Genomic DNA, 53,377 nt, shown 5'->3' with positions numbered 1-53,377 from the left:
GCGTTTCCGACTCTATCAGACTCTTTCGTGTCCGATTCCCGGTCGAAGCGGGTTCCGCCTTCCAGGTTCTCGCTTTCGCGTTTCCCTTTCCGGCGATTCCAACCTTACCAGACTCATTTTCGTTCCGTTTCCGGTTCGAATTTGATTCCGATGGCCGTTGGAGTGGCCTTTGCCTTTCGGCGGATCCGACTTTATCAGAAGCTCTGAGTCGGAATTCCCGCCCCCTACGAGGTGACCTCCACGCACGAGTGCGCGGGGTGCTTCCCGGTCAGGCGGAGCCGTAAACGTACTGGAGCGGGGCGCCCCGATGCAAATCGGGGGCCCCGCTCCGGAGTTCGCTCCTGTCGGGGCGTCAGACCTCGACGACGACGGGAAGGATCATCGGGCGCCGGCGGTAGGTGTCCGAGACCCACTTGCCCATCGAGCGACGGACCAGCTGCTGAAGCTGGTGCGGCTCCACCACGCCGTCCTGGGCGGACTTGTTGAGCGCTTCCTCGATCTTCGGCACGACGGCGGTGAATGCCGCATCGTCGATACCGGAGCCCCTGGCCTGGATGTACGGACCACCCGTGATCTTGCCGGAGGAGCTGTCGACCACGATGAAGACCGAGATGATGCCCTCGTCACCGAGGATGCGACGGTCCTTGAGGGAGGTCTCCGTGACGTCTCCGACCGAGAGGCCGTCGACGTACACATAACCGGCCTGGACCTTGCCGACGATCTTGGCCTTGCCGTCGACGAGGTCGACGACGACGCCGTCCTCCGCGATGACGATGTGGTCCTTGGGTACGCCGGTGAGGGCACCCAGTTCGGCATTGGCCCGCAGGTGACGCCATTCGCCGTGGACCGGCATCAGGTTCTTCGGCTTGCAGATGTTGTAGAAGTACAGCAGCTCGCCGGCCGAGGCGTGTCCCGAGACGTGGACCTTGGCGTTGCCCTTGTGGACGACGTTGGCACCCCAGCGGGTCAGGCCGTTGATCACGCGGTAGACCGCGTTCTCGTTGCCCGGGATCAGGGACGACGCGAGGATCACCGTGTCGCCCTGGACGATCCGGATCTGGTGATCGCGGTTGGCCATGCGGGACAGTGCGGCCATCGGCTCGCCCTGGGAACCCGTACAGACCAGCACGACCTCGTCGTCCGGCAGATCGTCGAGAGTCTTGACGTCGACGACCAGGCCCGCGGGGACCTTCAGATAGCCGAGGTCACGGGCGATGCCCATGTTGCGGACCATCGAACGGCCGACGAATGCGACCCGGCGGCCGTACTCGTGTGCCGCGTCGAGGATCTGCTGAATGCGGTGCACATGGCTGGCGAAGCTCGCCACGATGATGCGCTTCTGGGCGTTCGCGAAGACCGTGCGCAGGACGTTGGAGATGTCCCGCTCGGGCGGTACGAAGCCGGGGACCTCTGCGTTCGTCGAGTCGGAGAGGAGAAGGTCGATGCCTTCTTCGCTCAGCCGGGCGAAGGCGTGCAGGTCGGTGAGACGGCCGTCCAGCGGAAGCTGGTCCATCTTGAAGTCACCGGTCGCGACCGCCATGCCCGCGGGCGTGCGGATGGCGACCGCAAGAGCGTCCGGGATGGAGTGGTTGACCGCGATGAACTCGCAGTCGAAGACGCCGATGCGCTCGCGCTGGCCCTCGACGACTTCGAGGGTGTACGGACGGATGCGGTGCTCCTGGAGCTTCGCCTCGATCAGGGCGAGGGTCAGCTTGGAGCCGATGAGCGGGATGTCCGGCTTCAGCCGCAGCAGATACGGGACACCACCGATGTGGTCCTCGTGGCCGTGCGTGAGGACGATGCCCTCGACGTCGTCGAGACGGTCCCGGATCGTGGTGAAGTCCGGCAGGATCAGGTCGATTCCGGGCTGCTCCTCCTCGGGGAAGAGCACTCCGCAGTCGACGATGAGCAGGCGGCCGCCGTACTCGAATACCGTCATGTTGCGGCCGATTTCGCCGAGGCCGCCCAGCGGGGTGACGCGGAGGCCACCCTTCGGGAGCTTCGGCGGGGTGCCGAGTTCGGGGTGCGGATGACTCAAAAGACTCTCCTTACCACGCACGCCACGTACCGCTGAGGCACGTGGCGCGCATGTCATTCGTGCACTTGCTGTTGTCTGTTTTTTCGCTGTTGCGAGTTTTCTTCGCGTATTCAGTTGTGAAGTCTGTGGTTACAGCTGTACCCCACCGGCGGCGAGATCGATCTTGAGCTGCGCCGTTTCCTGTGCGGTGAGTTCCACCAGCGGGAGGCGCAGCGGGCCGGCGGGCAGGCCCTGGAGGGCGAGCGCGGCCTTGGTGGTGATCACGCCCTGGGTGCGGAACATGCCGGTGAAGACCGGCAGGAGCTTCTGATGGATCTCCGTGGCCTTCTGGACGTCTCCGCCGAGGTAGGCCTCGATGAGGGCGCGCAGGTCGGGGGTGACGACGTGGCCGACGACGGAGACGAAGCCGATGGCGCCGACCGAGAGCAGCGGCAGGTTCAGCATGTCGTCGCCGGAGTACCAGGCAAGGCCGGACCGGGCGATGGCCCAGCTGGCGCGGCCCAGGTCGCCCTTGGCGTCCTTGTTGGCGACGATGCGCGGATGCTCGGCGAGCCGGACCAGCGTCTCTGTGTCGATCGGCACACCGCTGCGGCCGGGAATGTCGTAGAGCATCACCGGCAGACCGGTGGCGTCTGCGATCGCCGTGAAGTGGCGGAGGAGACCCTCTTGCGGCGGCTTGTTGTAGTACGGCGTCACCGCGAGAAGGCCGTGGGCGCCGGCGCGCTCGGCCGTCCGGGCCAGCTCGACGCTGTGGCGGGTGTCGTTCGTGCCGATGCCGGCGACGACATGGGCCCGGTCCCCTACGGCTTCCAGGACAGCCCGTACGAGCTGGTCTTTCTCCGCGTCGCTGGTGGTCGGGGACTCGCCGGTGGTGCCATTGATGATCAGGCCGTCGTTGCCTGCGTCCACCAGATGGGCGGCGAGCCGCTGGGCGCCGTCGAGGTCGAGTGCGCCGTCCGCCGTGAAGGGCGTGACCATAGCGGTGAGGACCCGCCCGAAGGGGGTCTGCGGAGTGGAGATCGGAGCCATGGGTAACACGCTACTCGTTGCTCAGCGCGCGGTGTCCCCTCGGGGGGACAAGGGATAGGAGCCCGGCACTGCCTGCTCGGGGGTTCAAGCAGTGCCGGGTCCGTTTGATCAGCCTAGATGAACTTCACGAAACGCCGCAATACGGACACCGCCTACGGAGCTACGCGTCCATTTTTGTTGAAGGCTGCATGGGTGAGCGGCATGAGTCGCGCCCACTGCTCCTCCATCTGTTCACCGACCATTTCGATCTCCCGCTGGGGGAAGGACGGCACCTTCGCCAGCTCGTGCTGGGTGCGCAGGCCGAGGAAGTGCATCAGCGAGCGGGCATTGCACGTGGCGTACATCGACGAGAACAGTCCCACCGGGAGCACGGCGCGGGCGACCTCGCGGGCCACTCCGGCAGCGAGCATCTCCTGATAGGCCTCGTACGCCTGGCGGTACGAGTCCTCCATCACACGGCCCGTGAGCTCCTGCTGGGCCGCGGTGCCCTCGACGAACTCGTACTTGCCGGGGCGGCCCTGCTGAACGAGCTTGCGAGCCTCACCGGGGACGTAGAAGACCGGCTCCAGCTCCCTGTAGCGGCCCGATTCCTCGTTGTACGACCAGCCGACCCGGTGGCGCATGAACTCGCGGAACACAAGGATCGGGGCGCTGATGAAGAACGTCATCGAGTTGTGCTCGAACGGGGACCCGTGGCGGTCGCGCATCAGGAAGTTGATGAGCCCCTTCGAACGCTCCGGGTCCTTGCTGACCTCCTCCAGGGACTGCTCTCCGGCCGTGGAGACACGGGCGGCGAACAGGACGTCGGAGTCGGCCGCGGAGTGCTTCACCAGCTCGACGGTGACATCGCTGCGGAAGCTGGGCTTTGCGGGCTCGGGGGTCTCGGTCACCGGCGGGGTCCTTCCAATTGCGTCGCTCGGGCGGCGCCCACTCTACGGGCCGCCACTGACAACGAGGCACGGAAGGCCCGTCCGGGGATTTCTTCGGCCAATCCGGTGATTCGGGGCACCGAATGGGCGTGCCGTGCGTCTGACTCTGTAGCAGCACCCGTAACAGAGATCAAGGAGAGCTTCCTCATGTTCCGCCGGCGTGAAGCCGTCCCGTTCGCCTTCGTGGCCGAGGCCGACCGATTCCGTAGCAACGTCACGCCGCCGCCCCGGGAACGCGCCACCGCGGCCCAGCTGGCGGCCCGTTCCCTCGTGGGACTGACGGTGCTCGCCGGCCTTGCCGGATCATTGATCCTCGGCCTTCCCGCGCTTGCCCCGGCCGACGCTCCCTCGCACACTCAGCAGACCGAAGCCGCGCACGGCCCCTGACTCGTACGGGGCCCCTGGGGTGGTAGCGGCGGTGGCCTGCTCGGTAGCCTCACCGGGCACAGCAATCGAGCGTGCTTGTGAGTGAGGATCAGTCGTGCCCCTGCCCTTTCTGACGGCCGACCGCGCGTTTGACGCGAGCGCTGAGGACATCGCGCTGCCGTTCGACGACCACGACAGCTGGCGGCGCCCCTACCGCCCCGGGCCGTGGCGGGTCGCCGCGGCGGCCACCCTGTTGTTGCTCGCCTCGTACGTGCTGATCGCAGGAATGATCATCGCGTTCGCCGGGGCGCTGCCCGGGGCCGCGGCATGCCTCGGGCTCGCCCTTGTGGTGATCCTCTGTGCCCTGCGGATGCTCCGGGTCGGCGCCTGGGTGAGCCGGCACGGAGTGCGGCGGGTGGGCTTCTTCATAACCACGACCGTGCCCTGGAACCGGGTCACAGCGGTCCGTACGGTGCAGCAGCCGGTGAAGTGGCTCGGATTCCCGCGCACGGTGCAGGGACAGGCCCTGATCGTCGTACGTCTGGGTGGCGAGGCCGTTCCGCCGCTGCTCACCGACAGCAACGCGGACTTCCTGGGGCGCAGCGAGGCGTTCGACCGGGCCGCGGACACGATAGAGGCCTGGGACGACGAGTACCGGCTCAGCTAGTGCTCCGAGCCCGTCCGGCGGCCGGTCTGCCCACGGTCGCCGGACGAGTCCGAAGGATGTCCTCAGTCGCCGGACGAGCTCGATGTGACCGACGGGGTCGATGCGGCCGCCGGGCTTGATGTGCTCATGTGCAGGGCGATGGCGCGCTGCATGGCCTTGCGGGCGCGCGGGGTGTCCCGGGCGTCCTGATAGGCGACGGCGAGCCGGAACCAGCAGCGCCAGTCGTCCGGGGAGTCCTCGGTCTCCTCGCGGCGCCGTACGAAGACGGCGTCGGCCGAGTCGCGGTCGATGCGACCGGCCGGGGTACGGACCAGCTCGTCGACGGGCAGGCCGCCCTCGGCGTCCAGCTCTGCGGCGAGGGCGTTGGCCCTGCGGACGAACTGGGTGTTCTTCCAGAGGAACCAGATGCCGATCACCGGCAGGATCAGCACCGCGACCCCGAAGGTGACCGTGAGCAGCGTGCCGTGCTTGATGAGCAGCAGGCCACGGCTGCCGACCAGGGCGAAGTAGAAGACCAGGACGGCGGCGGTGACGGAGTAAGTGATCTTTGCGCGCATGGCGGTGGGCTCAGTCAGTTCAGGTCGAGGAAGTGTTCCAGGCCGAAGGTGAGGCCCGGAGTGGTCACCACACGGCGTGCACCCAGCAGGATGCCCGGCATGAAGCTGCTGTGGTGCAGGGAGTCGTGGCGGATGGTGAGGGTCTCGCCCTCGCCGCCGAGCAGCACCTCCTGGTGGGCGAGGAGGCCACGGAGCCTGATCGCGTGGACCGGGACCCCGTCGACGTTCGCGCCGCGGGCGCCGTCGAGCGCCGTGGCCGTGGCGTCGGGCTGCGGGGCGCAGCCGGCCTTCTTCCGGGCTTCGGCGATCAGCTGGGCGGTGCGGGTGGCGGTGCCGGAGGGGGCGTCGACCTTGTTGGGGTGGTGGAGTTCGACGACCTCGACGGACTCGAAGTAGCGTGCGGCCTGCTCCGCGAACTTCATGGTGAGGACGGCGCCGATGGAGAAGTTCGGCGCGATGAGCACACCGGTCTCCGGCGAGCCGGAGAGCCAGGTGTTCAGCTGCGCGAGCCGTTCGTCGGTCCAGCCGGTGGTGCCGACGACCGCGTTGATTCCGTGCCGGACGCAGAAGTCGAGGTTTCCCATCACCGACGCGGGTGTGGTGAGTTCGACCGCGACCTGGGCGCCGGTCTCCGCGAGCGTCTCCAGCTTGTCGCCGCGGCTGAGTGCGGCCACCAGTTCCATGTCGTCGGCGGCCTCGACGGCTCGTACCGCTTCGGATCCGATGCGGCCCTTGGCGCCGAGAACGGCCACGCGCAGCTTGCTCATTGCTCTGCTTCCTTACGGGTGGATTAGGAAACCGCTTCGTCGAGGCGGCCGGCCTGCTTGTCCTTGAGCGGACCGATGACAGAGAGCGAGGGGCGCTGCCCGAGTACCTCGCCGGCCACTGCCCGGACGTCGTCGGGGGTGACCTGTGCTATCCGGCTCAGCAGGTCGTCGACCGACATCTGCTCGCCCCAGCACAGCTCGCTCTTGCCGATGCGGTTCATCAGGGCGCCGGTGTCCTCCAGGCCGAGGACGGTGGAGCCGGAGAGCTGGCCGATGGCGCGGCCGATCTCTTCGTCGCTCAGTCCGTCGGACGCTACCCGGTCGAGTTCGTCGCGGCAGATCTTCAGGACGTCGTGGACCTGGCTGGGCCGGCACCCCGCGTACACGCCGAAGAGTCCACAGTCGGCGAAGCCCGAGGTGTACGAGTACACGCTGTAGGCGAGGCCGCGCTTCTCCCGTACCTCCTGGAAGAGGCGGGAGCTCATCCCACCGCCCAGGGCGGTGTTCAGCACGCCGAGTGCCCAGCGGCGGTCGTCGGTGCGGGCGAGGCCCGGGACGCCGAGGACGACATGGGCCTGCTCGGTCTTGCGGTTCAGCAGCTCGACCCGGCCCGCGGTGCGCAGGGTGCGGGAGCCTTCGCGGGGTGCGACCGGGACGGCTTCCGTACGGGACAGGGCGCCGGCGCGCTCGAAGGCCTTGCGGACCTGGCGTACGACCGTGGCGTGGTCGACGTTGCCGGCGGCGGCGACGACCAGGTGGGTGGGGTCGTAGTGCTTCTTGTAGAAGCGGGCGATCTGGCCGCGGTTCAGTGCGTTGATCGTGTCGACGGTGCCGAGGACCGGGCGGCCCAAGGGTGTGTCGCCGAGCATCGTGTGCGCGAACAGGTCGTGCACGCAGTCGCCCGGGTCGTCCTCGGTCATCGCGATCTCTTCGAGGATGACGCCACGCTCGGCGTCGACGTCCTCGGCGGCGATCAGCGAGCCGGTCAGCATGTCGCAGACGACATCGATGGCCAGCGGCAGGTCGGTGTCGAGGACCCGCGCGTAGTAGCAGGTGTACTCCTTCGCCGTGAAGGCGTTCATCTCGCCGCCGACCGCGTCGATCGCGGACGAGATGTCGAGGGCGCTGCGCTTGGCGGTGCCCTTGAAGAGGAGGTGCTCGAGGTAGTGCGTCGCGCCGTTCAGGCTGGGCGTCTCGTCGCGTGATCCGACGTTGGCCCAGATACCGAAGGTGGCGGAGCGTACGGAGGGCAGGGTCTCGGTGACGATCCGGAGGCCGCCGGGGAGAACCGTGCGGCGAACGGTGCCGATGCCGTTGGTGCCCTTGAGAAGCGTTTGGGTACGGGCGAGGGGGCGGGGCGCCCCCGCGGGGGGGGGGGGGGGGCCCGGCAGAACGGGCGGGAGGTTGGAGGAGCGGGCAAGATATAGTGGTGATAGGCCACCAAAAAGCGGGGGGGGGGGGGGGTAGCTGGGGGGCTGTGTGGGGGGTGTGGGGTTTTTTTTTTTTTTTTTTTTTGGGGGGGGGGGGGGGGCCCGCCCCGGGGGGGGGGGGGCGCCCCCCCCCCACGGAACTACGGGACGTCACTTGGCAGCGTCGTCCTTCTTCTCGTCCTCTTCGCCCTCGATCACGGGGATGAGGGAGAGCTTGCCGCGGGAGTCGATCTCGGCGATCTCGACCTGGACCTTGGATCCGACCGCAACCACGTCCTCGACGTTCTCCACGCGCTTGCCACCGGCGAGCTTGCGGATCTGCGAGATGTGCAGCAGGCCGTCCTTGCCGGGCATGAGCGAGACGAACGCACCGAAGGTGGTGGTCTTGACGACCGTACCCAGGTAACGCTCGCCGACCTCCGGCATGGTCGGGTTGGCGATCGCGTTGATCGTGGCGCGGGCGGCCTCGGCCTGCGAGCCCTGCTGGGCACCGATGTAGATGGTGCCGTCGTCCTCGATCGTGATGTCGGCGCCGGTGTCCTCCTGGATCTGGTTGATCATCTTGCCCTTGGGGCCGATGACCTCACCGATCTTGTCCACCGGGATCTTGACGGTGATGATCCGCGGGGCGTTCGGGGACATCTCGTCCGGGACGTCGATGGCCTCGTTCATCACATCGAGGATGTGGAGGCGGGCGTCGCGGGCCTGCTTCAGCGCGGCGGCCAGGACCGAGGCGGGGATGCCGTCGAGCTTGGTGTCGAGCTGGAGCGCGGTGACGAACTGCTTCGTACCGGCGACCTTGAAGTCCATGTCACCGAACGCGTCCTCGGCACCGAGGATGTCGGTCAGGGCGACGTAGTGGGTCTTGCCGTCGATCTCCTGGGAGATCAGACCCATGGCGATACCGGCGACGGCTGCCTTGAGCGGCACACCGGCGTTCAGCAGCGACATGGTGGAGGCGCAGACCGAGCCCATGGACGTCGAGCCGTTGGAGCCCAGCGCCTCGGAGACCTGGCGGATCGCGTAGGGGAACTCCTCGCGCGACGGCAGCACCGGCACGATGGCGCGCTCGGCGAGCGCACCGTGGCCGATCTCGCGGCGCTTGGGCGAGCCCACGCGGCCGGTCTCACCGACGGAGTACGGCGGGAAGTTGTAGTTGTGCATGTAGCGCTTGCGGGTCACCGGGGAGAGGGTGTCCAGCTGCTGCTCCATGCGGAGCATGTTCAGGGTGGTGACGCCCAGGATCTGGGTCTCGCCACGCTCGAACAGCGCCGAGCCGTGCACGCGCGGGATGGCCTCGACCTCGGCGGCGAGCGTACGGATGTCCGTGACGCCACGGCCGTCGATGCGGACCTTGTCCTTGATGACGCGCTCGCGGACCAGCTTCTTGGTCAGCGCGCGGTAGGCACCGGAGATCTCCTTCTCGCGGCCCTCGAACTGCGGGAGCAGCTTCTCGCCGGCGATCTCCTTGATGCGGTCCAGCTCGGCCTCGCGCTCCTGCTTGCCGGCGATGGTGAGTGCCTTGGCGAGCTCGGTGCTGACGGCGGCGGTGAGCGCCTCCAGGACGTCGTCCTGGTAGTCGAGGAAGACCGGGAACTCGCCGGTGGGCTTGGCAGCCTTGGCGGCGAGCTCCGACTGGGCCTTGCAGAGGGCCTTGATGAACGGCTTCGCGGCCTCGAGACCGGCGGCGACGACCTCTTCGGTGGGGGCCTCGGCGCCGTCCTTGACGAGCTGGATGGTCTTGTCGGTGGCCTCGGCCTCGACCATCATGATCGCGACGTCGCCGTCCTCCAGGACGCGACCGGCGACGACCATGTCGAAGACGGCGTCCTCGAGCTCGGTGTGCGTCGGGAACGCGACCCACTGGCCCTTGATCAGAGCGACACGGGTGCCACCGATCGGGCCGGAGAAGGGCAGGCCGGCCAGCTGCGTGGAGCAGGAGGCGGCGTTGATCGCGATCACGTCGTACAGGTGATCGGGGTTGAGCGCCATGATCGTCTCGACGATCTGGATCTCGTTGCGCAGGCCCTTCTTGAAGGAGGGGCGCAGCGGCCGGTCGATCAGACGGCAGGTGAGGATCGCGTCCTCGGAGGGGCGGCCCTCGCGGCGGAAGAAGGAGCCGGGGATCTTGCCCGCGGCGTACTGCCGCTCCTCGACGTCCACCGTGAGGGGGAAGAAGTCGAGCTGGTCCTTCGGCTTCTTGGAAGCCGTGGTGGCCGACAACACCATGGTGTCGTCGTCCAGGTACGCAACGGCGGAGCCGGCGGCCTGCTTGGCCAGGCGGCCCGTCTCGAAGCGGATGGTGCGGGTGCCGAAGGTTCCGTTGTCGATAACGGCCTCGGCGTAGTGGGTCTCGTTCTCCACTAGCGTTTTCTCCGATACATATCGTCTTCTCGCCCCCACGCCCGTGTGGCGGGGGACGGTGCGGAGAAGCGCTCCATCGGCGGGCCGGTCTTCGATCGAAGCACCCGGGTTGCTCTGTCCGGGGGCCACTACCGAGGACCGGCGGCGGGGAGGCTGCTTCTTCCGCTCGTCTGCGGGACGTTCCGGGACCAGGTTACTGAGATTCGGCTCAGCTTGGCATTCCGGTCGACCGGGCGAGCCGGTCGCGTCCCGTACATGCTGTTGCACGCACACCTGTACGTACAACAAAGGGAGCGGTTCCCTCAGTCGTGGGAACCGCTCCCTTCACGGCGTCTTACTTGGCGCCGCCGGCCGCACCGCGGCGGATGCCGAGGCGGTCGACCAGGGCACGGAAGCGCTGGATGTCCTTCTTGGCCAGGTACTGCAGGAGGCGGCGACGCTGGCCGACCAGGATCAGCAGACCACGGCGGGAGTGGTGGTCGTGCTTGTGCGTCTTGAGGTGCTCCGTCAGGTCCGAGATGCGACGGGAGAGCATGGCCACCTGGACCTCGGGGGAACCGGTGTCACCCTCCTTGGTGGCGAACTCGGACATGATCTGCTTCTTCGTAGCGGCGTCGAGCGACACGCAGTACTCCTCTTTGATGTTCCGATGCGCCCACGAGTGCCCCTGGTCTTGATCTCAGGGGGTCTTCCGTTACTCGAGGACGAAGGTCCGATGAGCGCAGCCCTCAGGATGATCCGGGGGCGCGTACACAAACGGCCGTCACACAGCGTACCAGGCCGGCAGAGCCGGGTTGCCGGGGGCCGGTGGGCATGGGCGTCGGGGTGCCGCTTTGTCCTCGATCGCCGGACGGGCTCGATTGTGCCCTGGGGTCGGTTCAGCTGGTGAGGGCTCTCGCTCTGGCGAAGACATCCAGTACTGCCAGGCAGAGCGGGACCAGGGAGAGGAGGAGGGCGCTCTCCGTGAGGTCGAGGAGGCGGCCCCAGAACGGGGAGAGGCCCTTACGGGGAATGATCAGGCCGATCGCCGTCAGCAGTGCGGCGCCCGCGGCCACGGCCGCGGAGAGCCAGACCGTACGGATGTCCAGGGAGCCGCTCTCCCCGTACCGGGCCAGCTCCCTCACCAGGTCGGCCGGCGGGTTCAGGGAGAGGCCGAGGATCAGCAGGGCGACCGCCCCGATGCCCGCCACCAGGACGCAGGCGACCTGCGAGGTGTAGCGGAAGAGGCGGGCGCGCAGCAGCATCGCGAGTCCGGCGGCGAGGGCGAGGAGCCGGCCCCAGACGTTGCCGGAGAAGCCCAGGACGGCAGCGGACCCGACGACGACGGCCGCGCAGCCGCCGACCAGGCCGAGCAGCATCTCGTGGCCTCGGCGGGCCTGGGCGGCGATGCGGTCGGCGTCGACGGGGACGCCTTCGGGCTCCGGGGAGGCGTTCGGGTCCGCGAAGCTGTCGTCGTAACCCCCCGGAGCGGTGCGTGGCGACGCGTAACCGATGGGCAGCCGGGCGAAGCGGGCGGAGAGGCCGGGCAGGAAGGCGACGAGGCCGAGGGCGACCGGGGCACAGACCGCAGCGGTCCCGGTGGCGGAGACCCCGGTGAGGATCGCGACGAAGGTGGCGAGGGTGCCGACGGTGGCGACGAAGGTCGCCGCGACGAACGGGGCGTCGCCGCTCGGGGTCAGAGCGACCAGGACGACGGACGCGACCAGGACGGACACGCAGCCGAGCAGGAACTGCAGCCGGCCGGGGCCCTGGCCGGCGTCCGGCCCGATGACGCCGGAGCCCGCGATGAGTACGAGCGGCAGCGCGCCGAGGCCGAGCGCGACCGCGGTGGCGCGGTCCCCGTAGACCCGGGCGCGTACCCCCGCGAACGCGGTGAGCAGCAGTCCGGCGGAGCCCGCGATGATGCCGGGCAGGCTGTGCATGTCGTGCCGGACGGGGTCGGCGAACCAGAGGACGAAGCCCATCAGCACGAGGAGCAGTACGCCGCCCAGCAGACCGGCGCCGCGCAGCAGTTCGTCGCTCCACAGGTGGCGGTCCCGGGTGACGGCCGAGGCGACGGCGTCCGACACGTCGTCGAAGACGGCGGGCGCCAGTGACCGCGCGAACGGGCGCAGGCTGAGCAGTTCGCCGTCGAGCACCTGCTGGGCGGCGAGCGTGCGCGCGCCCTCGAGCACCGTGCCGTCGCGGCGCACCAGGTGGTAGCCGGTGGGATTGCCGGCCGTCTGGGTCTGGCCGGTGAGACGGAGGATCTCCGGGTAGATGTCGGCGACTGCGATGTCCTCCGGCAGGGCGACGTCGATACGGCTGTCGGGCGCCACGACAGTGACCCGGCAGAAGCCTGTCGCTGCAGTCGTACTCACGTGTCTGGTCCCCCTGATTCGCGGTTGCGCACGGTGCGCGCGCCACCCTACCGGGAGGAGGAAAGGTCATCGGCAAGTAGGATCACCGTCGCGCGGAGGGACGTCCGCAAGCAAAGGCAGCCACGGGGGGCTTCGGTGCGGGTTCGACCGGCCTTCCGCCCGTCCGTACCGAGGGATTGATGTTCCGGTGAGCCAGATCGTCGTGAAACGACCTCCGCGGTCCCTGCCGCCCGAAGTGCCCACGGACGAGTTGACGTTGGAGGCCCCTCCCGAACTGCCGCGCGGGCAGCAGGAGGGCATGCTGATGCAGATCCTGCCGGTGCTCGGCATGGGTTCGTCGGTGGTCTTCTTCTTCTCGCCGCAGGCTCCTCCGTTCATGCGCATCATGGGCGTTCTGATGCTTGTCTCGACCGTCGGCATGGTGGTCGCGCAGCTGGTCCGCCACCGCCGCGGTATGCAGGGGCAAATGGCAGATGTGCGGCGCGACTACCTCAAATACCTGGCGCAGACGCGGCGTACGGTGCGCCGGACCGCGCGCGCCCAGCGCGACGTACAGCTGTATCTGCAGCCCGCTCCTGAGCAGTTGTGGTCGGTGGTCGCCGAGGGCAGCCGGGTGTGGGAGCGGCGGGTCGGGGACAACGACTTCGGGCAGGTACGGGTCGGGCTCGGGGCGCAGCAGCTGTCGACTCCGCTGATCGCCCCGGACACCGCGCCGGTGGATGAGCTGGAGCCGATGTGTGCGGGGGCGATGCAGCAATTCCTCGCGGTGCACGGGTCGTTGGACGGTCTGCCGATGGCCGTGTCGATACGGGCCTTCTATCACGTGACGGTCTCCGGTCAGCCGGAGGCGGCGCAGTCGGCGGCGCGGGCGCTGGTCGCGCAACTGGTGACGCTGCACTCCCCCGAGGATCTGATGGTCGCCGTGGTGGCGGCGCCCGGTGCGGTGGCACGCTGGGACTGGACGAAGTGGCTTCCGCATGCGCAGGTGCCGGGGCAGGTCGACGGGGCCGGTACGAAGCGGTTGTTCGGCGACGATCTGGGTGAGCTGGAGCAGCTGCTGGTGAGCCGGCTGGAGGGGCGGCCGCGGTTCGGGCGGGAGAGTCAGCCGCTGCTGGACCAGCCGCACATCGTGGTGGTCCTCGACGGCGGGATGGTGCCGCCGGATTCCTTGTTCGCGGCGGCCGAGGGGCTGCAGGGCGTGACGATCGTCGAGGTCGTCCCGGGTGAGCTGGACGAGCCGCGCGGCGGCCTGTCGGTGGTGGTGCGGCCGGGGCTGCTGCGACTGGAGTCGGGGGCCGGGATGGCGTACGAGGGCGTGCCGGACGGGCTGTCGCTGCCCGCGGCCGAGGCGCTGGCCCGGCAGCTCGCACCGCTGCGCATGGGCGGGGGCGACGACGACGAACCGCTGCTCGCCAACCTGGACTTCACCGATCTGCTCAACCTCGGCGACGCGGGTGCGGTCGATGTGGCGCGCACCTGGCGACCGCGGTCGGTCTCCGAGCGGCTGCGGGTGCCGATCGGGGTCGGCGAGGACGGTCAGCCGGTGATGCTGGACCTCAAGGAGGCCGCGCAGGAGGGCATGGGTCCGCACGGGCTGTGTGTCGGTGCGACCGGTTCCGGCAAGTCCGAGCTGCTGCGGACGCTGGTCCTGGGGCTCGCGGTCACGCACTCCTCGGAGACGCTCAACTTCGTGCTGGCGGACTTCAAAGGTGGTGCGACGTTCACGGGGATGTCGCACATGCCGCACGTGGCGGCGGTCATCACCAACCTGGCGGACGATCTGACGCTCGTCGACCGCATGGGTGACGCGATCCGCGGTGAGCTGCAGCGGCGGCAGGAGCTGCTGCGGTCGGCCGGTAACTACGCCAACATCCACGACTACGAGAAGGCGCGGGCGGCGGGCGCGGCGCTGGAACCGCTGGCCTCGCTGGTCCTGGTCATCGACGAGTTCTCCGAACTGCTCACCGCCAAACCGGACTTCATCGACATGTTCATCCAGATCGGTCGCATCGGCCGCTCGCTGGGTGTGCATCTGCTGCTCGCCTCGCAGCGCCTGGAGGAGGGCAAGCTGCGCGGTCTGGACACCTACCTCTCGTACCGGATCGGGCTGCGGACCTTCTCGGCCGCCGAGTCGCGTACGGCGCTGGGGGTGCCCGATGCTTATCACCTGCCGTCGGTGCCGGGTTCCGGCTATCTCAAGTTCGGTACGGACGAGATGACCCGGTTCAAGGCGGCGTACGTGTCGGGGGCGTACCGCACGGGTGGGCCCGATCTGCCGGTGGGGACGCTGCCGGTCGAGCGGCGGCCCGCCGTGTTCAGCGCACTGCCGGTGCCGGTGGTGTACGCGGCGCCGGACCCTGCGCATGTGGTCGCCTCGCGGACGAGTGCGGAGGACGACGCGCTCGCGGACACGGTGCTCGATGTGATCGTGCGGCGCCTCGAGGGGCAGGGGGTGCCCGCCCATCAGGTGTGGCTGCCGCCGCTCGACCGGGCGCCGACGCTGGACCAGCTGTTGCCGGGGCTCGCGCCGACCGCGGACCGGGGGTTCACGGCGACGGAGTACACGCGGCCGGGCGGGCTGACCGTTCCGCTCGGTCTGATCGACAAGCCGTTCGAGCAGCGGCGTGAGGTGCTGTACCGGGACTTCTCCGGTGCGGCGGGTCACATGATGGTGATCGGCGGTCCGCAGTCCGGCAAGTCGACGATGATGCGGACGCTGATCGCGTCGTTCGCGCTCACCCACACCCCGCACGAAGTGCAGTTCTACGGGCTCGACTTCGGTGGTGGCGGGCTGGTCTCACTGGCGGACCTGCCCCACGTGGGCGGGATGGCGTCGCGGCTGGATCCGGAGCGGGTGCGGCGTACGGTCGCCGAGGTCGCGGGGGTACTGAACCGGCGCGAGGAGTTCTTCCGCGCCCACTCCATCGACTCCGTCGCCACATACCGGCGCAAGCGCGCGCTCGGTGAGCTGCCCGGCGAGCCGTGGGGCGACGTGTTCCTGGTCGTCGACGGCTGGGGCGGCTTCCGGGCCGAGTACGAGATGCTGGAGCAGGTCGTCACGGACATCGCCTCGCGCGGTCTCGGGTACGGCGTCCATGTGGTGATCACGGCCGCCCGGTACATGGAAGTACGTGCCGCGCTCAAGGACCAGATCCTCGGCCGCCTCGAACTGCGGCTCGGCGACGTCATGGACTCCGAGTTCGACCGCAGGGTCGCGGTGAACGTGCCGCAGGGAGTACCGGGACGCGGCCAGGTGCCGGAGAAGCTGCACTTCATGGGTGCACTGCCGCGTATCGACTCCACCAGCAGCGCGGCGGATCTCTCCGACGGCACGGCGGCCTTCGTCGAGACGGTGAAGTCCCACTGGGCGGGTCCTTCGGCGCCCGCCGTACGGCTGCTGCCGCGGAAACTGCCCGCCGAGCAGTTGCCGAAGGGCTTCGAGTTCCCGCAGCGCGGGATCGCGATCGGTATCGACGAGACCGATCTGGAACCGGTGTTCGTCGACTTCGAGACAGATCCGTTCTTCCTGATCTTCGGCGAGAGCGAATCGGGGAAGACGAATCTGCTGCGTCTGATCGCGAAGCAGATCGCGGAGCGCTACTCCCCCGACGAGGCGAAGCTCGTCGTCGGCGACTACCGGCGGGCCCTGCTGGGTGCGCTGCCGGAGAGCCATCTGCTGGAGTACGCGCCGATGGCGAGTTCCATGCAGATGCACATGGAGGCGCTGGCCGGTGTGTTCTCGCGGCGGCAGCCACCGACGGATGTCACGCCGCAGCAGTTGCGCGACCGCAGCTGGTGGACCGGTCCGCAGATCTTCATCATCGTCGACGACTACGACCTGGTGGCGACGAACGCGGGCAACCCGCTCGCCCCGCTCGCGGAGTATCTGCCGTTCGCCCGGGACACGGGCGTCCGGTTCATCATCGCGCGCAACTCGGCGGGGGCCTCGCGATCGATGTACGAGTCGTTCATGCAGCGCATCAAGGAGCTGGGGGCGCAGGGTGTGGTGCTGTCCGGCGATCCGTCCGAGGGTGATCTGATCGGGGCGGTACGGGGGCATCCGATGCCGCCGGGACGCGGGTACTTCGCCACGCGCCGACGGGGGAACCCGCTGGTGCAGATCGGGCGGCTGCCGGAGCAGCGCTGAACCGACGGGGCCGGAAGTTCTTCCCCGCCGACGACGGGGTGGACCGATGCCTCAGCAACGTCGCGGGTAACCGCACCCACGTCGCGCACATGGTCCGACGAGGATTCCGTGGGGGCGCGGTCACTACCACCGCGGGTCGGAAGCTGTCCATACCGGGCCTGTGTGGCGCGGGAGCGGGGATAGTCTGCACGCGGGCGACGAACATGTTCCGCCGCAGGAGAGGAAAGGCATCTGATGGGCACGCAGCAGGAGAAGGACGAGCTGTACGCACTCGACATCTCGGGGGTCGAGTGGCTGAGTGCGCCCGGTACGGAGGAGGCCGAGGAGCGCGTCGAGATCGCTCATCTGCCGGGCGGGGCCGTGGCGATGCGGTCCTCGCTGGATCCGGAGACGGTGCTGCGGTACACGGAGGCCGAGTGGCGGGCGTTCGTACTGGGCGCGCGGGACGGCGAGTTCGACCTCACGTAGGACGCCGTACGTACAGGAGAAGGGGCACGCTGCGACGAGCGTGCCCCTTCTGCGTGTGCGGTGCCGCGGTCAGTACGCCTCGGTGAACAGGCGCGAGGCCTTCACGTCAGTCGAGCGGTAGCTGTCCTTGCCGGACTCGATGATCTTCGCGACGTGCTCCAGGCGGGTCTTCATGTGCTCCGCCTTGCCCTTGTACTTGGACTGGAGGTGCACGTACTCCCCGTGTGCCTCACCGTCCCAGGTGTCGGTGACGACCTTCAGTGCCGCGTCCATCTCCTGGAGGTCCTTGATGATGTTCTGCGAGACCACACGGATGCGGTTCGCCATCTCCTGGACGCTCTCGTACCTGACCTTGGTGTTCGGGTCGGTCGCCATCTGTCTGCTCCTCGGTGCTCGGCGTGTGTACGGAAGGGGTGCTGCGGCGCGACTCAGATGCCGTTCAGCCCGGAGGAGTTGCCGGACGACGCCGGCTCCTTCACCGCGTTGAAGGCCGCACGGACCTCGTCGTCGTTGGCGTTGCTGAGGTTCTTGGTCTGGCCCACCGCGTTGAGGAGCACGTTGAGGAGCCGGCGGATCTCGTCGTGGTCCTCGTTGATCACGATCTGTGCGGATGTGAATCCCGAGGCGCCGACGCCCGTCCATCCCGCGCTGACCGTCGCGAGGATGTCTGCCAACTCCCTGGACTGCTTGGACACCTGCTCCGCGGTTTCGATGATCTTGTTCTTCGCCTGGACGATCGGATCGTCGGCGAGTCCGAAACCACCTGCGGGGTTGGTCATCCGGAGGTCCTATCTCTGAGTTCCCGGTCCTGTCCGCCCATCGCGGCCAGGGTTCCCGCCTGCCCCGTGTGCTCCGGTTGCGGAGTCGGGGAAGGGCGGGGACGGGGAAGGGTGTGGCAGTGTTCCCACGCCCCGAAATCAGATGCGACCACTTCTCGTTCCCCCGTCACACACGTGAAGTCAGCTACCACCCTAGTCACTTCATCATCTCTCCCCAACTGCGCTTTACGGGGAGGGATCCGCTTCACCGGGTGGTGCTGTCATCGCAAACCGCGTCGCCGCCGGACATCGCGGACGACCGTCGCAGTGCCGGCGACCACGGAGATCAGTACGCCCGCTATGGCCAGGGCGTAGGTCGCGTACCGCTCACTGCGTTCCTGCGAGGTCTCCGACAGCGACAGATGCGCGGGCGAGGGGGCCTGGGCCCGGGGCGGGGCCGGGTCGGGATGCGGGGCATCCAGCGGGGTGTCGTCGCCGGAGAGCGCGCGGACCGGGTCGACGACGCCCCAGCCGACGAAGTCGTCGTGGCCCGTGACGGAACGTTCGGCGGTCTGCTCGATCCGGGCGACGATCTGGGGCGCGGTCCATTTCGGGTACTTGGCGCGCATCAGGGCGGCGACGCCGGCGACGTACGGCGCGGAGAAGCTGGTGCCGTTGTCGGTGCACTGGCCGTTGCCGGGGACGGTGGAGACGATGTCGACGCCGGGTGCTGCGACACCGACGAACGCTCCGGCCTGGGAGAAGGCGGCGCGCTCGTTGTTGCGGTCCGACGAGGCGACCGCGAGGACCCCGTCGAACGCCGCCGGATAGGTGTTCCTCAGCTTGCCGTCCATGCCGTCGTTGCCCGCGGAGGCGACCACGACGACGTTCTCGGCGAGCGCCCTGGCCACTGCCTTCCCCAGCGCGGAATCCGGGGTCAGCGACTTCGTCGTGTCCTGGGAGATGTTGATGACCTGGGCGCCCTCGGCGATCGCGTGGCCGATCGCGGCGGCCATCGTGGTGTCCTTGCCGCTGTTCTTTTCGTCGTTCTGGCGGATCGGGATGATCGTGGCCTCGGGCGCCAGGCCGACGAAGCCGGTGCCCTTGCGGGGGCGGGCGGCGATGATACCGGCGACCTTGGTGCCGTGGCCGACCTCATCCACGGTGCCGTCGCTCTTGCCGCCCTTGAGGTAGTCGGCGCCCGCGGACGCGTCGACGGCGTGCTGGAGCTGCGGGTTGGTGTCGTCGACGCCGGTGTCGATGACCGCGACGCGGACGCCCTTGCCCTTGGTGTCCTGCCACAGTTCGTCGAGCAGGACCCGCTGCAGCGACCAGGGGCGACCCTCGTACTGCTTCTTCATCGGGAAGGCGCATTCGCCGCTGCCGTCTATCCCGACGTCGCTCCGGTCGCCCGGTCGTTCCTCGGCGTACGCCGCCTGGGGCGCCGCCAGTGCGGCCAGCGCGGCGGTGGCCGCCGTCAGCAGGGCCGTCTTCCGGTACAACATCTGTTCCTCTCCCCCGAGTTCTACGAGCCTTTCGCGAATATCCCGGTCACGAGCCCTGGGGCTGGCGAGCGCTGTTGGTGTCGAGTCGCGGGCCCTTGGACAGGAACTCGGACCAGGCGAGCGGGACGAGAGAGGGCGTCATCTTCTCGTATCCCAGCCTGATCTGCGCCTGGCTGGGCTCGGGACGGCCGTCCGTCCCGTTCTGCTGCTCGCCGGCGCCGATGTCGGAACGCTTTGCATCGCTGTCGCCGTTCGCCTGAACGGCGTACCGCAGTCCGGTGTCGGTCACCAGGAAGAGTGAGCCGTCGGGGCTCGTCTGCTGCCCCCGTACCTGGGTGTAGAGGAGGCCGCTGCCAGGGGTGACGTAGGTGCTGGTACCACCGGCGCCGATGGAGGCGGGGTACGCGGTGCCCGCCCAGGTGCTGAGCGTCGGGCGGCCGTTGCCGTCCACCTTGCGCAGCACGCTGCAGATGGTGTCCCGGTCGCCGCTGCCGCCCTCGGGGGCGTTCACCTGGGCGGTCCTCCGCGTGGGCCAGTGTGCCGCCTGGCCGGTGAAGGCAGCAGGGTCGGGGACGAACGTCTGGAGTCCGACGGCGCGCGCCTTGCTCTTCAGGTTGAGCCGGGCGGTCTGCGGTGAGTTGATCAGCAGCCAGGCGGTGAACTCGGAGACCGGCTGGACCTTGCCGTCGAGGACCACGTAGTGGGTGGTGCCTTCGCCGGTACGGGTGCGCAGGACCATGCCGACCCGGTTCTCCTCCGTGGAGAGCTGTCCATCGATGTGCGCGTCCGCGCCGACGGTGCCGGGGATCTGCGGGAAGACGATCGGGCTGCCGTCGTTCAGGGTGGCCAGCCAGTCGTCGGTGACGGACTGCGGCTGCCGGCTGCCGACGAGGGCGCCGGTCAGGTGGCCGTCGTCGGCGACGGTCTCGTCGATGCGGTATTTCGTGCCGCTCGCATCGACGAGATAGCGGGCGCCGGTCTGGCCCTTGACGTACAGGACCTCGCCGCCGCTGAGCCTATGGGCGCCTTCGGTCCGCCTGTTGTCACGTTCGGCGAAGACGAAGGCGGCCTTCTGCACGGTGTTGCCCTTGCCTCCGGGCTGTTCGCAGACGGCCCACCGCTTGGCCGTGCCGGCGTCGTCCGCCTCGGGCAGCCGGTCGGGGGCGTACGGGATGCCGAGGACCGGTCCGCGCGGCGGCTTGCCCGCGTCGAGGATGTCGTCGGGTACCTGGATGACGTCGTACTGCTGCGGGGTGAGGAGCAGTCGGGCGGAGGCGAGGTTCAGTACGGGATGCAGCAGGGTCTTCTTCTTCTTGCCCTTGCCGGTGGTGAGCACGACATAGCGGGTGGTGGACTGCTTGCCGACGATCACGTTGGTGAAGGGCTTGTCCCAGTCCTTGGGTGCGGTGGGCTTGAACATGCCGTAGGCGCCGAAGCCCGCGAGGATCAGCGCCCCGGCCACCATGCTCGGAAGGACGGCGCGCAGCGGGCGCGGTGCGCCCTCCTCGGTGCCGGTGGGCGAGGGTTGGAGAAATGCCGCCACCGTGCGTTTCTTCGCAAAGGTGTACGCGTTGAGTTCATCCCGCCGTGATGCCATGAGTCTGCGTGTCTCCCGTGTCTCCCCGCGCGGCTCCAGGAGTTCGCGTCCCCCGACCCCTGCGCCGGCCCCCCGGATGCCGGACCGCGCTGCCGGACAGGCACCTACTATGCCTGCTGACCCCGGGCGGCCGCGGGGCGGGTAGGGTGATCCAGCCGCCAAAGCCCCCGGCGGGACAGGGGTGATCGGGTCGAAACGGGGGCCTTATGAACGGGGGAATGCCGGAATGATGTCTTCCGCGACGCGGACACGTCCGGCCGGGAACGCACCGCCCTCCGCAACCCACACACCCACCGGAGCGGTGTCCTCTGCGTACCCGCCCGGCGGACCGGCTCGCGGCTCCTCCGGCCCCGGCCAACAGGCCCTCCCGCGGGTGAACGGACGCCCCGGACACTTCGGTTCGTTCCGATTGCAACAACTCGTACTGATCGAGATCGCGGCTGCTCTGCTTCTCGTGGCCTGGGTCATCGAGCCTCTACTGCTGGTCCCGGCCGGCGCGGTCGCCACTGCGCTGGTGCTGCTCGCCCTCCTGCGCAGACACCGCCGTTCGCTGCCCGAGTGGCTGGGCACCGCGATCGCACTGCGCGCGCGTACCCGCAGGGCCGCTTCGCTGGTGCTGCCCGCAGGTACCGAGCCGGGGATCGCGCCCGCCGTCGAGTGCGACCCGGCGCTGCGCACGTACTCGTTCAGCGACCGTGACCGGCGGCCGGTCGGGATGATCGGCGACGGTACGTTCCTCACGGCCGTACTGCAGATCGAGTCGGACGCCACGGCGCTGCGGCCCGACCGGGCCGCGCAGCCGCTGCCGCTGACCCTGGTCCGGGACGTGCTCGACGTCGACGGCATCCGCCTGGAGTCGGCGCAGATCGTGCAGCACACCCAGCCCGCGCCCGCCCCGCATCTGCCCCCGCAGTCCGTCGCGGCGCGCAACTACGCACCGCTGCAGGCCCGGACAGGATCGCCCGCGGTCCGGATCACCTGGATCGCGCTCAAGCTGGACCCGGAGCTCTGCCCGGAGGCCGTGCAGGCGCGCGGCGGCGGGATCGAGGGGGCGCAGAAGTGTCTCGTACGCGCTGCCGATCAGCTGGCCAGCAGACTGACGGGGGCCGGCTTCCGCGCGACGGTACTGACCGAGCAGGAGTTGACGTCGTCGATCGCGATCTCGGCCTGCGTCAGCCCGTCGGCGATGGAGCAGGCGGGCCGGGCCAACACACCGGCGCGGCGCACCGAGGAGACCGCGCGGACCTGGCGCTGCGACGACCGGTGGCACACCACCTACTGGGTGGGGCGCTGGCCGCAGTTCGGCGGGGCGCCGAGCGGCGGCGGGGCGTCGATGCCGCAGCTGGTCGCGCTGCTCACCTCGCTCCCGGCGCTCGCCACGACCTTCAGCCTGACGCTGGGACACGGCGACCGGCAGGAGGTCTCGATCGCCGGCCACGTCCGGATAACGGGACGCAGCGACGAGGAACTGCTCACCGCACGGCATGAGTTGGAGCGCACCGCGCGCGGCGTGAAGACGTCGCTGGTACGACTCGACCGCGAGCAGCTGCCCGGTGTGCTCGCCACGCTGCCGCTCGGGGGTACCCGCTGATGTCCGTACCCACCAGTGCCCGCGCCCGGCTGGGGTTCGGGCTGATCGGACCGCGTCGCAGCCGGCACACGGTCTCCGTCGAGCAACTGGCCTCGATGGCCCTGCCGGTCGGCGACGACGGCATGGTGATCGGTGTGGACGCCGAGGGGCGGCCCGCCGTGCTCGGCATCAACCGGCCGACGCCGTACGACGTCACGCTGATCGGCGGGCTGTGGACGGCGCAGGTGCTGGCCCTGCGGGCAGCCGCGACCGGTGCCCGGATCGTCGTGGAGACCGGCCGGGCCCACGCCTGGACGGGGCTCGCACAGGCGGCCGGGGGTGGCCAGCCGTGCATTTCGCTGCACGACGTAGGGCGGGTGCCACCGCAGGGCGCCTCGGCCGGCAGCCCGGTGGTCGTGGTGCGGGACTGCGGGATGCGGCCGCCGCGCGGGCGAGTGGTGTCCGGGCCCTGGCAGTCGGTGGTGACGCTGCTGCCGTATCTGAGTCCGGTGGCGCCCGCGTTGATGAAGAAGGCGTCTCTGGTGGGGATTCAGCGGGTATCTCCCGACGAAGCCGCGCAGATCGGGCGAATCGCACATCTACCGACGACCGCGACACAGGCGCTGTCCACACTGGCGGACGGGGTCACCCTCTGGTGCACGGAACGGGACCGGCAGTTCGTGATGACGCAGGCCACCGATGCGGAGACCGGACTGCTGGGCGGCGCACGACGAATGGACTGACCGTCGCATGCGTGCGAGGTACGTTCCGGCCTGGACAAGGCGCACGGAATATTCACATATCCGCATGCAGATGTACGAGTTTGACCGCTTCGCTCTTCACGCTCTGCCGTACTCGGTTCACTTGGGGGCTACGCGTGACGTACTGGACAGCTCTTGCGGTGCCCTACGGCCTGCCGGAGGGGGCCCGATGACGATTAGGGTGGGTGGGGGCGCGGCAGAAGAACCTGCGGGCAGGCAATGCGCGTCCCAAGGGGGAGAGCCGGGCGGTTCGGAATACGGGAACGGTCGCCCCCACCCACCACGGCACAAGGGTGCTCGACCACACCAGGAGGCAAAGTGAACGGCGATCGGGACGAAATCCGAGAGGGCTGGAGCAGGCCCGTCGACGAGTCGTCCGACGCGGAGCCCGCCGAGATGACGGGTGAGTTCACCATCGACTACACCCCGCCCGCCTGGTATACGCAGAACGCGTCCGGGGACTCGTCGGGCGGGGCCGGATCGCACCTGGCGCCGCCTCCGCCGCCCAACGGGGCGCCGGTGTCCGTGCCCGGGCTGCCGGCCGGGGGCGGCTTCGAGCCCACCTGGGCTCCGGCGCCGCCCGCGCCCGCACCGCCGGTGGCACCGGTCGAGCCGACGCCCCCTGCTGCTGCCGCTGCCGCTGATTCCTCTTCCTCCCCCGCGCCCGGGGCGGGGGAGGGGGAGCCGAGTGGTGCGCCGGCTCCCTTCGGCGGCGGAGACGTGGAGAGCGGCGCGACCATGCGGTTCTCGCCGGCCGCGCTGAAGCGGGAGATCGCGGAGCGGGAGGCTGCGGCCGCGGAGGCCGCGGACGCCGCTGTGGCCGCGACTGCGGCCGCGACAACTGCCCCGACGACAGACGGTGCCGGTGCCGGCGATCATGGCGGGGACGGTGGCGCTGCCGATTCGGGCGCGACCGCCGGATCCGGCTCCGTACAGCCTTCCGACGTGGCGACCGACGACGGGAACGGCGATGCGGGTTCGGTCACCGATTCGGTGACGGATGCGGTCAGGGACTCCGTTACGGACGAGGTTCCGGCCGACGTTCCTGCCGACGCCGACGAGCCTGTCGGCCCTGCGCCCTCGGACGCCATTTCGGATGCGGTGCCGCAGAACGCCCCGCCGGCCGCTGCGCCCCCGACCCCTTGGACCCCGGCACCACCCGCGCAGGGCGGACTGCCGCCGCTGCCGCCCGCCTTCCAGCCCGCCGCGCCGCAGCCCGACGCGCCCCAGTCGGCGCCGCAGTGGCCGGCGACGGGACCTGCCCAGACGAACCAGGCGCCGGGCGGTTATGGATTCCCGAACCCCGCGCAGGCGCCGTACGCGCCTCAGGCACCGCAAGCGCCTCAGCTGCCCGCCCAGCGGAACGCCCCTGCGCCGCAGAGCGGTTACGGATTCCCGCCGCAGCCGCAGGCGCCCGCACAGGGAGTGCCACTGCCGCCGCAGGTTCCGCAGCACCCCGCTCACCCCGCGCCGCCGGCGCAGGGCGCATACGGGTTCCCGCAACCGCCTCAGGTGCCGCAGTCACCGCAGTGGCCCCCACAGCAGAGCGCCCCGCAGCCGCCCCAGGGCCACCAGCCGCCGGTCCAGGGCGCGCCCAATCTGCCCGCGCCGGTCGTGCCCCAGCCGCCCGCCCAGCAACAGCCCCAGCAACCCCAGCAGCAGCACCCGCAACAGCAGCCGCCGCAGGGTCCACCCGTCGACCCGCGCACCGGCGCGGCCTGGCCCACCCCGGTCACCCACGACCAGCGCGAGCGTTCCGTGCCCGGCGCGCCCCTCGGTTACACGGCGGCCGTGGAGCTGTCCTCCGACCGCCTGGTCCGCGGCAAGCAGAAGGCCAAGAGCAGTCGTGCGCCGTCCGCCGCGTCCCGCTTCAAGCTGGGCAGCAAGAAGGAGGAGGCCGAGCGGCAGCGCAAGCTCGACCTGATCCGTACGCCCGTGCTGTCGTGCTACCGGATCGCGGTCATCAGCCTCAAGGGCGGTGTCGGCAAGACCACGACGACCACCGCGCTCGGCGCGACCCTGGCCACCGAGCGCCAGGACAAGATCCTCGCCATCGACGCCAACCCGGACGCCGGTACGCTCGGCCGCCGCGTGCGTCGCGAGACCGGGGCCACCATCCGCGACCTGGTCCAGGCGATCCCGTACCTCAACTCGTACATGGACATCCGCCGCTTCACCTCGCAGGCGCCGTCCGGTCTGGAGATCATCGCCAACGACGTGGACCCGGCGGTCTCGACGACCTTCAACGACGAGGACTACCGGCGCGCGATCGATGTCCTCGGCAAGCAGTACCCGATCATCCTCACCGACTCGGGTACCGGTCTGCTCTACAGCGCGATGCGCGGAGTGCTGGACCTCGCCGACCAGTTGATCATCATCTCGACGCCGTCGGTCGACGGCGCCTCCAGCGCCTCCACGACGCTGGACTGGCTGTCGGCGCACGGGTACGCGGAACTGGTGCAGCGTTCGATCACCGTCATCTCCGGGGTCCGCGAGACCGGAAAGATGATCAAGGTCGACGACATCGTGCAGCACTTCCAGACGCGCTGTCGGGGCGTGATCGTCGTACCGTTCGACGAGCATCTGTCGGCCGGCGCCGAGGTCGACCTGGACATGATGCGCCCGAAGACCCGTGAGGCGTACTTCAACCTCTCCGCACTGGTCGCCGAGGACTTCCCGCGCGCCCAGCAGCAGCAGGGTCTGTGGACGTCGGACGGCAACAACCCGCCGCCGCAGTACGCCCCGCCGATGCCCGGGCATCAGATGCCCGGTCAGCAGCCGTACGCGCCGCAGCAGACGGGCCAGCCGTATCCGCCCCAGCAGCCCCAGCAGCCCTACCCGCCCCATCAGCCGTACGGGGGACAGCAGCCGTATCCCCCGCACCCCGGTCCCGGTGTGCAGCAGAACGGCTGGCAGCAGTCGCTGCCGTCCCAGGCCCAGTCCCCGGCGAGCCCGGCCGGCCCGCCCGCGCCGCAGCAGCAGCACGGCGGTCAGCCCGGCTTGCCCGCACAGCAGGACCACCCCGAACTGCAAGGTCCCGTCCCGCCCGCGGGCTGGCAGCAGCACCCTCCGCAGCCGCCGCCAGCGCCTCAGCAGTAAGGCATCAGAGGTCTGAACCAATGAGGGCCCGCACCGTCCCGACGGTGCGGGCCCTTTGGGCATTCCTGCAGCCCACACGCCGTTTGGGGCACCGTTGACGCGACTCGACCAGCGCTGGTAGACCTTCGCTTCACCAGTTGGCGAACCAGAGATCAACCCGCCTTCTCCGTGCGAGTCATGACGCGAGGTCCCTGTCCATGGTCACAAGAGTCCCACCACCCTCCGCTCAGCCACGCTCACGTATGCGTATCCTCCTGGCATCCGGTGCCGCGGCCCTCGCGTTGGCGGCCGGGTCGATCGTCCCCGGGACGCCCCTCGGCGCCGCCCCGCAGCAGGCGCAGGCCGCCGACAACGGCAAGACGACGCTGACCGTCGCGGTCGCACAGAGCGTCGACTCGCTGAGCCCGTTCCTCGCTCAGCGGCTGATGAGCACCAGCGTCCACCGGCTCATGTACGACTTCCTCACCAACTACGACCCCAAGGACAACCACACGGTCCCTGGGCTCGCCACCAAGTGGGAGCCGTCCGCCGACAAGCTGACCTGGACGTACACCATACGGTCCAACTCCAAGTGGTCGGACGGGCAGCAGGCCACCGCCGAGGACGCGGCGTGGACCTTCAACAAGATGATGACCGACGAAGGCGCTGCCACCGCGAACGGCAGCTTCGTCGCGAACTTCAAGAAAGTGACGGCGCCCAGCCCGGAGAAGCTGGTCATCGAGCTGAAGCAGCCTCAGGCCACCATGGCCGCACTCGATGTGCCGATCGTGCCGAAGCACGTCTGGGAGAAGGTCGGGGACTTCTCGAAGTTCAACAACGACACCAAGTTCCCGATCGTGGGCAACGGGCCGTACATCCTGACCGACTACAAGGTCGACCAGTATGTGAAGCTCAAGGCCAACAAGAGCTTCTGGCGCGGCGCGCCCAAGTTCGACGAACTGGTCTTCAAGACGTACAAGGACCAGGACGCCGCGGTCGCCGCCCTGCGCAAGGGTGAGGTCTCGTTCGTCGCGGGCGCCCCCGCGCTCACGCCCGCCCAGGCCGCGTCCCTCAAGGGCGACAAGAACATCAAGGTCAACGAGGGTCCGGGCCGCCGCTTCTTCGCGCTGGCCACCAACCCGGGCGCGCAGACCAAGGACGGCAAGAAGTTCGGCGACGGCAACAAGGCCCTGCTCGACCAGAAGGTGCGCCAGGCGCTTTTCCTGTCGATCGACCGCAAGGCCATCATCGACAAGGTCTTCCAGGGCCACGCCGTCGAGGGCCAGGGCTACATTCCGCCGCGTTTCTCGGACTACTTCTGGCAGCCGTCCGACAGTCAGAAGCTGTCGTACGACCCTGACCGGGCGGCCAAGCTCCTCGACCAGGCGGGTTACAAGCTCAAGGGCGACCAGCGCGTCGGCAAGGACGGCAAACCGCTCGACCTGCGCATCCTGTGCCACGCCACGGACCCGAACGACAAGGCGATCGGCAAGTACCTCAAGGAGTGGTGGGGCAAGCTCGGTATCGGCCTGAAGGTCGACTGCCGCGACGACGTCTCGGTGCCCTGGTACGCCGGTGAGTACGACCTCGCCTTCGACGGCTGGTCCGTCAACCCGGACCCGGACTTCGTCCTGGGCATCCACACCTGCTCGGCCCTGCCCGCCAAGGCGAAGGAGAGCGCGGCCACGGACAACTTCATCTGCGACAAGACGTACGACGAGCTGTACAAGAAGCAGCTCGCCGAGTACGACCCGGCCAAGCGGGCGGACATCGTCAAGCAGATGGAGTCGTGGATGTACGACTCCGGGTACATGAACATCATCGCGTATCCGAACGCGGTCGAGGCGTACCGCACCGACCAGATCAAGTCCATCACCACCATGCCCGAGGCGGCCGGCAACATCTACGGCCAGGACGGGTACTGGAGTTGGTGGTCGGCCGTTCCGGCGGCCGCCGACGGCAAGAACGGTTCGGCCGCCGACAGCGGTGGCAGCTCCACCGGTGTGGTCATCGGCATCCTCGTCGCCGTCGTGGTCGTCGCCGGTGGCGGGTTCCTCCTCGCGCGGCGCCGCCGCAGCACGGCGGAGGAACGCGAATAATCACGCGAACGGGATGAGAGGGACCGGCAGGGGGCCACGACATCGCATCCCCCTGCCGGTCCCTCCAAGTGCAGCACGAGTAACGAGAGTTCCCCATGACAGCTGACAGCACTCCGGCGCTCGTGCAGAACGCGGATGCGGACACCGACGGCCGGGCTCCGGCCGGGCCCTCGGTCGCCCGCGACGCACGGGCGCGCAACACCAAGGTCTATCTCCAGTACGTGGCGGCAAAGATCGCGGGAGCGGTCATCTCCCTGTTCGCCGTTCTGGTCACCAGCTTCTTCCTCTTCCGCCTCATCCCCAGCGACCCCGTGAAGCAGATGACCGGCGGTCGCCGCGTCTCCGCCGAGCAGCTCCAGTCGCTCAGACACCAGTTCGGCCTCGACCAGCCGCTCTGGAAGCAGTTCACGAGCTACGTGGGTGACGCACTGACCGGGGACTTCGGTACCTCGTTCCAGTTCCACACCCCCGTCATCGACAAGATCACCGAGGCGCTCCCGGCGACGCTGCTGCTCACCGGCACGGCGTACGTCCTCTACACGGCGCTCGGCATCTGGCTGGGCACCCGTACCGCCTGGCGCAACGGCTCCCGCAGCGACCGCTTCAACACCGCGTTCGCGCTCACGCTCTACTCGGTGCCGTCGTTCTGGCTGGGCCTGCTCCTGATCATCGTCTTCTCCGTGGGCATCGGCCCGATCCCCGGCATGTTCCCGACGGGCGGCCTGGAGTCGGGCGGCGAGACGGGCGTCGCCTATGTCCTCGACGTCGCCCATCACCTGGTGCTTCCCGTGATCACCCTGGTCGCGGTCGGCTACGCGCAGACACTCCTCGTGATGCGTTCCTCGCTCCTCGACGAGATGGGCAGCGACTATCTGACGACAGCCCGCGCAAAGGGGCTCCGTGACGATGTCGTACGGCGCAAGCACGCCGTCCCGAACGCGATGTTGCCGACGTTCACACTGATGTTCGTGAACCTGGGGCATGTGGTGGCGGGCCAGATCCTGGTCGAGACGGTGTTCTCCTGGCCGGGACTCGGCGGTCTCTTCTACCAGGCGCTGAGCGTGCCCGACCTTCCCCTCGTCCAAGGGCTGTTCTTCGTCTTCGCCACCGCGGTGATCCTGGCGAACACCCTCGCCGACGTGCTGTATCCGCTGCTTGATCCCCGGGTGGGCCGATGACGACCGAACCGTTGCCCGTGCAGAACGAAGCGGGCGTGACCAAGACCCCGCGCGCCCTGGCCCGGGCCCGCAAGCGCCAGTCACTGGCCCGATTCTGGCGGGAGTACCGGACACACCGGGGCGGCCTGTGGGGGCTGGCCGGGCTCATCCTGATCGCGCTGATCGCGGTGTTCGCGCCCACGCTGGCCGGCGCCGACTCGCAGAGCGTCACCGATGCACCGGGGGGCGCGCTCGAATCGCCCAGCGGAGAATTTCCGCTCGGTACGGACCAGTTCGGACGCAGCGTCCTGGCACTGCTGGTGTGGGGCGCCCGCGTCTCGCTCACGGTGGGGCTGCTCGCCGCGTTCCTGTGCGTGGCGATCGGTACGGTCGTCGGGATCGTCGCGGGCCATTTCCACGGCTGGTACTCGACGGTTCTGATGCGCGTCACCGACTGGTTCCTGGTGATGCCGACCCTCGTCCTCGCGATCGCGCTCGCCACGGTGATGGACCGCTCCATCTGGACGGTCATCCTCGCCATCGGCGTGACGACCTGGCCGACCACGGCCCGCCTGGTCCGCGCCCAGACGCTCGCCGTCGAGTCCCGTCCCTACATCGAGCGTGCCCGCGCCCTGGGCGGCGGCCATGGGCACATCATGGCCCGTCACGTCCTGCCGAACGTGATGCCGCTGGTTCTCGCGCAGACCACGCTCGTGATCTCCAGCGCGATTCTCACCGAGGCCACGCTCGCCTTCCTCGGCCTCGGCGACCCGACCATCACCTCCTGGGGCGGCATGCTTCAGGACGCGCGTGAGGCGGGCGCCGTGAGCGCCGGCGACTGGTGGTACCTGGCACCACCCGGCATCGCCATCGCCCTGGTGGCGCTGTCGTTCACACTGTGCGGGCGTGCCATCGAGTCCGTCCTCAATCCCAAGCTGGGGGTGGCCCGTTGAGTACACCGAGCACACAGAAGACCCCCTTGCTGGAGGTACGCGACCTCTCGGTGACGTACGCCGGCGGAGCGCAAGCGGTCCGGGGCGTGAACCTCACCGTCGACGCAGGCCGGAAGCTCGGCATCGCCGGTGAGTCCGGGTGCGGCAAGTCGACGCTCGCACTCGCGCTGCTGCGGCTGCTGCCCGCCCGGACGAAGGTCACCGGCGAGATCCTGCTGAACGGCGAGGACGTCCTTGCCATGAAGTGGGGCCAGGTCAGGGCCGTGCGCTGGGCGGGTGCCTCGATCGTCTTCCAAGGAGCGATGCACTCGCTCAACGCCGTGCACCGCATCGGTGACCAGATCGCCGAGCCGATCCTGCTGCACAAGAAGGCGACACCGGCCGGCGCGAAGAAGAAAGCCGGTGAACTCCTGGAGCACGTGGGGCTGCCGGCCGCGCGCGCGAACGCGTATCCGCACGAGCTCTCCGGCGGTCAGCGGCAGCGCGTGATGATCGCGATGGCGCTGGCCTGTGACCCGGACCTGATCATCGCGGACGAGCCGACGACGGCCCTCGATGTGATGATCCAGGCCCAGATCCTGCGGCTGATCGAGCAGCTGGTGTCCCAGCAGGACCTCGGTCTGATCATGATCAGCCATGACCTGGCGGTGCTCTCGGACACCTGCGACCGGCTCGCGGTGATGTACGCGGGCCGGGTCGTGGAGGAGGGCCCCTCCGCCGCGGTTTTCGAGAACGCGCAACACCCCTACAGCAAGGCCCTGTCGGGCGCCTTCCCGCGGATCGGCGACCGGTCCTCCCGGTTCGCTCCCCGAGGGCTGCCCGGTGACCCGCCGGACCCGTCGGCGCTGCCGGCCGGCTGCACGTTCCATCCGCGCTGTCCGGTGGCACTGGACTCCTGCACCACGCAGGACCAGGAGCTGCGGGACGCCGGCGCGGCGCGGCGGGCGGCCTGTGTGCTGGTGGAGCCGGGGGCGGCCGACGCCTCGCTCCGGCAGGGCGCCGAGGAAGCAAGGAGCACATCATGACCACCACCCCTCCTCTGCTCAGCGCGGAGGGACTGAAGGTCACCTTCCCAGGCCGGCGCGGTGCGGCCACGGCGCGCGCGGTGGACGGCGTCGACCTGGACATCCGGCCCGGCGAGATCGTCGCGCTGGTCGGCGAGTCCGGGTGCGGCAAGACGACGCTGGCCCGCTCCCTGCTGGGGCTGGTGCCCCCTACGTCCGGGGCGGTCACCTTCGACGGCAAGCCGCTCAACTATGCGGGCCGCGCGCTGAAGGCGTACCGCAAGCGGGTGCAGCTGGTGCTCCAGGACCCCAGCGGCTCGCTCAACCCGCGGCACACGGTGTACGAGGCGGTGGCGGAGGGCCTGCGGATCCACGGGTATGCCGGTGACGAACGGGCCGCCGTCGCGGAGGCCCTGTCGCGGGCCGGGCTGCGGCCCCCCGAGCGCTTCTTCCTGCGCTACCCGCATGAGCTGTCGGGCGGCCAGCGCCAGCGCGTCGTGATCGCGGGCGCCCTCGTCCTGGAACCGGAACTCATCGTGGCCGACGAGCCGGTGGCCTCGTTGGACGCATCGGTGCGGGGCGAGATCCTGGCCCTGCTGCTGCGGCTGAGGGACGAACTGGGCCTGTCGGCCCTGGTGGTCACGCACGACCTCGGTCTGGCGTGGAACATCGCCGACCGGGTCGCGGTGATGTATCTCGGCCGGATCGTCGAGACGGGCGAGGTCGAGCAGATCCTGACGGCCCCGCAGCATCCCTACACCCAGGCGTTGCTGTCGGTGCTGCCGGAGGCCGAGGGCGATCCGGTGATCCTCGCGGGTGAACCGCCGGATCCGTCGAAGGTGCCGTCCGGCTGCCGCTTCCACGCGCGCTGTCAGATCCTCGCCTCGGGCGAGGCGGAGCGGGCAGGGGTGGCGGACGCGTGCCGTACGAAGGATCTTCCGGTGCTCGCGGGGGGCGGGGAGACGCAGGTGGCCTGCCACTGGGCGCACGCGGTGGTGGGCGCGCAGCCGTAGGGCGGTGGCCCTCCGGTCGGACGGGCGTCCGGCCGACCGCTCCGGCCGGACGCGACCCCGTCCCGGTCGGTGTCTGAGTGCTCAGATACTGACTGCAGGCGGCTTTTCGACCCGGGCCGGCCGCCCGGCCACCCCGGTGGCCGGCCCGGGGTCGGGCGGTGTCCGTTCCGCCGTCTCCAGGGAGCGTTCCAGCTTGCCGAGGAGCCGGCCCAGCTGACGTCGCTCGGCCCCCGTCAGCTCTGCCAGCATCCGCTCCTCGTTGGCGAAGTGCGCGACCGCGACCACATCGGCGATCTCGATCCCCCGGTCGGTGAGCCGCGCGTACACGACCCTGCGGTCGCCGGGATCGCGCTCCCGGGTCACCAGACCGGCCTTCTCCAGCCGGTCCAGACGCAGTGTGATGCCGCCCGTGGTGACCAGGGATATGTCGGCGAGTTCACCGGCGGTCCGCCGGTAGGGCGGTCCTGACCTGCGCAGAGTCGCGAGCACATCGAAGGCCGCCATGTTCAGGTCGAAGCAGTCGAAGAGATCGGACAGCAGCCCCTGGTAGCGCAGGAAGCTGCGGTGGAGCCGGCCCAGGACCTCCATCGGAGAGGCGTCGAGACCGGGCAGCTCCCGCTTCCACTGCTCCAGAATGAGGTCGACCGCGTCGGGACTGCTGGAAGCTCTACGAGTCATGTGCGGTGGGAGGACGGCGCCGGCGCCGGGACCCCGCGCCTCCTTCCGGGAATGGAGCGTGCGGTGCGGTAGTGACCGCCCACGATACAACCGGCGCCCGAAGCCGGACCCTTGTGGTGGCTATCGCCAAGTGCTAGAAATCTCAGCATTAGCTGTTTCAGTTCTTAGATAACTCTCCGTGGTGACATCGGCGATCGACCGCTGCGCCGCTCCAGGAGGCACGGTCCGCATGCTCCTGCTCCCCACCGGGATGGTGGCGCCCACCCAGCGCACCATCCCCGACTTCGACCTGGAACGTCCCGCGACGGCAGCCGAGGCCGTGGCGGCGGGGGCGACCCGCGGCGCGGTCTATGCGCAGGGCTGCAGCGACCTCTTCGCGCAGTTCCGCGAGGGTCTGGACTGCCGGACCCTCGTATCACTGGAGCGCATACCCGAGCTCGGCGCGGTCGAGTGGGACGGCTCGACGCTGGAGATCGGCGCCGGGGTCGACCATCACGCCGGCTCGCACGACGCCAGGGTGCGGGCCGCCCTGCCGGGCCTGGCCGCGGGCTGGGGCAGCATCGCCACCCAGCGGATCCGGCGACGGGCCACCCTCGGCGGGAATCTGATGGCGCGACGTACCCGGTACGAGATGTCGGTGATGCTGGGCGCGCTCGACGCTGAGCTGGACTTCCTGACACTCGACGGGACGGTCACCGTCCCGCCGGCCGCGCTGTGGGGCCGCGCGGAGCCGCCGGGCGGTCTGCTGCGCGCGATCAGGATCACGGACGTACGTCAGGTGTGGTTCGGATACGAGCGCTCGATGCGCCCGCTGATGACGGTGGCCGCAGCGGTCCGCGCGGGGACGGTCACGATGACCGTGGGCTCCGAGTACACCCGCCCGTACACCGTCGGCGCCCCGCTGGGCACCGACCCCACCGAGATCGCGGCCGCGCTGCCCGAGGCGATCGGCGACGCGGCCGGGAGCGCCCGCTACCGGCGCCATGTCGCCGCCGTGCTCCTCGGACGGCTGCTGGAACGACGCACCACCGGAGAGGGAGCCTCCCGATGAACAGCGACATGACCAGCGACACGGGCACCCGGCTCACGATCGACTTCGCCGTCGACGGCCGGCCGCGCACCGAGCGGATCGCACCCAACACTGTCCTGCTCGACCTGCTCCGCGAGCGTTACGGCATGACCGGTGTCAAGGCGTCCTGCGAGCGCGGTGTCTGCGGCGCCTGCACCACGCTGATCGACGGGACTCCCTCCGCGTCCTGCAGCGTCTTCGCGTTCAGCGTCGACGGGCGCGCGGTGGAGACCGTCGCGGGACAGGCCACGGGCGGGGAACTGAGCCCGGTGCAGCGCGCCTTCGCGGAGTGCGGCGGCTTCCAGTGCGGCTACTGCACCCCCGGCATGATCATGCTGACCACCGCCCTGCTGAGGGAGGACCCGGAGCCGGACGACGAGACGATCCGCTCCTGGATCTCCTCCAATGTATGCCGCTGCACCGGCTATCAGATGATCATCGACTCGGTACGCAGGGCGGCCGAGCTGATCCGTGACGACGAGCCGACCCGTGACACCGAGGACGCCCGATGAGCAGATCCCGTATCGGCACGCGCGACCGCCGCACCGACGCGACCCTCAAGGTCACCGGCGCGGCGCAGTACACCGCCGACATCCGGCTCCCCGGCATGCTGCATGCCAAGGTGCTCCGCAGCCCGCACGCCCACGCCCGCCTGGTGTCGGTCGACAGCGTCAAGGCCCGCGCGCTGCACGGCGTGCACGCCGTGCTGACCCGTGACGAGCTCGACGGACTCGACCCCACCTACGGCTACTTCATCAAGGACCAGCCGATCGTCGCCCTGGACCGGGTGCGGTACGCGGGCGATGTGGTGGCGGCCGTCGCCGCCGAGTCCGAGGCGGTGGCGCTGCATGCGCTGGAGCTGATCGAGGTGACGTACGAGCCGCTGCCGGCCGTCCCCGACATCGAGGCCGCTCTCGCACCCGACGCCCCGGAGCTCTTCGAACAGGCTCCGCCCGGCATCGTCCCTCCGTATGGAACAGGGGCCTTCGGTCAGCTCCGGCCGCGACCCAACGTCTGTTACGAGTTCCGGTACGAGACCGGCCCGGACTCCGTCTGGGACGACTGCGACCACATCTTCGAGGACTCCTTCACCTTCTCCCGGATGAATCACTTCCATCTGGAGCCGTTCGTCACGGTCGCGGATGTGCGCGGCGAGGAGGTCGAGATCTGGGCCTCCACCCAGAACCCGTTCCCGCTGCGCAAGGAGCTGGCGCGGGTGCTGCGTACCCCGGAGAGCCGGATCCACGTCCATGTGCCGTATGTGGGCGGCGGCTTCGGCTCGAAGCACAACTGCAAGACCGAGCCCATCGCCATCCTGCTGTCGCGGGCGGCCGGGCGGCCGGTGCGCTACTGCCTGACGACGGAGGAAGGTTTCCTCACGCTCAGCCAGCACGCCGCCGTCCTGAAAGTGAGGACGGGCGTCATGGCGGACGGGACGTTCGTCGCGCGCGAGAGCGAGGTGCTGCTGGACGCGGGAGCGTACTCCGACGGCAGCCCGCTCGTCGCGGAGAAGGCCTGCTACCGGATGCCGGGACCGTACCGCTGGCAGCACATCCGTTCCTCCTCGTCGTGCGTGATGACGACGACCACACCGGCGGGCCCGTTCCGCGGCTTCGGGGCGACGCAGGCCACCTGGGCGTCCGAGAGCCAGGTCGACATGATCGCCGAGCGGCTCGGGATGGATCCGTACGAGCTGCGCATGAAGAACCTCAAGCAGCTCGGGGAGCCGTTCGTGCCGGGCGAGAGCGGGATCGACAGTGATCTCGCCGAAGGCCTGGACGCGGTCGCCGACGCGCTCGGCTATCAGGGGCGCGAGCGCAAACCCCATCGCGGGATGGGGCTGGCCATCGGTTTCAAGGACGGCGGCGGGGTGAACAAGCCCGCGCAGGCCCGGGTGAAGATCACGGCCACCGGCTCGGTCTATGTCAGCTCCGGCACGGTCGAAATCGGCCAGGGCGCCTCCACCTCGCTCTGCCAGGTCGCAGCCGAGGTGCTCGGCACGGATCTGGAGCAGGTGCGCTACGCGCCGGTCGACACCGATGTCACCCCCTACGACCAGGGCACCAACGCCTCGTCCGGGATGACGGTGATGGGCACCGCGGTACTCAGGGCGGCCCAGGACGCCAGGTCGAAGGTGCTCGCTTTCGCGGCCGAGCAGCTCGGCTGCGATCCGGCCGAACTGACCCTGCAGGACTGGACGGTTCGGCGCGGGGAAGACGCACCGGTTCCGCTGCCGGGCCTGGTGGCGAGGGTCTTCGGCGGTACCGGGTACGAGTTCCACGGCGAGGGCTTCTTCAAGGCGCCGCTCTCCTCCGACGCCCCGCTGGAGTCCCCCTGCCTCTTCTGGGAGATCGGCTGGGCGGGTGCGGAGGTCGAGGTCGACCCGGAGACCGGAAAGGTGACGGTCCTGCAGCTGGTGGCGAGCGGGGATGTCGGCCGGGCCGTCAACAAGCTGCTCTGCCGCGGTCAGGACGAGGGCGCTGCCGTGATGGGACTGGCGCAGGCGATGTTCGAGGAGATGCGGTACGAGGACGGCGCGCTGCTCAACGGTGAGGCGCTGGACTACCGGGTGCCGATGGCCGAGGACCTCCCCGAGCGTTTCGTGTCGATCACCCAGGAGCAGGGGCACGGGCCCGGCCCGTTCGGCGCCAAGGGGGCCGGCGAGGGCGCGATGGTCCCGGTCGCGGCGGCCGTCGCCAATGCGGTGCAGGACGCCACGGGTGCGCGGGTGACCACCCTGCCGCTCTCCCCCGAGCGGGTCTTCGACGCGCTGCAGGCGCTGCCGCGGGAGCGCACACAGCTGCTCTGACCCGCACCGCTCCAACCGGCCCACGGCTCATCCGCCATGGGCCGGTGAGTCATGCTTGCACCTCGCTCACTATCAAAATGCCTGTTCGGACGGGGTTCACTTCGTTATGAAATTTAAGTACTTAGTTATTGACCCCTAAGACACTTCTTTCTAGGGTCGCCGCAACTCCTCTGTTCGCGGAAGGATCCCCATGTCAATCGTGGCCACCGGCCCCACCGTGAGCTCCATCTCGGCCAGGCTCGAACGCCTGCCGAGCTCTCGCTGGCACATCAAGGTCCGTACGCTCATCGGCGCCGTCACGTTCTTCGAGGCGTTCGACCAGCTGCTGACCGCCTCCGCACTGCCCGTCCTGACCGAACAGTGGAAGCTGAGCACCGGCCAGGGCACGCTGATCGTCACCAGCGGTTCGGTCGGCATGCTGCTCGGCGCACTCGTCGCCGGCTGGCTCGGCGACCGCATCGGCCGGGTCCGTACCGTCGCGCTCGGCGTGGCCGTGACCGCGCTGGCCAGCCTCGCCGTCGCCGTCTCGCCCGGCTTCGCCCTGTTCACCGCCTTCCGGTTCGTCCAGGGGCTCGGCATCGGCGGTGTCGTGCCCGTCGCCGCCACGTACATCAACGAGATAGCGCGCGCCGACCATCGCGGCCGGTTCGTGCTGCTGTACGAGCTCATCTTCCCGGCCGGTCTGGCCTCGGCGACCCTGGTAGCCAGTTGGGTGGTGCCCAGCTTCGGCTGGCGTGTGATGTTCCTGATCGGCGCCCTGCCCGTACTGCTGGTGGTCGTCCTGCGGCGTCAGGTCCCCGAGTCGCCTCGCTGGCTGCTCTCCCGCGGCCGGGTCGAGGAGGCCGAGCAGGTCATCGCCCGGATCGAGCAGGACGTCGAGAAGTCCATCGGCGCGCAGCTGCCGGAGCCCGGCCCCGCGACAGCCGTCGAGACGGCCCGCGGCGGCCTGCGCGACCTGTTCACCGGCCGCTATCTGCGGCGCACGGTGGTCGTCTCGGGTCTGTGGTTCGTCGCGTACTACGTCAACCACGGCATCGCGACCTGGCTGCCCTCGCTCTACACCAAGACGTTCGGCCTCGATCTGCGCACCGCGCTGAACTACTCGCTGCTGAGCAATGTGACCGGGCTGATCGGCTGTCTCCTCGTGGCCCTGATCATCGACCGGGTAGGCCGCCGGATCTCGCTCACCATCGGGCTCGGCGGCTCGGCGGTCGCCCTGCTCTCACTGGCCGTCTCCGGTGCCACCTCGGGCGGGCAGGTCGCGGTCTGGGCGTCGGTCGCGACGCTCTTCGTCTTCGCGACCAATGTCAGCCTGTACCTCTACACACCGGAGCTGTACCCGACCCGCAGCCGTGCGCGCGGGGCGTCGTTCGGCGGGGTGTGGAACAGGCTCGGTGTCATCCTCGGACCGATCGTGGTCGGCGCCATCATCGGCTCGGGAGGCAGCCTGACGATGGTCTTCGCCCAGCTGGGCTGCATGGCCGTGGTGGGCGCAGTGATCGCACTGTTCGCGGTGGAGACCAAGGGGAAGACGCTGGAGGAGCTCAACTCCTGAGCCGCCTCCCGACGCACCTACGGCTCCGGCCGGGACCGCGCAGAGCGGTCCCGGCCGGAGTCGTAGGTGCGAGAAGGATCAGCCGCGGTCGTACGCCGCGACCAGCTCGCCGGCCCGCTTCACATCGGCGGCGATCGCCACCAGCAGGTCGTCGAGCGAGTCGAACTTCGCCATCCCGCGGACGTACGCGAGGAAGTCGACGGCGACATGGAGTCCGTACAGATCAAGACCCACACGGTCGATCGCGTACGCCTCCACCGTCCGCTCCGTGCCGTCGAACTGCGGGTTCGTGCCGACCGAGATCGCGGCGGGCATCGTCTCGCCGTCCGCGTTCAGCCAGCCCGCGTACACGCCGTCGGCGGGGATCGCCGTGTGCGGCAGGGTCTCCACGTTCGCCGTCGGGAAGCCCATGTCGCGGCCACGCTGTGCGCCGCGCACCACGATGCCCTCGACACGGTGCGGACGACCCAGGATCTCGGCAGCGCCCTCCACATCGCCCTCGGCGACCAGCCGACGGGTGAGGGTGGACGAGAACGGCTCGCCGCCGCCCGCCTCGCCGCTCACATACAGGTCGATGACCTCGACGCTGTAGTCGTACGTCGCACCGAACTCGGTGAGAAGCTGTACGTTCCCCGCGGCCTTGTGGCCGAAACGGAAGTTGGGACCCTCGATGACGAGCTGCGCGTGCAACTTGTCGACCAGCACCTTCACGATGAAGTCGGCCGGCGCCAGCTTCGAGAACTCGGTCGTGAACGGCAGGATCAGCAGCGCGTCCACTCCCAGCTCGGTCATCAGCTCGGCGCGCCGGTGGTGCGGCGCCAGCAGCGGCGGATGGCTGCCGGGCCGTACGACCTCGCTGGGGTGCGGGTCGAAGGTCACGACGACCGAGGGCACGCCCAGCTCGCGCGCGCGGTCCACGGCCCTGCCGATGATCAGCTGGTGTCCGCGGTGCACCCCGTCGTAGGAGCCGATGGTGACGACGCTGCGTCCCCAGTCCTGGGGGATGTCCTCCAAGCCACGCCAGCGCTGCACTGTGACCGCTCCTCGCCCGAACCTGTGTACGTGGGTTTACTTCTTATGCAGGTCTAAGACTGCCATGCCCCCGGCCCGGGCCCTGCATCGGCATCGTCATCCCGGTGGACAGGGTCTCCACGGTCCACCGCGCGCCGGGGAGCGCGGTGATCGCATCGGCCTCGACGCGGCAGCTGCGGTCACCTGTCCCGTGCAGGACGAGTCGCAGCAGGCCGTCGACCGCTTCGTGTCTGGTGGCGACCGGGCCGCGGTCGTCCGCGACGAACCCCGTCCCGCGCGGCCCGCCGGCCGGATCGCAGATACGTACCAGCGTCGACCGGTCCCCGCTTCCCATGGTCCGACGTTAGGTCGGCGATGATCAGCGCGAGAACCACTCGGAGCAAATGCGCCCCCAAGTGCACCCCTGGTTCACTCCGAGCGCCTGCTCGTGGGGGTGAATTCGTGGGTGCCGGTGGACAGACACCTCGAGGGGGATCGTGGAGCGGGTACGGGGGGCTGCCCGCTCCACGATGGGCATCCGGCGTCCGGGGGCGATCCCGGCGCCGGCGGCCGGCCCTCAGCCGAAGACGGCGAGGCTCTTGGCCTTGCCCTTCTGCTCCTCGACCAGCACCAGGAAGGTTCCGTCGGGCCCGAAGACCGCGACCGGTCCCGGCGGGTACGAGGGCATGTCCAGCCGCACCCCGTTCAGCAGCAGCTTGGCCCGCTTCTCGTCCACGTCCCAGCGGGGGAACGCGGCGGCGGCGGCCTCCGCGACCGGCATCACCGTCAGCTCCTCCTGGTGCTGATCCAGCGTCCGCGCCGTATCGATACCGTACGGACCGACGCGGGTGCGCCGCAGTGCGGTCAGATGCCCGCCGACACCCAGGCCGGCGCCGAGGTCACGGGCGAGGGCGCGGATGTACGTACCGGAGGAGCAGACGACGGAGACGACCAGGTCGACGACCGGGGTCCCGTCCGCCGCGACCGCCTCACGGACGTCGTAGACGTTGAAGGACGAGATCGTCACCGGCCGGGCCGGGATCTCGAACTCCTCGCCGCCGCGCACCCGCGCGTACGACCGCTTGCCGTCGATCTTGATGGCGCTGACCTTGGACGGCACCTGCATGATCGCCCCGGTCAGCGCCGCGACACCGGCGTCGATGCCCTCACGCGTGACGCCCGACGCATCGGTGGACGAGGTGATCTCGCCCTCGGCGTCGTCCGTGACGGTGTCCTGGCCGAGCCGGATCGTGCCGAGGTATTCCTTCTCGGTCAGTGCGAGATGGCCGAGAAGCTTGGTGGCCTTCTCGACACCGAGCACGAGAACGCCGGTCGCCATCGGGTCCAGCGTGCCGGCATGCCCGACGCGACGGGTGCGGGCGATGCCGCGCATCTTGGCGACGACGTCGTGCGAAGTGAAGCCGGACGGCTTGTCGACGATGACAAGGCCGTCCGGCGTCCTGTTCTGCTGTGTCATTCGGAGGCTGAGTCCTCGTTCTCGTCGGACTCGTCCGCTTCGTCCTCCGGCTTGCGGTACGGGTCGGCGTCGCCCGCGTACTTCGCACCGGTGGACACCTCGCGGACCTCCGCGTCCTTGGCCCGCGCCTTGTCGAGGAGGTCCTCGATGGTGCGGGCGTTGTCCGGCAGGGCGTCCGGGACGAAGGCCAGGGTCGGCGTGAACCGGACCCCGGTCTGCCTGCCTACCTCGGAACGGAGCACGCCCTTGGCGCTCTCCAGCGCGGCGGCGGAGGCCGCCCGCTCCTCGTCGTCGCCGTAGACCGTGTAGAAGACCGTGGCCTCCCGCAGGTCGCCGGTGACCCGGGCGTCCGTGATGGTCACGAATCCGAGCCGCGGATCCTTGATACGCCGGTCCAGGGTCTCCGCGACCACGACCTGGATGCGATCGGCCAGCTTGCGGGCCCGCGCGTTGTCGGTCACCGGTCCGTCACTCTTCCTTCTGGGTTGCTTACGGTCCGACGCTTCCGGGGTCCGGCGCCTGCGCGTCGGACGGTGCCGCGTCGAACAGTTCTGACATTGTTCAGTCTTCGTCGCTGTGCAGCCGCCGTCGAACCGACAGCAGCTCCACCTCGGGCCGGGCGGCGACCAGCCGCTCGCACCGGTCCAGTACGTCTGTGAGGTGTCCGGTGTCCCCGGAGACCACGGCAAGGCCGATCTCTGCCCTGCGATGGAGATCCTGTCCGCCCGTCTCCGCCGCGCTCACCGCGTACTTGCGCTGCAGCTCGGCGACGATCGGCCGGACGATGGAGCGTTTCTCCTTCAACGACCGTACGTCGCCGAGGAGCAGATCGAAGGACAGTGTCCCCACATACATGTATGTCCGGATGTCCCGCCGGTTCGGGTTCGCGCCCTGCCAGTGCTTGACAGGGACACAAGAACCGTACACGGAACGGCCGGGGCCGATCGACGGGAATACGACCCGTCGACCGGCCCCGACTGTTGAGGTACGGGTCAGCCTCGCGGCTTCTCGCGCATCTCGTACGTGGCAATGACGTCGTCGATCTTGATGTCGTTGAAGTTTCCGAGGTTGATACCGCCCTCGTAGCCTTCGCGGATCTCGGTGACGTCGTCCTTGAAGCGGCGCAGACCGGAGATGTTGAGGTTCTCCGCGATGACCTTGCCATCGCGCAGCAGGCGCGCCTTGGTGTTGCGCTTGACCTCGCCGGAGCGGACCAGCACACCGGCGATGTTGCCCAGCTTGGACGAGCGGAAGATCTCGCGGATCTCCGCCGTACCGAGCTCGACCTCTTCGTACTCCGGCTTGAGCATGCCCTTGAGGGCCGCTTCGATCTCTTCGATCGCCTGGTAGATGACCGAGTAGTACCGGACGTCCACGCCTTCGCGCTCGGCCATCTGCGCGGCACGCCCTGCGGCGCGCACGTTGAAGCCGATCACGATGGCGTCGGAGCCGGTCGCCAGGTCGATGTCCGACTCGGTGACCGCACCCACACCGCGGTGCAGGACCCGGATGTCGACCTCTTCACCGACGTCGAGCTGGAGCAGCGAGGACTCGAGAGCCTCCACCGAACCGGACGCGTCGCCCTTGATGATGAGGTTGAGTTCCTGGACCAGACCGGCCTTGAGCGCCTCGTCCAGGTTCTCCAGGGAGAACCGGACACCCTTGCGGGCGAAGTTGGCGTTGCGCTCACGGGCGGCGCGCTTCTCGGCGATCTGACGGGCCGTACGGTCCTCGTCGACCACCAGGAAGTTGTCGCCGGCGCCCGGGACGTTGGTGAGACCGAGGACGAGGACGGGGGTCGACGGACCCGCTTCCTCGACGTTCTCACCCTTGTCGTCGAGCATCGCGCGGACTCGGCCGTACGCGTCGCCGACCACCATCGTGTCGCCGACCCGCAGGGTGCCTCGCTGGACCAGGACGGTCGCAACGGCACCGCGGCCGCGGTCGAGGTGGGACTCGATCGCAATACCCTGCGCGTCCTGCTCCGGGTTGGCCCGCAGGTCGAGCGAGGCGTCGGCGGTGAGGACGACGGCCTCCAGAAGAGCCTCGATGTTGAGGCCCTGCTTGGCGGAGATGTCGACGAACATCGTGTCGCCGCCGTACTCCTCGGCCACCAGACCGAACTCGGTGAGCTGACCGCGCACCTTGGTCGGGTCGGCACCCTCGACGTCGATCTTGTTGACCGCGACCACGATCGGCACGTCGGCCGCCTTGGCGTGGTTCAGCGCCTCGATCGTCTGGGGCATCACACCGTCGTTCGCCGCCACCACGAGGATCGCGATGTCGGTGGACTTCGCACCACGGGCACGCATGGCGGTGAACGCCTCGTGACCCGGGGTGTCGATGAAGGTGATCCTGCGGTCCTCACCGTTGACCTCGGAGGAGACCTGGTACGCACCGATGTGCTGCGTGATGCCGCCGGCCTCGCCCGCAACGACGTTCGTCTTGCGGATCGCGTCCAGCAGTCGGGTCTTACCGTGGTCGACGTGACCCATGACGGTCACGACCGGCGGACGCGAGACCAGAGCCTCTTCGCCGCCCTCGTCCTCGCCGAACTCGATGTCGAAGGACTCGAGCAGCTCGCGGTCCTCCTCCTCGGGGCTGACGATCTCGAGGACGAAGTTCATCTCCTCCGCGAGCATCTTCAGCGTCTCGTCGGAGACGGACTGCGTGGCAGTGACCATCTCGCCGAGGTTCATCATCACGCCGACGAGCGACGCCGGGTTGGCGTTGATCTTCTCCGCGAAGTCGGTGAGGGAGGCACCGCGCGACAGCCGGACAGCCTGTCCGTTGCCGCGAGGCAGCATGACGCCGCCCACCGACGGGGCCTGCATGGCCTCGTACTCCTGGCGCCTCTGCCGCTTCGACTTGCGACCACGACGCGCGGGACCGCCGGGACGGCCGAACGCACCCTGTGTGCCACCACGGGCACCGGGGCCGCCGGGACGTCCACCGAAGCCGGGACGACCGCCGAAGCCGCCGCCGCCACCACCGGGACGGCCTGCACCGCCACCGCCACCGCCGCCACCGGGACGACCGGCGAAACCGCCGCCACCGCCACCGGGACCGGCCGGACGGCCGGCGAAGCCGCCGCCACCGGGACGACCTGCACCGCCACCGCCACCGGGACGGCCTGCGCCGCCACCGGGACCACGGCCACCGCCGGGGCCACCACCGGGACGCGGGCCGGCAGCGGGACGCTGCGGCATCATGCCGGGGTTCGGACGGTTACCACCGGGCGCACCGCCCGGACGCGGAGCCTGCGGACGGGGCATGCCGCCCGGACTCGGACGGGCACCGCCCTGACCCTGCGGACGCGGGGCGCCACCGGGGCCGCCCTGCGGACGCGAGGCGCCCGGACGCTCCTGGCCGCCGCCGGGACGCGGGGCGCCACCGGGACGGGGTGCCTGCGGACGGGCCATGCCCGTCGAGCCACCGGAGGTGAAGGGGTTGTTGCCCGGACGGGGACCCGCCGGACGGGAGCCGCCGGGGCGCGGGGCGCCCTGGCCTGCGGGACGGGCCGGACGGTCGCCGCCACGGCCACCGTCACGCTCGCCGCCACGGCCGCCGTCACGCTGACCGCCGGCCGGAGCCGGACGGGCGGGGCGAGGACCGGGGGCGGCACCCGCGGGACGCGGGGCCTGCTGCGGCGCGGCCGGCTGGGCCGGGGCCGGAGCGGAGAACTCTGCTGCGGGCACCGGGGTGACCGGAGCGGGCTTCGGCGCGGGCTTGGGACCCGGACGCGGGCCCGCCGACGGCGCGGAAGGCGCGGCAGCGGAAGGGGTGCTGCCGGGGGCCTCGGCTGCGGCCGGCTTGGGGGCCGGGGCGCCGGGCTTCGGGGCAGCGGGACGTGCCGCAGCGGCCGGGGAGGGCGCTGCGGGCTTTACGGGCGCGGCCTTGCGAGGCGCGCCAGGCTTCGCAGCGGACTTGCCGGCGTTGCCGCCGGGCCCCTGCAGTGCGTCAGTCAACTTGCGTACAACCGGCGCCTCGATCGTCGAGGACGCCGAACGGACGAATTCACCGAGTTCTTGGAGCTTGGCCATGACGACCTTGCTCTCGACGCCGAACTCCTTGGCGAGTTCGTATACCCGGACCTTAGCCACTTCGCTCCTTTTAGGTCCGGGTTACCGCCGGACCGTCGCTACTTCATGGGCGTACTCATCGCGTACTCATCGAGTGCTCATCGCAATCTCGACCTACTTCCAACTCGCGAGGTACCTGACCGCACGGGGTCCCGTGCCGTTCTCGTTTCTTACGGTGTCACCCGCTCGACGTACCGCTGCACTTCCGCGGAATCGAGCGGCCCCTTGGCCTTGAAGGCCCGGGGGAATGCCCGGCGGCGAACCGCCAGGTCCAGACAGACAGTGACGGGGTGCACATATGCACCCCGGCCGGGCAGCGTACCGCGAGGATCGGGGACGCAAGCATCCTCGTCCACCGCGATGCGCAGCAGCTCGCTCTTGGCCGCTCGCTCCCGGCATCCCACACAGGTTCGCTCAGGGCAAGCGCGGGCGTGCGTCCGGCCAGACACGGTTAAGTCTACCTCCCCGCACCGACCTCACCCCTTTGGGGCAAAAATCGAACGGATGTTGTCGTGTTCTCAGCGGCATGGAGCGTGGATCTATATCCCCGGGGCCCATGTCGGGCCCGCGCTCCTGACCGTTTCGAGTCCATTTCCGGGACCGGACGGGTCCGCCGTCCGGACGGGCGCCGGTCCACTCCTCGGACCGGCGCCGGCCGATTCCGTACCCGTCAGTACCGGTCGGACCGGTCGCGGGCCCGCTCGGCCCGCTCCCGGTCGGCGATGTCCCGCTCGGCGTCGGTCTCGGTGTCCGGGCGGATGTCGATGCGCCAGCCGGTGAGGCGGGCGGCGAGGCGGGCGTTCTGGCCCTCCTTGCCGATGGCCAGGGACAGCTGGTAGTCGGGGACGGTGACCCGGGCGGACCGCGCTCCGAGGTCCACGACCTCGACCTTGCTCACCCGGGCGGGCGACAGCGCGTTGGCGACCATCTCGGCCGGGTCGTCCGACCAGTCCACGATGTCGATCTTCTCGCCGTGGAGTTCGGCCATGACGTTGCGGACACGACCGCCCATCGGGCCGATGCAGGCGCCCTTGGCGTTCAGGCCCGAGCGGGTCGAGCGGACCGCGATCTTGGTGCGGTGGCCCGCCTCACGGGCGATCGCGCAGATCTCCACGGAACCGTCGGCGATCTCCGGGACCTCCAGCGCGAAGAGCTTCTTGACCAGGCTGGGGTGGGTCCGGGACAGGGTCACGGACGGACCGCGCACACCCTTGGCGACCCGTACGACATACGAACGAAGCCGCAGACCGTGCGTGTACTCCTCGCCCGGCACCTGCTCCTGCACCGGCAGGATCGCTTCCAGCTTGCCGATGTCGACCAGGACGTTCTTCGGGTCCTTGCCCTGCTGGACGACGCCGGTGACGACATCGCCCTCGTGGCCCGCGTACTCGCCGAACGTCCTGTCGTCCTCGGCGTCACGCAGCCGCTGCAGGATGACCTGCTTGGCGGTCGTCGCGGCGATCCGGCCGAAGCCGGACGGGGTGTCGTCGAACTCCTTGGGCTCCTGGCCCTCTTCGAGGTCGGCCGGGTCCTCCTTCGCCCACACCGTCACATGGCCGCGCTCGTTGAGCTCCACGCGCGCGCGGCGGTAGCTCCCGTCGGTGCGGTGGTAGGCGATGAGGAGGGCCGACTCGATCGCCTCGACGAGCACGTCGAAGGGGATCTCCTTGTCCTGCGCCAAGCCCCTCAAGAGCTTCACATCGATGTCCACGGCTACGCCTCCTCTTCCTTCTTGTCCTTGCGGTTGAATTCGATCTCCACGCGCGCCTTGGCGATCTCGTCGAAGGCGACCCGGCGGGACGTGGGCCTGCGGCCCTTGACGCCCGGCACTTCGAGGTCCAGCCCGTCGTCGTCGACCGCGATGATGCGGGCCACCAGTTCGTCGGCGGCTCCCCCGGTGGTCAGCTGCAGCTTGACCAGGCGGCCGGTGGCACGTACGTAGTGGCGGTGCTCCGTCAGCGGACGGTCGGCACCGGGAGAGCTCACTTCGAGGACGTACTCGTCCTCGCCCATCGCGTCGGTCTCGTCGAGCTTCTCGGAGATCGCGCGGCTCAGCTCGGCGCAGGCGTCGAGCTCCACGCCCTCGTCCGAATCCACGATGATGCGCAGCACACGACGGCGGCCGGCCCGGGACACCTCGATCTCCTCGAGATCCAGCTCCTTGGCGCTGACGAGCGGTTCGAGCAGCCCGCGCAGCCTCTCGCTCTGGGTGGTGCTCATCCGGGTGACTCCTCGGCCGCGTGTGCTGTTGTGTGGTTCGTCGCGTGTCAGGTCAAAGGGTATCCGGTCCCGAGGGGTGTTGCCGTCCGCCGACCGCTCAGCCGCGGGTACGCTCGCCTGCGGTGATCACTTCAGGACAGATCCTGTCAGGACAGATCGACACCCGAAGGAGAACAGGTGCGGCGCACGGGGACGACGCGCAGGGGTGCGCTCACCGCGACGGGGGCGATCGCCCTGGGGGCGACGCTGGCCGGCTGCGGGGACGATGACGGCGGCGGCCGGAAGGACACCACGATCGCCGACGCGCGGGCCGCTGCGGCCCAGGTGGAGAACACCTTGCGGCTGACGGCCGCCACCACGAGCCGGGAGCTGCTCGTCCAGTACGACCAGGTTGTCAAGGCGCATCCGAGGACCGAGGCTGGACTCACACCGCTGCGGGACGCCGTACGGGCACACACGACGGCGCTGTCGCAGGGCGAGGGCGGGGCGCTCGCCCTCTCGCGCCCGCCCGCCACCGACGCGAAGGCCGCCGTCAAAGAACTGGCCGCGGCAGAGCGCCGTACCGCCGACGCGCATACGGCGACGCTGCTGAAGGCCCCTCCGGAGCTGGCCCGGCTGCTGGCGTCGATCGCCGCGGCGGGCGCCGCCCATGCCTACCTGCTGACCGAGCTGGCCAAGGAGACCTCGTCATGAGCGCGCAGACGCTGCAGGCTGCGCAGGCATCGCTGGCCGCCGAACATGCGGCGGTGTACGGGTACGGGGTGGTCGGCGGCCGGGTCGCCGACGGCCGCCGGGCGGAGGCCACGGCGGCGTACCACGCGCACCGGGCCCGGCGCGACGAGCTGGTGCGGACCGTGCAGGACCTGGGCGGTGAACCGGTCGCTGCGGATTCCGCGTACGCTCTGCCGTTCGCGGTGCCGGACTCGGCGGCGGCGGTGAAACTCGCCGCACTGCTGGAGGACCGGATCGCGGGCGTCTACTCCGATCTCGTACGGGCTGCCGGAGGGCCGCTCAGACGACAGGCCGCGGATGCACTGCGGGAGGCCGCGGTGCGTGCGGTCCGCTGGCGGGGCAGCGGCGTAGCCTTTCCCGGGCTTGCCGAGCGGTCCGCCGACGGAACCACCGGCACGGGCCGGCCGGCCGGGACCGCTGCGACGGCAGGGACCACTGCGAAGGCCGGGGCAGGTCCGACGCACTGAAGAAGGCTCTGAAAGGGAACACAGCACGTATGGGTTTCGAACCGCCGCAGCGTCTGGTGCGAGCGCTCGGCGAGGTGTACGGGGATCCGGCCGCCGCCGACTGGCTCGCACGGCTTTCCGCACTGACCGCCGAGGCGTTGTCCGCGAACGGGCCGGAGCTGACCGTAGAGCGGGTGGCCGCGCCCGGTGGGCGCAGCAGCCTGGTTCTGCTGGTGCGGCGCTCCGACGGCACCCCGGCGGCGCTGAAGATCGCTCCGTCCGGGGCCGCGCCCGAGCTGGAAAGGGCGGCACTGGCGCACTGGAACGGCTGGGGTGCGGTGCAGCTCATCGGCTCCGAGGGCGGCGCGCTGCTGCTGGAGCGGCTGCATCCCGAGGTCTCGCTGCGTTCGCTGCCGGAGGCGAAGGCGCTGCTGGAGGCAGCGGGGACGGTGCGGCGGCTGTGGGTCGAGCCGCCTGCCGGACACTCCTTCGAGACCGTCGAGGAGCGGACGGGCCGCCGGACCGAACCGATGCGGGCTGCCGCGAAGGCCGACCCGATGCTGGAACCGCTGGTCTCCGCGGCCCTCGCGGCTCGCGAGGAGCTGGTCGCCCACTCCCCCGAAGTCCTGCTGCTGCACGGCAACTTCCGCCAGAGCAAGGTACTGGCGGGCGAACGGGCGCCCTGGCTGACGGTCGGGCCGGAGCCGCTGGTCGGCGAGCGCGCCTACGACCTGGCGCGACTGGTACGTGACCGGGTGGAGGACCTGATCGCGTCCCCCGGCGGCGCGGCGACCGCCCGTCGCCGGGTCAACAAGCTCGCGGATTCGCTGGACGTGGACCGGGAACGGCTCCATGGCTGGACGCTGTTCCGTGCGGTGGAGTCGGGCACCCGCGCGCTGGCGGTCGGCCGTCGCCGGGAAGGCGAGCTGACCCTGGAGTTCGCCGGCTGGCTGTAGCCGTCACGACGGAGCCGCCCTGTCACAAACGGGCGAGGGCCCCCGCGCTGTCGGACAGCGCGGGGGCCCTCGTCGGTCTGAGCGGGCGTCAGCCCTGCGCGGCGAGACGGGCGATCGCCTCGTCGACCGTGAGCTCCTCGCGCTCGCCCGTACGGCGGTCCTTGAGCTCGAGGACGCCTTCGGCCGAGCGGCGGCCCGCGACCAGGATCTTCGGCACACCGATCAGCTCGGCGTCGGTGAACTTCACACCGGGCGAGACACCGGCACGGTCGTCGACCAGGACCCGGACACCCGCGGCGCCGAGCTTCTCGGCGACCTCGAGGGCCAGCTCGGTCTGGAGCGCCTTGCCCGCGGCGACGAGGTGGACGTCGGCCGGGGCGATCTCGCGCGGCCAGCACAGGCCCTGCTCGTCGGCGGTCTGCTCGGCGAGTGCGGCGACGGCGCGGGAGACGCCGATGCCGTACGAGCCCATGGTGACGCGGACGGGCTTGCCGTTCTGGCCGAGCACATCGAGCTGGAAGGCGTCCGCGAACTTGCGGCCCAGCTGGAAGATGTGGCCGATCTCGATGGCACGGTCCAGCTTGAGGCCGGCGCCGCACTTGGGGCACGGGTCGCCCGCCTCGACGACAACGACGTCGAGGTAGTCGTCGACCTCGAAGTCGCGGCCGCAGACGACGTTCTTGGCATGGGTGTCGGGCTTGTTGGCGCCGGTGACCCAGGCGGTGCCGGGGGCGATGCGCGGGTCGGCGATGTAGCGGACCTTCTCCAGACCCTGCGGGCCGACGTAGCCGCGTACCAGGTCGGGACGGCCCACGAAGTCCTCACCGGTGACCAGTTCGACGACGGCCGGGGCCAGGTGCTCGCCGAGCTTGCCGAGGTCGACCTCGCGGTCGCCGGGGACGCCCACGGCGACGATCTCTCCGTCGACCTTGACCAGAAGGTTCTTCAGCGTCGCGGAGGCCGGGATCCCGAGGTGGGCGGCGAGCGTCTCGATGGTCGGGGTGTCCGGGGTGTCCAGCTCCTCGACGGGGCCGTGCGCCGAGCCGTCCACGGGGGTGGCCTTGAAGGTCACAGCCTCCGTGTTGGCCGCGTAGTCGCAGGCGGGGCAGTCGACGAAGGTGTCCTCGCCGGCCGGGGCGGGCGCCAGGAACTCCTCGGACGCCGAGCCGCCCATCGCGCCGGAGACCGCGGAGACGATGCGGTGGTCGAGGCCGAGCCGCTCGAAGATGCGGATGTAGGCGGCACGGTGCAGCTGGTAGGCCTCGATGAGGCCCTCGTCGGTGGTGTCGAAGGAGTACGAGTCCTTCATCTGGAACTCGCGGCCGCGCAGCACACCGGCGCGGGGCCGGGCCTCGTCGCGGTACTTGGTCTGGATCTGGTACAGGATCACGGGCAGGTCCTTGTAGGACGTGATCTGATCCTTGACGACCTGGGTGAAGATCTCTTCGTGGGTGGGGCCGAGGAGGTACTCGGCGCCCTTGCGGTCCTTGAGCCTGAAGAGCAGGTCGCCGTACTCTTCGTACCGGCCGCTCGCGTCGTACGACTCCTTGGGGAGCAGCGCCGGCAGCAGGACCTCCTGGCCGCCGATGGCGTCCATCTCCTCGCGCACGACGCGCGTGATGTTCTCCAGGACCTTCTTGCCCAGGGGCAGCCAGGTCCAGATTCCGGCGGCGGTGCGGCGTACGTAACCGGCCCGGACGAGCAGCTTGTGGTTGAGCGTCTCGGCGTCCGCCGGGTCGTCGCGCAGTGTCTTGATCATCAATCGGGACATGCGCTGGACCTGGGCCATGATGAACTCCTGCTCGGAAGGGTGATGTGCAGGAGGTTAGCCGGGTGGTACGGGCGGGCGGAAATCGATTGGCGCCGTCCTAGGCCCGGCGGCGCAGCGGAAGAGGCGCTCCCATCACCGCGTACGGCTTGGGAGCGCTGGGAAACAGCACCTGCCGGGCCAGGTCCTGGTAGCCGAGCGTGCGATACAGACCACGTGCCGGGCTCTCCGTGTCGATGGCGGAGAGGATGGAACGGGGCTGGTCGACCGCGTCCGTGATGGTGGTGATCAGCGAGCGGCCGATGCCCTGGTTCTGGAACTCCGGGTGGACATGCAGTTCGGTGATCACGAACGAGTCGTCGAGCCAGTCCTCGGAGCCGGTGGCGCGCAGATAGGGCTCGACGACGGTGGACCACCAGTGGCCGCGCTCGTTCGGCATGCCGTACACGAACCCGATGAGCCGGCCGGCCGCGGTGGTGGCTCCGAGGGCGCGGGCACACGGGTGCTCCAGGTGTCTGAGGACGATGTGCCGGCGTACGTCGACCTCGTTCCGCCCGAGGCCGAAGGCGACGGCCTGCACGGCAAGCGCCTCGTCCACGCATGCGGCGAGATCGATCGGCCCGACCAGGACACTCGGAGTGTGGGCACCGCCCCCGGAAACTGCTGCCATGCGCCGAACCCTACTGTCCGCGCCGGGCTGCGGGATACGTGCCCGGGACGGCCGGAGGATCTTCGGACCGGCCTGGACGGTGCGCGGGGCCCGCCCGCAGCGGCTCCCTCCGGCGAGGTCAGAAGAGCACACTCATGAACGCGCCGACCTCACGGAAGCCGACCCGGGCGTATGCCTTGCGGGCCGCGGTGTTGTAGTCGTTCACGTACAGGCTGACGACCGGTGCGACGTCGGCGAGTGCGTGGCGCAGGACCGCCGCCATACCGGTCTCGGACAAGCCGCGGCCACGGTGTTCGGGGGCGACCCAGACACCCTGGATCTGGCAGGCCTGCGGGGTGGCCGCGCCGATCTCCGCCTTGAATACGACCTTGCCGTCCTCGATACGGGCGAAGGAGCGGCCGGCGCCGATGAGCTCGGCGACGCGTGCCTGGTAGAGGAGTCCGCCGTCACCGGCCAGCGGGGAGATGCCGACCTCCTCGGTGAACATCGCGACACAGGCCGGCATCAGGACGTCTATCTCGTCCTTGCGGATGCGGCGTACGAGAGGGTCGGGTGTCACATCGGCGGCGGGGCTCTCGGTGACCATGAGCGGCTGGTTGGCCCTGACCTCTCGGGCGGGTCCCCAGCCGGGTTCGAGAAGCCGCCACAGTTGTGCGGTCGCTTCGGCCGGACCGACGATGGAGGAGCAGCGGCGGCCAGCCCGGCGGGCCCGGTCGGCGAAGGCCCTGATGGCCTCGGGCGTGGCGCAGATGGGGACGAGATTGGCGCCGGAGTAGCAGAGCGACCGCAGTCGGCCGTCGGCGTACCAGCCCCACATTTCGCCGCCGAGGCGCCATGGGTCGAGTCCTGCGATCTGAACCCGGGACGTCACAAAAGCGTTGGCGACGGGCTCGCTCTCCAGGATGGCGAGCGCTGCGCCGAGGTCGCTGGGTTCGAGGACCCGGGTGGTGGTCTGCGTCAACACGAGGGGGCCTCACCATGCGGTCTGCTGATTTCCGCACTGTACCCAAAGAGGCTGGGAGACGCCGCCCCATGGCTGTCACCGGTATCTTCGGCCCACCGTGAGGTCTCTCACGACTGTGCCCCGCCGGGCGGTTCGTTCGCCGGGCGGGGCACAGTCATGGAGTGGGGACCGGCCTCAGCTGATGGAGACCTCGGGCTCGCCGGAGGCGATGCCGTCCTTCTCCATCTGCTCGGCGATCTTCAGGGCTTCCTCGATGAGCGTCTCGACGATCTTCGACTCGGGAACCGTCTTGATGATCTCGCCCTTGACGAAGATCTGCCCCT

44 protein-coding genes and 2 pseudogenes are annotated in these 53,377 nt (G+C 69.7%); 19 read left to right on the top strand and 27 right to left on the bottom strand.

Annotated features, from left to right (window positions below):
* Positions 1-352: 352 nt before the first annotated feature.
* The 3 genes from ACIA8E_RS37375 to thyX form a co-directional block, all read right to left on the bottom strand.
* Positions 353-2,038: a ribonuclease J gene (locus ACIA8E_RS37375; RefSeq protein WP_399305381.1), complete on the bottom strand. Its 1,686-nt coding sequence runs from the start codon at positions 2,036-2,038 to the stop codon at positions 353-355.
* A gap of 129 nt (positions 2,039-2,167) precedes the next feature.
* Positions 2,168-3,067: a 4-hydroxy-tetrahydrodipicolinate synthase gene (dapA, locus tag ACIA8E_RS37370; RefSeq protein WP_399305378.1), complete on the bottom strand. Its 900-nt coding sequence runs from the start codon at positions 3,065-3,067 to the stop codon at positions 2,168-2,170.
* Positions 3,068-3,219: 152 nt separating this feature from the next.
* The gene (gene thyX, locus ACIA8E_RS37365; protein WP_399305377.1) at positions 3,220-3,957 is read right to left on the bottom strand and encodes an FAD-dependent thymidylate synthase; all 738 of its coding nucleotides are present in this window, start codon (positions 3,955-3,957) and stop codon (positions 3,220-3,222) included.
* A gap of 186 nt (positions 3,958-4,143) precedes the next feature.
* Between thyX and ACIA8E_RS37360 the strand changes: the two genes are divergently transcribed.
* Entirely contained in the window at positions 4,144-4,383 is a 240-nt protein-coding gene (locus tag ACIA8E_RS37360) for a hypothetical protein (protein ID WP_376266950.1), read from the top strand.
* A gap of 94 nt (positions 4,384-4,477) precedes the next feature.
* On the top strand, positions 4,478-5,029 hold the full coding sequence (locus tag ACIA8E_RS37355) for a hypothetical protein (RefSeq protein WP_313939496.1): 552 nt from the start codon (positions 4,478-4,480) through the stop codon (positions 5,027-5,029).
* 62 nt (positions 5,030-5,091) lie between these two features.
* On the opposite strand, the gene ACIA8E_RS37350 is transcribed toward ACIA8E_RS37355, so the two are convergent.
* The 6 genes from ACIA8E_RS37350 to eccD all read right to left on the bottom strand — a co-directional run bounded on the left by ACIA8E_RS37350 (position 5,092) and on the right by eccD (position 12,507).
* A complete protein-coding gene (locus ACIA8E_RS37350) occupies positions 5,092-5,586 on the bottom strand; it encodes a hypothetical protein (RefSeq protein ID WP_399305373.1) in 495 nt (164 codons plus the stop codon).
* A gap of 14 nt (positions 5,587-5,600) precedes the next feature.
* The gene (gene dapB, locus ACIA8E_RS37345) at positions 5,601-6,353 is read right to left on the bottom strand and encodes a 4-hydroxy-tetrahydrodipicolinate reductase (protein WP_399305371.1); all 753 of its coding nucleotides are present in this window, start codon (positions 6,351-6,353) and stop codon (positions 5,601-5,603) included.
* Between the two features lie 23 nt (positions 6,354-6,376).
* Complete coding sequence (locus tag ACIA8E_RS37340; RefSeq protein WP_399305386.1) at positions 6,377-7,744, bottom strand: M16 family metallopeptidase; 1,368 nt, start codon at positions 7,742-7,744, stop codon at positions 6,377-6,379.
* Positions 7,745-7,933: 189 nt separating this feature from the next.
* Positions 7,934-10,147, bottom strand: coding sequence for a polyribonucleotide nucleotidyltransferase (locus ACIA8E_RS37335; protein ID WP_399305368.1), 2,214 nt, complete (start codon positions 10,145-10,147; stop codon positions 7,934-7,936).
* 334 nt (positions 10,148-10,481) lie between these two features.
* Complete coding sequence (gene rpsO, locus ACIA8E_RS37330; RefSeq protein WP_030933198.1) at positions 10,482-10,772, bottom strand: 30S ribosomal protein S15; 291 nt, start codon at positions 10,770-10,772, stop codon at positions 10,482-10,484.
* A gap of 253 nt (positions 10,773-11,025) precedes the next feature.
* The gene (gene eccD / locus ACIA8E_RS37325) at positions 11,026-12,507 is read right to left on the bottom strand and encodes a type VII secretion integral membrane protein EccD (RefSeq protein WP_399305364.1); all 1,482 of its coding nucleotides are present in this window, start codon (positions 12,505-12,507) and stop codon (positions 11,026-11,028) included.
* 187 nt (positions 12,508-12,694) lie between these two features.
* Here eccD and eccCa point away from each other — a divergent pair, with 187 nt between their 5' ends.
* Together eccCa and ACIA8E_RS37315 are read left to right on the top strand one after the other, a co-directional pair.
* Positions 12,695-16,654 carry a type VII secretion protein EccCa gene (gene eccCa, locus ACIA8E_RS37320; RefSeq protein WP_399305361.1) on the top strand — a complete coding sequence of 1,320 codons (3,960 nt, stop codon included), beginning with the start codon at positions 12,695-12,697 and terminating at the stop codon, positions 16,652-16,654.
* A 234-nt stretch (positions 16,655-16,888) separates the two neighbouring features.
* Positions 16,889-17,122 carry a DUF397 domain-containing protein gene (locus ACIA8E_RS37315; RefSeq protein WP_030933207.1) on the top strand — a complete coding sequence of 78 codons (234 nt, stop codon included), beginning with the start codon at positions 16,889-16,891 and terminating at the stop codon, positions 17,120-17,122.
* A 69-nt stretch (positions 17,123-17,191) separates the two neighbouring features.
* Here ACIA8E_RS37315 and ACIA8E_RS37310 read toward each other — a convergent pair whose 3' ends face one another.
* The 4 genes from ACIA8E_RS37310 to eccB all read right to left on the bottom strand — a co-directional run bounded on the left by ACIA8E_RS37310 (position 17,192) and on the right by eccB (position 20,982).
* Positions 17,192-17,497: a WXG100 family type VII secretion target gene (locus ACIA8E_RS37310; protein WP_030979818.1), complete on the bottom strand. Its 306-nt coding sequence runs from the start codon at positions 17,495-17,497 to the stop codon at positions 17,192-17,194.
* 53 nt (positions 17,498-17,550) lie between these two features.
* Positions 17,551-17,901: a WXG100 family type VII secretion target gene (locus ACIA8E_RS37305; protein ID WP_399305357.1), complete on the bottom strand. Its 351-nt coding sequence runs from the start codon at positions 17,899-17,901 to the stop codon at positions 17,551-17,553.
* A 260-nt stretch (positions 17,902-18,161) separates the two neighbouring features.
* Positions 18,162-19,385 carry a type VII secretion-associated serine protease mycosin gene (gene mycP, locus ACIA8E_RS37300; protein WP_399305355.1) on the bottom strand — a complete coding sequence of 408 codons (1,224 nt, stop codon included), beginning with the start codon at positions 19,383-19,385 and terminating at the stop codon, positions 18,162-18,164.
* A gap of 46 nt (positions 19,386-19,431) precedes the next feature.
* Entirely contained in the window at positions 19,432-20,982 is a 1,551-nt protein-coding gene (gene eccB / locus ACIA8E_RS37295) for a type VII secretion protein EccB (protein ID WP_399305352.1), read from the bottom strand.
* A gap of 229 nt (positions 20,983-21,211) precedes the next feature.
* On the opposite strand from eccB, the gene eccE reads away from it, so the two are divergent.
* The 8 genes from eccE (at position 21,212) to ACIA8E_RS37255 (ending at position 32,617) form a co-directional block, all read left to right on the top strand.
* The gene (gene eccE, locus ACIA8E_RS37290; protein WP_399305383.1) at positions 21,212-22,573 is read left to right on the top strand and encodes a type VII secretion protein EccE; all 1,362 of its coding nucleotides are present in this window, start codon (positions 21,212-21,214) and stop codon (positions 22,571-22,573) included.
* Positions 22,573-23,295 (top strand): hypothetical protein, encoded by a 723-nt coding sequence (locus ACIA8E_RS37285; RefSeq protein WP_399305349.1) that lies wholly within the window; start codon positions 22,573-22,575, stop codon positions 23,293-23,295. The genes eccE and ACIA8E_RS37285 overlap by 1 nt, the downstream gene beginning before the upstream one ends.
* Before the next feature lie 336 nt (positions 23,296-23,631).
* Complete coding sequence (locus ACIA8E_RS37280) at positions 23,632-26,412, top strand: SCO5717 family growth-regulating ATPase (RefSeq protein WP_399305346.1); 2,781 nt, start codon at positions 23,632-23,634, stop codon at positions 26,410-26,412.
* Between the two features lie 197 nt (positions 26,413-26,609).
* Positions 26,610-28,490: an ABC transporter substrate-binding protein gene (locus tag ACIA8E_RS37275; protein WP_399305343.1), complete on the top strand. Its 1,881-nt coding sequence runs from the start codon at positions 26,610-26,612 to the stop codon at positions 28,488-28,490.
* Between the two features lie 95 nt (positions 28,491-28,585).
* Positions 28,586-29,668: an ABC transporter permease gene (locus ACIA8E_RS37270; RefSeq protein ID WP_399305341.1), complete on the top strand. Its 1,083-nt coding sequence runs from the start codon at positions 28,586-28,588 to the stop codon at positions 29,666-29,668.
* Positions 29,665-30,600, top strand: coding sequence for an ABC transporter permease (locus ACIA8E_RS37265; RefSeq protein WP_030979809.1), 936 nt, complete (start codon positions 29,665-29,667; stop codon positions 30,598-30,600). Before ACIA8E_RS37270 ends, ACIA8E_RS37265 begins: the two co-directional genes overlap by 4 nt.
* Complete coding sequence (locus tag ACIA8E_RS37260; RefSeq protein WP_327127064.1) at positions 30,597-31,625, top strand: ABC transporter ATP-binding protein; 1,029 nt, start codon at positions 30,597-30,599, stop codon at positions 31,623-31,625. The genes ACIA8E_RS37265 and ACIA8E_RS37260 overlap by 4 nt, the downstream gene beginning before the upstream one ends.
* Positions 31,622-32,617 carry an oligopeptide/dipeptide ABC transporter ATP-binding protein gene (locus tag ACIA8E_RS37255; RefSeq protein WP_399305337.1) on the top strand — a complete coding sequence of 332 codons (996 nt, stop codon included), beginning with the start codon at positions 31,622-31,624 and terminating at the stop codon, positions 32,615-32,617. The genes ACIA8E_RS37260 and ACIA8E_RS37255 overlap by 4 nt, the downstream gene beginning before the upstream one ends.
* An 81-nt stretch (positions 32,618-32,698) precedes the next feature.
* On the opposite strand, the gene ACIA8E_RS37250 is transcribed toward ACIA8E_RS37255, so the two are convergent.
* A complete protein-coding gene (locus tag ACIA8E_RS37250) occupies positions 32,699-33,295 on the bottom strand; it encodes a MarR family winged helix-turn-helix transcriptional regulator (RefSeq protein ID WP_399305334.1) in 597 nt (198 codons plus the stop codon).
* 229 nt (positions 33,296-33,524) lie between these two features.
* Between ACIA8E_RS37250 and ACIA8E_RS37245 the strand changes: the two genes are divergently transcribed.
* The 4 genes from ACIA8E_RS37245 to ACIA8E_RS37230 all read left to right on the top strand — a co-directional run bounded on the left by ACIA8E_RS37245 (position 33,525) and on the right by ACIA8E_RS37230 (position 38,728).
* The gene (locus tag ACIA8E_RS37245; protein WP_399305332.1) at positions 33,525-34,346 is read left to right on the top strand and encodes an FAD binding domain-containing protein; all 822 of its coding nucleotides are present in this window, start codon (positions 33,525-33,527) and stop codon (positions 34,344-34,346) included.
* On the top strand, positions 34,343-34,876 hold the full coding sequence (locus ACIA8E_RS37240) for a (2Fe-2S)-binding protein (RefSeq protein WP_399305330.1): 534 nt from the start codon (positions 34,343-34,345) through the stop codon (positions 34,874-34,876). Before ACIA8E_RS37245 ends, ACIA8E_RS37240 begins: the two co-directional genes overlap by 4 nt.
* Complete coding sequence (locus ACIA8E_RS37235) at positions 34,873-37,173, top strand: xanthine dehydrogenase family protein molybdopterin-binding subunit (protein ID WP_399305328.1); 2,301 nt, start codon at positions 34,873-34,875, stop codon at positions 37,171-37,173. The genes ACIA8E_RS37240 and ACIA8E_RS37235 overlap by 4 nt, the downstream gene beginning before the upstream one ends.
* Positions 37,174-37,363: 190 nt before the next feature.
* Positions 37,364-38,728, top strand: coding sequence for an MFS transporter (locus tag ACIA8E_RS37230; protein ID WP_399305326.1), 1,365 nt, complete (start codon positions 37,364-37,366; stop codon positions 38,726-38,728).
* Between the two features lie 78 nt (positions 38,729-38,806).
* On the opposite strand, the gene ACIA8E_RS37225 is transcribed toward ACIA8E_RS37230, so the two are convergent.
* The 9 genes and pseudogenes from ACIA8E_RS37225 to rimP form a co-directional block, all read right to left on the bottom strand.
* Entirely contained in the window at positions 38,807-39,760 is a 954-nt protein-coding gene (locus tag ACIA8E_RS37225; RefSeq protein WP_399305323.1) for a bifunctional riboflavin kinase/FAD synthetase, read from the bottom strand.
* Positions 39,761-39,896: 136 nt separating this feature from the next.
* Positions 39,897-40,094, bottom strand: a pseudogene (locus tag ACIA8E_RS37220) (hypothetical protein); the annotation flags it as partial.
* 222 nt (positions 40,095-40,316) lie between these two features.
* A complete protein-coding gene (gene truB / locus ACIA8E_RS37215; protein WP_399305320.1) occupies positions 40,317-41,216 on the bottom strand; it encodes a tRNA pseudouridine(55) synthase TruB in 900 nt (299 codons plus the stop codon).
* On the bottom strand, positions 41,213-41,677 hold the full coding sequence (rbfA, locus tag ACIA8E_RS37210) for a 30S ribosome-binding factor RbfA (RefSeq protein WP_399305317.1): 465 nt from the start codon (positions 41,675-41,677) through the stop codon (positions 41,213-41,215). The genes truB and rbfA overlap by 4 nt, the downstream gene beginning before the upstream one ends.
* A 100-nt stretch (positions 41,678-41,777) precedes the next feature.
* Positions 41,778-42,071 carry a DUF503 domain-containing protein gene (locus ACIA8E_RS37205; protein ID WP_030933278.1) on the bottom strand — a complete coding sequence of 98 codons (294 nt, stop codon included), beginning with the start codon at positions 42,069-42,071 and terminating at the stop codon, positions 41,778-41,780.
* A 137-nt stretch (positions 42,072-42,208) separates the two neighbouring features.
* Positions 42,209-45,319 carry a translation initiation factor IF-2 gene (gene infB / locus ACIA8E_RS37200; protein WP_399305314.1) on the bottom strand — a complete coding sequence of 1,037 codons (3,111 nt, stop codon included), beginning with the start codon at positions 45,317-45,319 and terminating at the stop codon, positions 42,209-42,211.
* Between the two features lie 149 nt (positions 45,320-45,468).
* Positions 45,469-45,747, bottom strand: coding sequence for a YlxR family protein (locus ACIA8E_RS37195; RefSeq protein WP_078879240.1), 279 nt, complete (start codon positions 45,745-45,747; stop codon positions 45,469-45,471).
* Between the two features lie 221 nt (positions 45,748-45,968).
* Positions 45,969-47,009 carry a transcription termination factor NusA gene (gene nusA / locus ACIA8E_RS37190; RefSeq protein ID WP_399305311.1) on the bottom strand — a complete coding sequence of 347 codons (1,041 nt, stop codon included), beginning with the start codon at positions 47,007-47,009 and terminating at the stop codon, positions 45,969-45,971.
* A 2-nt stretch (positions 47,010-47,011) separates the two neighbouring features.
* The gene (rimP, locus tag ACIA8E_RS37185) at positions 47,012-47,518 is read right to left on the bottom strand and encodes a ribosome maturation factor RimP (RefSeq protein ID WP_399305309.1); all 507 of its coding nucleotides are present in this window, start codon (positions 47,516-47,518) and stop codon (positions 47,012-47,014) included.
* A gap of 177 nt (positions 47,519-47,695) precedes the next feature.
* On the opposite strand from rimP, the gene ACIA8E_RS37180 reads away from it, so the two are divergent.
* From ACIA8E_RS37180 to ACIA8E_RS37170, 3 genes are read left to right on the top strand one after another with little or no spacing between them, the layout of a single operon-like run.
* The gene (locus tag ACIA8E_RS37180) at positions 47,696-48,211 is read left to right on the top strand and encodes a hypothetical protein (RefSeq protein WP_399305306.1); all 516 of its coding nucleotides are present in this window, start codon (positions 47,696-47,698) and stop codon (positions 48,209-48,211) included.
* On the top strand, positions 48,208-48,717 hold the full coding sequence (locus ACIA8E_RS37175) for a ferritin-like domain-containing protein (protein WP_399305304.1): 510 nt from the start codon (positions 48,208-48,210) through the stop codon (positions 48,715-48,717). The genes ACIA8E_RS37180 and ACIA8E_RS37175 overlap by 4 nt, the downstream gene beginning before the upstream one ends.
* A gap of 29 nt (positions 48,718-48,746) precedes the next feature.
* A complete protein-coding gene (locus ACIA8E_RS37170; RefSeq protein WP_399305301.1) occupies positions 48,747-49,652 on the top strand; it encodes an aminoglycoside phosphotransferase family protein in 906 nt (301 codons plus the stop codon).
* Positions 49,653-49,740: 88 nt separating this feature from the next.
* On the opposite strand, the gene ACIA8E_RS37165 is transcribed toward ACIA8E_RS37170, so the two are convergent.
* The 4 genes and pseudogenes from ACIA8E_RS37165 to ACIA8E_RS37150 form a co-directional block, all read right to left on the bottom strand.
* Positions 49,741-51,441 (bottom strand): proline--tRNA ligase, encoded by a 1,701-nt coding sequence (locus ACIA8E_RS37165; RefSeq protein ID WP_399305298.1) that lies wholly within the window; start codon positions 51,439-51,441, stop codon positions 49,741-49,743.
* A gap of 79 nt (positions 51,442-51,520) precedes the next feature.
* Complete coding sequence (locus ACIA8E_RS37160) at positions 51,521-52,090, bottom strand: GNAT family N-acetyltransferase (RefSeq protein WP_399305295.1); 570 nt, start codon at positions 52,088-52,090, stop codon at positions 51,521-51,523.
* Between the two features lie 118 nt (positions 52,091-52,208).
* Positions 52,209-53,054: a GNAT family N-acetyltransferase gene (locus ACIA8E_RS37155; RefSeq protein ID WP_399305292.1), complete on the bottom strand. Its 846-nt coding sequence runs from the start codon at positions 53,052-53,054 to the stop codon at positions 52,209-52,211.
* Positions 53,055-53,228: 174 nt separating this feature from the next.
* Positions 53,229-53,377 (bottom strand): annotated as a pseudogene (locus ACIA8E_RS37150) (4-hydroxy-3-methylbut-2-en-1-yl diphosphate synthase); the annotation flags it as partial.

The organism is Streptomyces sp. NPDC051664, assembly GCF_044453545.1.
In the GTDB taxonomy this organism is placed as follows: Bacteria; Actinomycetota; Actinomycetes; order Streptomycetales; family Streptomycetaceae; genus Streptomyces.
The sequence above is the reverse complement of the archived record's forward strand: the minus strand, read 5'-3'. Positions and strand labels throughout refer to the sequence as shown.

Coding starts and splice junctions, on each gene's coding strand:
- dapA (WP_399305378.1), bottom strand. CDS start 3,067: ATGGCTCCGATCTCCACTCCGCAGACCCCCTTCGGGCGGGTCCTCACC.
- ACIA8E_RS37360 (WP_376266950.1), top strand. CDS start 4,144: ATGTTCCGCCGGCGTGAAGCCGTCCCGTTCGCCTTCGTGGCCGAGGCC.
- ACIA8E_RS37350 (WP_399305373.1), bottom strand. CDS start 5,586: ATGCGCGCAAAGATCACTTACTCCGTCACCGCCGCCGTCCTGGTCTTC.
- dapB (WP_399305371.1), bottom strand. CDS start 6,353: ATGAGCAAGCTGCGCGTGGCCGTTCTCGGCGCCAAGGGCCGCATCGGA.
- ACIA8E_RS37315 (WP_030933207.1), top strand. CDS start 16,889: ATGGGCACGCAGCAGGAGAAGGACGAGCTGTACGCACTCGACATCTCG.
- ACIA8E_RS37310 (WP_030979818.1), bottom strand. CDS start 17,497: ATGGCGACCGACCCGAACACCAAGGTCAGGTACGAGAGCGTCCAGGAG.
- ACIA8E_RS37305 (WP_399305357.1), bottom strand. CDS start 17,901: ATGACCAACCCCGCAGGTGGTTTCGGACTCGCCGACGATCCGATCGTC.
- mycP (WP_399305355.1), bottom strand. CDS start 19,385: ATGTTGTACCGGAAGACGGCCCTGCTGACGGCGGCCACCGCCGCGCTG.
- eccB (WP_399305352.1), bottom strand. CDS start 20,982: ATGGCATCACGGCGGGATGAACTCAACGCGTACACCTTTGCGAAGAAA.
- eccE (WP_399305383.1), top strand. CDS start 21,212: ATGTCTTCCGCGACGCGGACACGTCCGGCCGGGAACGCACCGCCCTCC.
- ACIA8E_RS37285 (WP_399305349.1), top strand. CDS start 22,573: ATGTCCGTACCCACCAGTGCCCGCGCCCGGCTGGGGTTCGGGCTGATC.
- ACIA8E_RS37275 (WP_399305343.1), top strand. CDS start 26,610: ATGGTCACAAGAGTCCCACCACCCTCCGCTCAGCCACGCTCACGTATG.
- ACIA8E_RS37270 (WP_399305341.1), top strand. CDS start 28,586: ATGACAGCTGACAGCACTCCGGCGCTCGTGCAGAACGCGGATGCGGAC.
- ACIA8E_RS37265 (WP_030979809.1), top strand. CDS start 29,665: ATGACGACCGAACCGTTGCCCGTGCAGAACGAAGCGGGCGTGACCAAG.
- ACIA8E_RS37255 (WP_399305337.1), top strand. CDS start 31,622: ATGACCACCACCCCTCCTCTGCTCAGCGCGGAGGGACTGAAGGTCACC.
- ACIA8E_RS37250 (WP_399305334.1), bottom strand. CDS start 33,295: ATGACTCGTAGAGCTTCCAGCAGTCCCGACGCGGTCGACCTCATTCTG.
- ACIA8E_RS37245 (WP_399305332.1), top strand. CDS start 33,525: ATGCTCCTGCTCCCCACCGGGATGGTGGCGCCCACCCAGCGCACCATC.
- ACIA8E_RS37240 (WP_399305330.1), top strand. CDS start 34,343: ATGAACAGCGACATGACCAGCGACACGGGCACCCGGCTCACGATCGAC.
- ACIA8E_RS37235 (WP_399305328.1), top strand. CDS start 34,873: ATGAGCAGATCCCGTATCGGCACGCGCGACCGCCGCACCGACGCGACC.
- ACIA8E_RS37230 (WP_399305326.1), top strand. CDS start 37,364: ATGTCAATCGTGGCCACCGGCCCCACCGTGAGCTCCATCTCGGCCAGG.
- truB (WP_399305320.1), bottom strand. CDS start 41,216: ATGACACAGCAGAACAGGACGCCGGACGGCCTTGTCATCGTCGACAAG.
- ACIA8E_RS37205 (WP_030933278.1), bottom strand. CDS start 42,071: ATGTATGTGGGGACACTGTCCTTCGATCTGCTCCTCGGCGACGTACGG.
- rimP (WP_399305309.1), bottom strand. CDS start 47,518: ATGAGCACCACCCAGAGCGAGAGGCTGCGCGGGCTGCTCGAACCGCTC.
- ACIA8E_RS37175 (WP_399305304.1), top strand. CDS start 48,208: ATGAGCGCGCAGACGCTGCAGGCTGCGCAGGCATCGCTGGCCGCCGAA.
- ACIA8E_RS37170 (WP_399305301.1), top strand. CDS start 48,747: ATGGGTTTCGAACCGCCGCAGCGTCTGGTGCGAGCGCTCGGCGAGGTG.
- ACIA8E_RS37165 (WP_399305298.1), bottom strand. CDS start 51,441: ATGGCCCAGGTCCAGCGCATGTCCCGATTGATGATCAAGACACTGCGC.
- ACIA8E_RS37160 (WP_399305295.1), bottom strand. CDS start 52,090: ATGGCAGCAGTTTCCGGGGGCGGTGCCCACACTCCGAGTGTCCTGGTC.